58 protein-coding genes, 2 pseudogenes and 1 other annotated feature (1 of these 61 cut by a window edge) are annotated in these 57,671 nt (G+C 44.9%); of the genes and pseudogenes, 37 read left to right on the top strand and 23 right to left on the bottom strand.

The genetic code is table 11. From position 1 onward, the window contains the following. The 5 genes in view from NSS75_RS20315 to NSS75_RS20295 are tightly spaced (at most 22 nt apart) and all read left to right on the top strand, a layout consistent with a single transcriptional unit that may run on beyond the window. Positions 1-59 carry the 3' end of a cupin domain-containing protein gene (locus NSS75_RS20315; protein ID WP_103671850.1) on the top strand. It extends 652 nt beyond the left edge of the window, so 59 of the gene's 711 nt are visible here — the last part of the coding sequence; its start codon lies off the left edge, out of view; it ends in the stop codon at positions 57-59. Then, positions 59-820, top strand: a complete 762-nt coding sequence (gene bacC, locus NSS75_RS20310) for a dihydroanticapsin 7-dehydrogenase (RefSeq protein ID WP_142389217.1) — start codon at positions 59-61, stop codon at positions 818-820. Before NSS75_RS20315 ends, bacC begins: the two co-directional genes overlap by 1 nt. Positions 821-842: 22 nt before the next feature. Then, positions 843-2,261, top strand: coding sequence for an ATP-grasp domain-containing protein (locus tag NSS75_RS20305; RefSeq protein WP_268496520.1), 1,419 nt, complete (start codon positions 843-845; stop codon positions 2,259-2,261). Then, positions 2,258-3,439: a bacilysin exporter BacE gene (bacE, locus tag NSS75_RS20300; protein WP_044159856.1), complete on the top strand. Its 1,182-nt coding sequence runs from the start codon at positions 2,258-2,260 to the stop codon at positions 3,437-3,439. Before NSS75_RS20305 ends, bacE begins: the two co-directional genes overlap by 4 nt. Positions 3,440-3,451: 12 nt before the next feature. Next, positions 3,452-4,651, top strand: coding sequence for a pyridoxal phosphate-dependent aminotransferase (locus NSS75_RS20295; protein WP_024123243.1), 1,200 nt, complete (start codon positions 3,452-3,454; stop codon positions 4,649-4,651). 14 nt (positions 4,652-4,665) lie between these two features. On the opposite strand, the gene bacG is transcribed toward NSS75_RS20295, so the two are convergent. Then, positions 4,666-5,445 (bottom strand): NADPH-dependent reductase BacG, encoded by a 780-nt coding sequence (gene bacG / locus NSS75_RS20290; RefSeq protein ID WP_105954423.1) that lies wholly within the window; start codon positions 5,443-5,445, stop codon positions 4,666-4,668. 132 nt (positions 5,446-5,577) lie between these two features. Continuing rightward, positions 5,578-6,342 carry a hydrogen peroxide-dependent heme synthase gene (gene hemQ / locus NSS75_RS20285; RefSeq protein ID WP_003235942.1) on the bottom strand — a complete coding sequence of 255 codons (765 nt, stop codon included), beginning with the start codon at positions 6,340-6,342 and terminating at the stop codon, positions 5,578-5,580. Between the two features lie 269 nt (positions 6,343-6,611). Between hemQ and pta the strand changes: the two genes are divergently transcribed. The 4 genes from pta (at position 6,612) to NSS75_RS20265 (ending at position 10,547) form a co-directional block, all read left to right on the top strand. Next, complete coding sequence (gene pta, locus NSS75_RS20280; RefSeq protein ID WP_024123241.1) at positions 6,612-7,583, top strand: phosphate acetyltransferase; 972 nt, start codon at positions 6,612-6,614, stop codon at positions 7,581-7,583. Between the two features lie 129 nt (positions 7,584-7,712). Then, positions 7,713-8,612, top strand: coding sequence for a cysJI operon transcriptional regulator CysL (cysL, locus tag NSS75_RS20275; protein WP_101859792.1), 900 nt, complete (start codon positions 7,713-7,715; stop codon positions 8,610-8,612). Between the two features lie 47 nt (positions 8,613-8,659). Next, on the top strand, positions 8,660-9,505 hold the full coding sequence (locus tag NSS75_RS20270; protein ID WP_024123239.1) for a biotin/lipoate A/B protein ligase family protein: 846 nt from the start codon (positions 8,660-8,662) through the stop codon (positions 9,503-9,505). A 151-nt stretch (positions 9,506-9,656) separates the two neighbouring features. Next, on the top strand, positions 9,657-10,547 hold the full coding sequence (locus NSS75_RS20265) for a carboxylate/amino acid/amine transporter (RefSeq protein WP_095712780.1): 891 nt from the start codon (positions 9,657-9,659) through the stop codon (positions 10,545-10,547). 140 nt (positions 10,548-10,687) lie between these two features. On the opposite strand, the gene zapB is transcribed toward NSS75_RS20265, so the two are convergent. After that, positions 10,688-11,464 (bottom strand): cell division protein ZapB, encoded by a 777-nt coding sequence (gene zapB / locus NSS75_RS20260; RefSeq protein WP_024123236.1) that lies wholly within the window; start codon positions 11,462-11,464, stop codon positions 10,688-10,690. 214 nt (positions 11,465-11,678) lie between these two features. Between zapB and NSS75_RS20255 the strand changes: the two genes are divergently transcribed. From NSS75_RS20255 to NSS75_RS20220, 8 genes and pseudogenes are all read left to right on the top strand, one after another. After that, positions 11,679-11,903, top strand: a complete 225-nt coding sequence (locus tag NSS75_RS20255) for a DUF1450 domain-containing protein (RefSeq protein WP_024123235.1) — start codon at positions 11,679-11,681, stop codon at positions 11,901-11,903. Between the two features lie 161 nt (positions 11,904-12,064). Further along, positions 12,065-13,366, top strand: a complete 1,302-nt coding sequence (locus NSS75_RS20250) for an HD domain-containing protein (protein ID WP_024123234.1) — start codon at positions 12,065-12,067, stop codon at positions 13,364-13,366. Positions 13,367-13,402: 36 nt separating this feature from the next. Beyond that, on the top strand, positions 13,403-13,903 hold the full coding sequence (locus tag NSS75_RS20245; RefSeq protein ID WP_024123233.1) for a YwgA family protein: 501 nt from the start codon (positions 13,403-13,405) through the stop codon (positions 13,901-13,903). Positions 13,904-14,014: 111 nt separating this feature from the next. Next, entirely contained in the window at positions 14,015-14,488 is a 474-nt protein-coding gene (locus tag NSS75_RS20240) for an Rrf2 family transcriptional regulator (RefSeq protein ID WP_024123232.1), read from the top strand. Continuing rightward, positions 14,485-15,882, top strand: a complete 1,398-nt coding sequence (locus NSS75_RS20235) for an MFS transporter (protein ID WP_326323586.1) — start codon at positions 14,485-14,487, stop codon at positions 15,880-15,882. Before NSS75_RS20240 ends, NSS75_RS20235 begins: the two co-directional genes overlap by 4 nt. A gap of 77 nt (positions 15,883-15,959) precedes the next feature. Beyond that, positions 15,960-16,053, top strand: a pseudogene (locus tag NSS75_RS20230) (hypothetical protein); the annotation flags it as partial. 396 nt (positions 16,054-16,449) lie between these two features. Further along, positions 16,450-16,674: a binding site (T-box leader), on the top strand. Between the two features lie 52 nt (positions 16,675-16,726). Next, on the top strand, positions 16,727-18,643 hold the full coding sequence (gene thrS, locus NSS75_RS20225; protein WP_095712783.1) for a threonine--tRNA ligase: 1,917 nt from the start codon (positions 16,727-16,729) through the stop codon (positions 18,641-18,643). A 118-nt stretch (positions 18,644-18,761) separates the two neighbouring features. Then, positions 18,762-19,181, top strand: coding sequence for a MarR family transcriptional regulator (locus NSS75_RS20220; protein ID WP_024123229.1), 420 nt, complete (start codon positions 18,762-18,764; stop codon positions 19,179-19,181). 42 nt (positions 19,182-19,223) lie between these two features. Here the strand turns inward: NSS75_RS20220 and NSS75_RS20215 are convergent, their stop codons facing one another. After that, entirely contained in the window at positions 19,224-19,412 is a 189-nt protein-coding gene (locus tag NSS75_RS20215) for a 2-hydroxymuconate tautomerase (protein WP_003222038.1), read from the bottom strand. 108 nt (positions 19,413-19,520) lie between these two features. Between NSS75_RS20215 and NSS75_RS20210 the strand changes: the two genes are divergently transcribed. From NSS75_RS20210 to NSS75_RS20200, 3 genes are all read left to right on the top strand, one after another. Then, the gene (locus NSS75_RS20210) at positions 19,521-20,180 is read left to right on the top strand and encodes a site-2 protease family protein (RefSeq protein ID WP_101864913.1); all 660 of its coding nucleotides are present in this window, start codon (positions 19,521-19,523) and stop codon (positions 20,178-20,180) included. A gap of 12 nt (positions 20,181-20,192) precedes the next feature. Further along, on the top strand, positions 20,193-20,711 hold the full coding sequence (locus NSS75_RS20205; protein WP_010332295.1) for a YwhD family protein: 519 nt from the start codon (positions 20,193-20,195) through the stop codon (positions 20,709-20,711). A gap of 194 nt (positions 20,712-20,905) precedes the next feature. Next, entirely contained in the window at positions 20,906-21,142 is a 237-nt protein-coding gene (locus NSS75_RS20200; protein WP_253295223.1) for a hypothetical protein, read from the top strand. Positions 21,143-21,315: 173 nt separating this feature from the next. Here the strand turns inward: NSS75_RS20200 and NSS75_RS20195 are convergent, their stop codons facing one another. Continuing rightward, positions 21,316-23,391: a transglycosylase domain-containing protein gene (locus NSS75_RS20195; RefSeq protein WP_339234681.1), complete on the bottom strand. Its 2,076-nt coding sequence runs from the start codon at positions 23,389-23,391 to the stop codon at positions 21,316-21,318. Positions 23,392-23,591: 200 nt separating this feature from the next. Between NSS75_RS20195 and speE the strand changes: the two genes are divergently transcribed. Both speE and speB read left to right on the top strand, forming a co-directional pair. Next, the gene (gene speE, locus NSS75_RS20190; protein ID WP_095712787.1) at positions 23,592-24,422 is read left to right on the top strand and encodes a spermidine synthase; all 831 of its coding nucleotides are present in this window, start codon (positions 23,592-23,594) and stop codon (positions 24,420-24,422) included. Positions 24,423-24,482: 60 nt separating this feature from the next. Then, positions 24,483-25,355 carry an agmatinase gene (gene speB, locus NSS75_RS20185; protein WP_268510383.1) on the top strand — a complete coding sequence of 291 codons (873 nt, stop codon included), beginning with the start codon at positions 24,483-24,485 and terminating at the stop codon, positions 25,353-25,355. Positions 25,356-25,401: 46 nt separating this feature from the next. Here speB and NSS75_RS20180 read toward each other — a convergent pair whose 3' ends face one another. The 8 genes from NSS75_RS20180 to NSS75_RS20145 form a co-directional block, all read right to left on the bottom strand. Continuing rightward, a complete protein-coding gene (locus NSS75_RS20180) occupies positions 25,402-25,962 on the bottom strand; it encodes a hypothetical protein (protein WP_188323354.1) in 561 nt (186 codons plus the stop codon). Continuing rightward, positions 25,955-26,602, bottom strand: a complete 648-nt coding sequence (locus tag NSS75_RS20175) for an ABC transporter ATP-binding protein (RefSeq protein WP_188323353.1) — start codon at positions 26,600-26,602, stop codon at positions 25,955-25,957. The genes NSS75_RS20180 and NSS75_RS20175 overlap by 8 nt, the downstream gene beginning before the upstream one ends. A 2-nt stretch (positions 26,603-26,604) precedes the next feature. Beyond that, complete coding sequence (locus tag NSS75_RS20170) at positions 26,605-27,402, bottom strand: hypothetical protein (RefSeq protein WP_339237707.1); 798 nt, start codon at positions 27,400-27,402, stop codon at positions 26,605-26,607. Positions 27,403-27,411: 9 nt separating this feature from the next. Next, positions 27,412-28,086 carry a hypothetical protein gene (locus tag NSS75_RS20165; protein WP_339234673.1) on the bottom strand — a complete coding sequence of 225 codons (675 nt, stop codon included), beginning with the start codon at positions 28,084-28,086 and terminating at the stop codon, positions 27,412-27,414. Then, positions 28,073-28,861 (bottom strand): hypothetical protein, encoded by a 789-nt coding sequence (locus NSS75_RS20160; protein ID WP_188323350.1) that lies wholly within the window; start codon positions 28,859-28,861, stop codon positions 28,073-28,075. Before NSS75_RS20160 ends, NSS75_RS20165 begins: the two co-directional genes overlap by 14 nt. Positions 28,862-29,009: 148 nt before the next feature. Next, the gene (locus NSS75_RS20155) at positions 29,010-29,489 is read right to left on the bottom strand and encodes a hypothetical protein (RefSeq protein ID WP_061572213.1); all 480 of its coding nucleotides are present in this window, start codon (positions 29,487-29,489) and stop codon (positions 29,010-29,012) included. Positions 29,490-29,741: 252 nt separating this feature from the next. Then, positions 29,742-29,861: a PhrC/PhrF family phosphatase-inhibitory pheromone gene (locus NSS75_RS20150; protein ID WP_010332289.1), complete on the bottom strand. Its 120-nt coding sequence runs from the start codon at positions 29,859-29,861 to the stop codon at positions 29,742-29,744. Beyond that, positions 29,845-30,990: a tetratricopeptide repeat protein gene (locus NSS75_RS20145; protein WP_339234671.1), complete on the bottom strand. Its 1,146-nt coding sequence runs from the start codon at positions 30,988-30,990 to the stop codon at positions 29,845-29,847. The genes NSS75_RS20150 and NSS75_RS20145 overlap by 17 nt, the downstream gene beginning before the upstream one ends. A 228-nt stretch (positions 30,991-31,218) precedes the next feature. Between NSS75_RS20145 and NSS75_RS20140 the strand changes: the two genes are divergently transcribed. Next, a complete protein-coding gene (locus tag NSS75_RS20140; protein WP_339234669.1) occupies positions 31,219-32,571 on the top strand; it encodes a YncE family protein in 1,353 nt (450 codons plus the stop codon). Positions 32,572-32,664: 93 nt separating this feature from the next. Further along, positions 32,665-33,131 (top strand): annotated as a pseudogene (locus NSS75_RS20135) (hypothetical protein); the annotation flags it as partial. A gap of 6 nt (positions 33,132-33,137) precedes the next feature. Here the strand turns inward: NSS75_RS20135 and NSS75_RS20130 are convergent. The 8 genes from NSS75_RS20130 to sboA all read right to left on the bottom strand — a co-directional run bounded on the left by NSS75_RS20130 (position 33,138) and on the right by sboA (position 40,080). Next, positions 33,138-33,839 (bottom strand): bacteriocin biosynthesis protein AlbG, encoded by a 702-nt coding sequence (locus NSS75_RS20130; protein ID WP_213418099.1) that lies wholly within the window; start codon positions 33,837-33,839, stop codon positions 33,138-33,140. Next, complete coding sequence (locus NSS75_RS20125; RefSeq protein ID WP_339234665.1) at positions 33,836-35,113, bottom strand: pitrilysin family protein; 1,278 nt, start codon at positions 35,111-35,113, stop codon at positions 33,836-33,838. The genes NSS75_RS20130 and NSS75_RS20125 overlap by 4 nt, the downstream gene beginning before the upstream one ends. A 5-nt stretch (positions 35,114-35,118) precedes the next feature. Then, positions 35,119-36,282 carry an insulinase family protein gene (locus NSS75_RS20120; protein ID WP_268496541.1) on the bottom strand — a complete coding sequence of 388 codons (1,164 nt, stop codon included), beginning with the start codon at positions 36,280-36,282 and terminating at the stop codon, positions 35,119-35,121. Then, positions 36,272-37,585: a bacteriocin biosynthesis protein AlbD gene (locus tag NSS75_RS20115; protein ID WP_339234662.1), complete on the bottom strand. Its 1,314-nt coding sequence runs from the start codon at positions 37,583-37,585 to the stop codon at positions 36,272-36,274. The genes NSS75_RS20120 and NSS75_RS20115 overlap by 11 nt, the downstream gene beginning before the upstream one ends. Then, positions 37,578-38,297 carry an ABC transporter ATP-binding protein gene (locus NSS75_RS20110; protein WP_024123214.1) on the bottom strand — a complete coding sequence of 240 codons (720 nt, stop codon included), beginning with the start codon at positions 38,295-38,297 and terminating at the stop codon, positions 37,578-37,580. Before NSS75_RS20110 ends, NSS75_RS20115 begins: the two co-directional genes overlap by 8 nt. Continuing rightward, a complete protein-coding gene (gene albB / locus NSS75_RS20105) occupies positions 38,294-38,455 on the bottom strand; it encodes an antilisterial bacteriocin subtilosin biosynthesis protein AlbB (protein ID WP_101864905.1) in 162 nt (53 codons plus the stop codon). Before albB ends, NSS75_RS20110 begins: the two co-directional genes overlap by 4 nt. A gap of 12 nt (positions 38,456-38,467) precedes the next feature. After that, on the bottom strand, positions 38,468-39,814 hold the full coding sequence (albA, locus tag NSS75_RS20100) for a subtilosin maturase AlbA (RefSeq protein ID WP_198098136.1): 1,347 nt from the start codon (positions 39,812-39,814) through the stop codon (positions 38,468-38,470). A 134-nt stretch (positions 39,815-39,948) separates the two neighbouring features. After that, a complete protein-coding gene (gene sboA / locus NSS75_RS20095; protein WP_003222002.1) occupies positions 39,949-40,080 on the bottom strand; it encodes a subtilosin A in 132 nt (43 codons plus the stop codon). A gap of 311 nt (positions 40,081-40,391) precedes the next feature. On the opposite strand from sboA, the gene NSS75_RS20090 reads away from it, so the two are divergent. The 4 genes from NSS75_RS20090 to NSS75_RS20075 all read left to right on the top strand — a co-directional run bounded on the left by NSS75_RS20090 (position 40,392) and on the right by NSS75_RS20075 (position 44,636). Then, positions 40,392-40,820: a DUF1934 domain-containing protein gene (locus NSS75_RS20090; RefSeq protein WP_024123211.1), complete on the top strand. Its 429-nt coding sequence runs from the start codon at positions 40,392-40,394 to the stop codon at positions 40,818-40,820. Next, positions 40,817-42,487, top strand: a complete 1,671-nt coding sequence (argS, locus tag NSS75_RS20085) for an arginine--tRNA ligase (protein ID WP_024123210.1) — start codon at positions 40,817-40,819, stop codon at positions 42,485-42,487. The genes NSS75_RS20090 and argS overlap by 4 nt, the downstream gene beginning before the upstream one ends. Positions 42,488-42,621: 134 nt before the next feature. Next, positions 42,622-43,809, top strand: coding sequence for a nitrate/nitrite transporter (locus NSS75_RS20080; protein ID WP_339234655.1), 1,188 nt, complete (start codon positions 42,622-42,624; stop codon positions 43,807-43,809). A gap of 110 nt (positions 43,810-43,919) precedes the next feature. Continuing rightward, positions 43,920-44,636 carry a Crp/Fnr family transcriptional regulator gene (locus NSS75_RS20075; protein ID WP_101864901.1) on the top strand — a complete coding sequence of 239 codons (717 nt, stop codon included), beginning with the start codon at positions 43,920-43,922 and terminating at the stop codon, positions 44,634-44,636. Between the two features lie 32 nt (positions 44,637-44,668). Here NSS75_RS20075 and NSS75_RS20070 read toward each other — a convergent pair whose 3' ends face one another. Continuing rightward, positions 44,669-45,388, bottom strand: a complete 720-nt coding sequence (locus tag NSS75_RS20070) for a YwiC-like family protein (protein WP_216393964.1) — start codon at positions 45,386-45,388, stop codon at positions 44,669-44,671. Positions 45,389-45,530: 142 nt separating this feature from the next. Between NSS75_RS20070 and NSS75_RS20065 the strand changes: the two genes are divergently transcribed. The 9 genes from NSS75_RS20065 (at position 45,531) to NSS75_RS20025 (ending at position 57,325) form a co-directional block, all read left to right on the top strand. Further along, on the top strand, positions 45,531-46,007 hold the full coding sequence (locus NSS75_RS20065; protein ID WP_024123206.1) for a Crp/Fnr family transcriptional regulator: 477 nt from the start codon (positions 45,531-45,533) through the stop codon (positions 46,005-46,007). 155 nt (positions 46,008-46,162) lie between these two features. Continuing rightward, on the top strand, positions 46,163-49,849 hold the full coding sequence (locus NSS75_RS20060; RefSeq protein ID WP_216393963.1) for a nitrate reductase subunit alpha: 3,687 nt from the start codon (positions 46,163-46,165) through the stop codon (positions 49,847-49,849). After that, the gene (narH, locus tag NSS75_RS20055; RefSeq protein ID WP_024123204.1) at positions 49,839-51,302 is read left to right on the top strand and encodes a nitrate reductase subunit beta; all 1,464 of its coding nucleotides are present in this window, start codon (positions 49,839-49,841) and stop codon (positions 51,300-51,302) included. Before NSS75_RS20060 ends, narH begins: the two co-directional genes overlap by 11 nt. A 25-nt stretch (positions 51,303-51,327) precedes the next feature. Further along, positions 51,328-51,882, top strand: a complete 555-nt coding sequence (gene narJ, locus NSS75_RS20050; protein ID WP_127696384.1) for a nitrate reductase molybdenum cofactor assembly chaperone — start codon at positions 51,328-51,330, stop codon at positions 51,880-51,882. Next, positions 51,879-52,571, top strand: a complete 693-nt coding sequence (gene narI / locus NSS75_RS20045) for a respiratory nitrate reductase subunit gamma (protein WP_101859809.1) — start codon at positions 51,879-51,881, stop codon at positions 52,569-52,571. Before narJ ends, narI begins: the two co-directional genes overlap by 4 nt. Before the next feature lie 167 nt (positions 52,572-52,738). Then, positions 52,739-53,368: a YitT family protein gene (locus NSS75_RS20040; RefSeq protein ID WP_339234644.1), complete on the top strand. Its 630-nt coding sequence runs from the start codon at positions 52,739-52,741 to the stop codon at positions 53,366-53,368. Positions 53,369-53,472: 104 nt separating this feature from the next. Next, a complete protein-coding gene (gene cls, locus NSS75_RS20035; protein ID WP_103671867.1) occupies positions 53,473-54,975 on the top strand; it encodes a cardiolipin synthase in 1,503 nt (500 codons plus the stop codon). 88 nt (positions 54,976-55,063) lie between these two features. Next, positions 55,064-56,791: an ABC transporter ATP-binding protein gene (locus tag NSS75_RS20030; protein WP_095712801.1), complete on the top strand. Its 1,728-nt coding sequence runs from the start codon at positions 55,064-55,066 to the stop codon at positions 56,789-56,791. 9 nt (positions 56,792-56,800) lie between these two features. Continuing rightward, entirely contained in the window at positions 56,801-57,325 is a 525-nt protein-coding gene (locus tag NSS75_RS20025) for a dihydrofolate reductase family protein (protein ID WP_213418092.1), read from the top strand. 41 nt (positions 57,326-57,366) lie between these two features. Here the strand turns inward: NSS75_RS20025 and NSS75_RS20020 are convergent, their stop codons facing one another. Then, positions 57,367-57,639 carry a hypothetical protein gene (locus NSS75_RS20020; RefSeq protein ID WP_010332264.1) on the bottom strand — a complete coding sequence of 91 codons (273 nt, stop codon included), beginning with the start codon at positions 57,637-57,639 and terminating at the stop codon, positions 57,367-57,369. Positions 57,640-57,671: the final 32 nt, after the last annotated feature.

Genomic DNA, 57,671 nt, shown 5'->3' with positions numbered 1-57,671 from the left:
TCTTTCCGCCGCGCTACAACAGAGCAAAAACGAAAAAGATAAAGGCGGATGAATCATAATGAACCTCACCGATAAAACCGTCCTCATAACAGGAGGCGCATCAGGCATCGGCTATGCCGCGGTTCAAGCTTTTTTGAACCAGCAGGCAAATGTGGTTGTGGCGGATATTGATGCAGCACAGGGAGAAGTCATGGTCCGGCAAGAAAATCATGACCGGCTGCACTTTGTGCAAACAGATATAACAGACGAAGCTGCCTGCCAGCACGCTGTTCAATCGGCAATCAATACATTCGGAGGATTAGATATTTTAATTAATAATGCGGGGATCGAAATCGTGGCGCCTATTCATGAGATGGAGCTGAGCGATTGGAATAAGGTGCTCCAAGTCAATCTGACGGGCATGTTTTTAATGAGCAAGCACGCACTCAAGCATATGCTGGCTGCCGGCAAGGGCAATATCATTAATACGTGCTCTGTCGGCGGAGTCGTGGCATGGCCTGATATCCCGGCATATAACGCCAGCAAAGGCGGCGTGTTGCAGCTGACAAGGTCAATGGCTGTTGATTACGCCAAACATCAAATCCGCGTTAATTGTGTATGTCCGGGGATTATTGATACGCCGTTAAATGAGAAATCCTTTATGGAAAATAATGAAGGCACACTTGAAGAAATCAAGAAAGAAAAGGCGAAGGTGAATCCGATGCTAAAACTCGGAAAACCTGAAGAAATAGCAAACGTTATGCTGTTTTTAGCCTCTGATTTATCAAGCTACATGACCGGAAGCGCCATCACCGCAGACGGAGGATATACCGCACAATAGAGAGAGAAGGAGTGTTTTACATATGGAGAGAAAAACAGTTTTGGTTATCGCTGATCTTGGAGGCTGCCCGCCGCATATGTTTTATCAAAGCGCTGCTGAAAAATATAACCTGGTCAGCTTTATTCCGAGACCATTTGCCATTACAGCTTCCCATGCGGCACTTATTGAAAAATACTCGGTCGCGGTCATAAAGGATAAAGATTATTTTCAGAGTATCACAGATTTCGAGCATCCCGATTCCATTTACTGGGCGCATGAGGATCATGACAAACCCGAAGAAGAGGTAGTCGAGCAAATCGTCAAGGTTGCCGAAATGTTTGGAGCGGAAGCCATCACAACAAACAATGAATTATTCATCGCTCCGATGGCGAAAGCCTGTAAACGTCTCGGCTTAAGAGGAGCGGGTGTACAAGCTGCCGAAAATGCCAGAGATAAAAATAAAATGAGGGCAGCGTTTAATAAAGCCGGGGTCAAAACAATCAAAAACAAACGGGTCACAACCCTTGAAGATTTCCGCTCCGCGCTGAAAGAGATCGGCACGCCGCTCATCTTAAAACCGACATACTTGGCGAGTTCAATCGGCGTGACGCTGATTACGGACACCAACACAGCAGAAGCCGAGTTTAACAGAGTGAATGACTACCTGAAATCCATTAATGTGCCGAAGGCGGTTACGTTTGAAGCCCCGTTTATTGCGGAGGAGTTTTTACAGGGTGAATACCCGGACTGGTATCAAACCGAGGGATACTCCGACTATATCAGCATAGAAGGGATCATGGCGGACGGAGAATATGTTCCAGTCGCGATTCATGACAAAACACCGCAAATCGGATTTACGGAAACATCGCATATCACGCCGTCCATCTTGGATGATGAAGCGAAAAAGATCATTATTGAAGCGGCCAAAAAAGCAAATGAAGGGCTTGGGCTGGAAAACTGCGCGACACATACAGAAATCAAGTTAATGAAAAATAGAGAAGCCGGTTTAATAGAGTCTGCGGCCAGGTTCGCCGGATGGAATATGATTCCGAATATTAAAAAGGTCTTCGGCGTCGACATGGCGCAATTATTGCTGGATGTTCTCTGTTTCGGAAAAGACGCCGATCTTCCGGATGGATTGCTGGAGCAAGAACCTTGCTATATCGCCGACTGTCATTTGTACCCGGAGCATTTCAAACAAAACGGGCAGCTTCCTGAAGCGGCGGAGGATATGATCGTTGAATCCATCAACATTCCGGACGGGCTGCTGAAGGGAGATACGGAACTTGTTTCTTTCTCGGCTGCGGCACCAGGTACGTCTGTTGATTTGAGCCTGTTTGAAGCCTTCAATTCCATTGCCGCATTTGAACTGAAAGGCAGCAATTCCCAGGATGTAGCCGATTCAATTAAACACATCCAGCAGCATGCACAGCTGACTGCGAAGTATGTGCTGCCGGTATGAAACAGTTAAAGCCAAATTCTAAATACTTACTTTACGGGCAGGCGCTTTCGTTTATGGGAGACTATTGTGTTCTCCCGGCCCTGCTCATTTTGTCTACATATTATCACGATTATTGGGTGACGTCGGGAGTCATCGCGGTCAGAAGCATTCCGATGGTGTTTCAGCCGTTTTTAGGGGTGCTCGTTGACCGATTGGACAGAATTAAAATTATGCTGTGGACGGATGTCATCAGGGGCATCATCTTTTTGGGGCTCACCTTTCTCCCAAAAGGCGAGTATCCGCTGATTTTTCTGGCCCTGCTGTTTGTCTCTTACGGGAGCGGCGTATTTTTTAATCCGGCGCGTCTCGCGGTCATGTCTTCTCTGGAATCAGATATTAAAAATATCAATACCTTATTCGCTAAAGCCACGACCATTTCTATCATTGTCGGGGCGGCCGCCGGAGGGTTATTCCTGTTAGCCGGGTCTGTAGAGATGGCTGTTGCCTTTAACGGTGTGACATACCTGGTTTCAGCGTTTTTTATCAGGCGAATTAAGCTGCAATTTGTCCCGATTCAGTCTGAAAATATAAAAGAAGCCTTTCAGTCTTTTAAAGAAGGGCTGAAGGAAATCAAAACCAATTCATTCGTGTTAAACGCCATGTTTACGATGATTACGATGGCAATGCTTTGGGGGATCGTGTACAGCTATTTTCCGATTGTCAGCCGCTTTTTGGGTGACGGGGAGATCGGCAACTTTATCCTTACCTTCTGCATCGGCTTCGGCGGTTTCATCGGAGCGGCGCTTGTCAGCAAGTGGGGCTTTAACAACAATAAAGGCTTGATGTACTTTACCATTTTATCAATCGTCTCGCTGGCGCTGTTTTTATTCACGCCCATTTTCGCTGTATCTGTCATTGCTGCCATTCTCTTTTTCATCGCCATGGAATATGGGGAAGTGCTTGCAAAGGTTAAAGTTCAGGAAAACGCGGCGAACCAGATTCAAGGGCGTATTTTTTCGGTGGCTGAAGCGTCCATTGGCTTGTGCATTTCGATTGGTTCCATGCTTATCAACGTGTTAGAGGCTCCTGTCATCATGGGGCTGATTGTTATCATGGTAAGCGGTTTGTTTTTGCATACAAAGCTGGTGAACAAGTCTTTTTTGGAACGGGATAAAAAAACTGAGCAAATTCACTTATAAGGAGTCTTTCAGATGGAAATAACACCGTCCGACGTCATCAAGACACTTCCAAGGCAAGAATTTTCTCTCGTTTTTCAAAAGGTAAAAGAAATGGAAAAAACGGGGGCGCAAGTCATTAATCTTGGACAGGGGAACCCTGACCTTCCTACTCCGCCGCATATCGTGCAGGCATTGCAGGAGGCGGCTGTGAACCCTTCTTTCCACGGGTATGGGCCATTCAGAGGCTATCCCTTTCTGAAGGAAGCGATTGCCGCTTTCTATAAAAGAGAATACGGAGTGACAATCAATCCTGAAACAGAAGTGGCGCTCTTTGGCGGGGGAAAAGCAGGCTTGTATGTTTTGACACAATGCCTGCTCAATCCGGGAGATATCGCTTTGGTCCCGAACCCGGGCTATCCTGAATACCTTTCGGGTATTACAATGGCAAGAGCAGAGCTGCACGAAATGCCGCTGCACGCAGAAAACGGCTATCTGCCTGACTTTGAGAAAATAGATCCCGCTGTGTTACAAAAAGCGAAGCTGATGTTTTTGAACTATCCGAATAACCCGACGGGAGCTGTGGCGGATGCGGCTTTTTATGCAAAAGCGGCCGCATTTGCAAAAGAGCACCAGATTCATTTGATCCATGACTTTGCGTACGGCGCATTTGAGTTTGATAAAAAACCGGCCAGCTTCCTGCAGGCGGAGGACTCAAAAACTGTGGGCGCGGAGCTTTATTCGTTTTCAAAAACATTTAACATGGCCGGCTGGAGAATGGCGTTTGCCGTCGGAAATGAAAAGATCATTCAAGCGGTCAATGAATTTCAGGATCACGTCTTTGTCGGCATGTTCGGCGGACTGCAGCAGGCGGCCAGTGCGGCGCTGTCTGGAGATCCGGAACAAACAGATCGCTTGAAACGCATCTATGCGGAACGGATTGACTTTTTTACGGAGCTATGTGAAAAAGAACTGGGCTGGAAGATAGAAAAACCAAAAGGAACATTTTATGTATGGGCTGAAATTCCAAAAATGTTTGAGTCTTCTCATCAATTCTCTGACTACCTGCTGGAGCAGGCCCATGTTGTCGTAACGCCGGGCGAGATTTTCGGCAGCAACGGAAAACGTCATGTCAGAATATCAATGGTATCGAAGCAGGAGGATCTGCGGGAATTTGTCATGCGGATTCAAAAGCTGAACCTGCCGTTTGCCTCATTAGAAGAAGTATCCCGCTAAAAAGCGGGATTTTTTTATATGCTTTTCATGCTGCCGCCGTCAGCAGAAATTTGCTGCCCGGTGATATAGGAGGCTTCCTCGGAAGCGAGAAACGCGGCGAGCGCTGCGGTTTCTTCGGCTGATCCGACCCGTTTCATCGGGATGCCAGAAGCAATCTGTTCTACGGCTTCTTGTTTGGATATGCTGTTCTTTTCCATCACATTCTTCACAAATTGATGGTAACGGTCTGTAGCGATAAAACCAGGATTCAGGCAGTTGACAGTAATATTGTGAGGAGCAAGCTGAATGGAAATATTTTTACTGGCGTTAATTAAAGCGGCATTCATCATGCTGTTTGTAAACATATTGGCGCCGGGTTCTTTCCACAGATTTCCGACAATGTTGATGATTCTGCCAAACTCGTTTTGTTTCATCAGAGAGGCGGCACGCTTGATAGCGTCAATATAGGCAACGGTTTTCTGTGTGAACGTGGCCGTCATATCCTCTATATTACAGTTATCAAATGTGTCAGGCGCGCCGCCCGGGATATTATTAATCAGAACATCAAGCCGTCCGCATTGAGATTCAATTTCTTTAAAAATCTCCTCTCTCGTTTGCTGGTCAGACATATCACCCGCAAGGACAATGACACTCGCTTCAGGATGCTTGGCCAAAATGTCTTCTTTGACAGGTTCAATATTGTCCAAGACTCGCGAATTGATGACGACGGTAAAATGCTGGTCTGCTAATTTCAGAGCAATTGCTTTACCGATCCCTTGACTGGCTCCCATAATAAATGCGGTTCGTTTTGACAAATAACTGCACCCCTTTGAAAAAATTGGATTATTATCTACATCGTAAAAAAAAACGGAGAAAATAGCAAATTTTATTTAAATTCTGACAAAGAGGAATCGAAAAACTCCCGCCAGCTGCGGCGGGAGGAGAAATTATACATATAGGAATTGAGGAAGTGTATCAAGCGAAAGGCGGTTGCCCACAAAGAACGAGCCAAATTCGCCGTAGCGCGCGCTGACTTCGTCAAAACGCATTTCATATACAAGCTTTTTGAATTGAAGCACATCATCACTGAACAGCGTAACGCCCCATTCGTAATCGTCAAAGCCGACTGAACCTGTGATGATCTGTTTCACTTTGCCAGCATAGCTGCGTCCGATTAAGCCGTGGCTTCTCATCAAGTTTCTTCGTTCTTCCATAGAAAGCATGTACCAGTTGTCATTGCCGGATCTTCTTTTATCCATTGGATAGAAGCATACATATTTTGATTCCGGCAGTTCAGGGTAAAGGCGCGCACGTACATGCGGATTTTCATACGGGTCGCCGTCGCCGCTCGCCAAATAGTTGCTCAGTTCAACAACTGACACGTAGGAGTAAGCCGGAATGGTGAACTCAGCAAGTCTTGATTTGTTGAATTCGAGCTCAATTTCATTTAATTCTTCCATTGTAGGGCGAAGAATCATCAGCATAAAATCAGCTTTTTGGCCAACGATGCTGTAAAGGGTTTGTGAGCCTTTCCCTTCTTTTTGGGCGACTCCCCATTTTTCAAGCAATCCTGTAAATTCATGAATGATAGACTGGCGCTCATCACTGGACAGCAGCTTCCAGGAAGTCCAGTCCATTGTGCGGAAATCATGAAGCGCATACCAGCCGTCCAGCGTTTTTGCCGCTTCATTTGTCATTTGCTGTTCACTCATTTATCTTCACTCCTATTATCTTTTCGTTAATGCCTTCACTATATCATAGTTTATCCGATTCTACTGTGGAGAAACCTTGAACATCCGATTCGTATATCTCCTCAAAAATAAGAGAACATATAAGGAAAGAATCAGTTGCTTAAATTAGTTAGAAAAATAAGATTTTTTGATGAAAGCGCTATAATAAAAGTTGGCTGTTTGAATTTGACTGGAAGAAGAGTATGCTAGTAAAAGAAAGCGTTTTTGTAACTTTTTGAGGAGGGTTTATTGTGGCAGATTTATTTTCAACAGTGCAAGAAAAAGTAGCTGGAAAAGGCGTTAAAATTGTATTTCCTGAAGGCTTGGACGAACGTATTTTAGTTGCGGTCAGCAAGCTTGCAGACAATAAAGTGCTGAATCCAATTGTGATCGGCAATGAAAATGAGATCCAAGCAAAAGCAAAAGAACTGAATGTGACGCTTGACGGCGTTGATATTTATGATCCTCATACATATGAAGGCATGGAAGATCTTGTACAGGCATTCGTGGAACGCCGCAAAGGCAAAGCAACAGAAGAACAGGCTCGAAAAGCGCTCTTAGACGAGAACTACTTCGGCACAATGCTTGTGTACAAAGGCCTTGCAGCGGGTCTTGTGAGCGGAGCGGCTCATTCAACTGCCGACACTGTCCGTCCGGCTCTTCAAATCATCAAAACAAAAGAAGGCGTGAAAAAGACTTCAGGCGTCTTTATCATGGCACGCGGCGATGAGCAGTACGTATTCGCAGATTGTGCGATCAACATTGCACCTGACAGCCAAGATCTTGCAGAAATCGCAATCGAAAGCGCCAATACGGCAAAAATGTTCGACATTGATCCTCGCGTAGCAATGCTCAGCTTCTCTACAAAAGGCTCAGCAAAATCTGATGAAACAGAAAAAGTAGCGGATGCTGTGAAAATCGCGAAAGAAAAAGCGCCTGAATTAACGCTTGACGGCGAATTCCAATTTGACGCTGCATTCGTTCCATCTGTAGCTGAGAAAAAAGCGCCGGATTCCGAGATCAAAGGAGACGCGAACGTATTCGTATTCCCAAGCTTGGAAGCAGGAAACATCGGCTACAAAATTGCTCAGCGTTTAGGCAACTTTGAAGCTGTAGGACCAATCCTGCAAGGCTTAAATATGCCTGTTAACGATCTTTCAAGAGGTTGTAACGCTGAAGATGTTTACAATCTTGCATTAATTACAGCGGCACAAGCACTGTAAGAAAAGCGATGGCAGCTCTCTCGCAGAGGGCTGCTTTTTTTGCGCCTTCTTTACCAGGACAGATGATATGAGTAAAATAAAGAAAACTGATTATCATTATAAATCTTATTCATGACAGGGGTGGGGCCTTTGTATTACGACGTGCTGAAAACCTTTATCGCGGTGGTGGAAGAAAAAAACTTCACAAAAGCAGCAGAAAAGCTGATGATTTCCCAGCCCAGCGTCAGTCTGCATATTAAAAATCTTGAAAAAGAATTTCAAACGGCTCTGCTGAATCGGTCGCCGAAGCATTTTACGACAACACCGACAGGGGACATTTTGTATCAAAGGGCAAAGCAAATGGTATTTCTCTACGAGCAGGCCAAGGCTGAAATTTACGCGCACCATCATTATGTAAAAGGTGAATTGAAAATAGCCGCCAGTTTTACAATCGGAGAGTATATTCTTCCGCCGCTTCTTGCCCAGCTGCAAAAGCTGTATCCTGAGCTGAATCTGGACGTCATGATTGGCAATACAAAGGAGGTAAGCGAACGTGTCCGAATGCTTCAGGCTGATATCGGGCTGATTGAAGGACATACGGACGAGAATGAACTGGACATTGAACCGTTTATGGAGGATGAAATGTGCATCGCAGCGCCAAACCAGCATCCGTTTGCCGGAAAAAGAGACATTTCAATCAGCGATTTGCAAAATGAAGCGTGGGTGACAAGGGAAAAAGGCTCCGGCACAAGGGAATATCTCGATCATGTGCTCAGCACGAACGGACTGCGGCCGAAGTCGATGTTCACCATCAGCAGCAATCAAGGTGTAAAAGAAGCGGTGATCAGCGGCATGGGTTTATCGGTCTTATCAAGAAGCGTGCTGCATAAGGATTTGATCCACCGTGACATTTCAATTCTCCACATTAAAGATTTCTCATTAAAACGCAAGCTGTCTTACATTCATTCTCCTCTCATGGAGAATACAAAAAATAAAGAAATTTTCATTACGATGCTGAAAAGCAATTTTCAATCATCACGGGTGAAATGATATAATAGGTTTCGTTCATAAGCCTAACATGAAAGGGTTTTACATAGATGGCAAACCAACCGATTGATTTACTGATGCAGCCGACATGGAGAGTCATTGACCAATCCAGTCTCGGCCCTTTATTTGACGCGAAGCAATCCTTCGCTATGGACGATACGCTGTGCGCCTCTGTAGGAAAAGGCGTGTCGCCGGCGACAGCACGCTCTTGGGTTCACCACGACACGATTGTCCTCGGTATTCAGGATACGCGGCTCCCGTTTTTGCAGGACGGCATTGCCCTGCTGGAAAATGAGGGATACCGCGTCATCGTCCGCAATTCCGGCGGTCTTGCTGTTGTTTTGGATGAAGGCGTTTTAAATATTTCTCTCATATTCGAGGACCAAAAGAAGGGCATCGATATAGACAGAGGATACGAAGCAATGGTGGAACTGATGAAACGGATGCTTAAGCCGTACGGGGCAAAGATTGAAGCCTATGAAATTGAGGGCTCCTATTGTCCAGGCAGCTATGATCTCAGCATTGACGGCAAAAAGTTCGCCGGCATTTCTCAAAGACGTCTTCGCGGCGGTGCAGCCGTTCAAATTTATCTCTGTGCAGATAAAAGCGGCAGCGAGAGGGCAGATCTGATCAGACGATTCTATCAAGCCGCCCTGAAGGATAAACAGAACGACAAAAAAGGCGTCTACCCGGATATACGTCCGGAAACCATGGCATCGTTAAGTGAGCTTCTGCATACCGATATCTCCGTACAGGATTTAATGCTTGCTTTGCTTACGGAATTAAAAGCGTTAAGCACCCACCTCTACTCAGCCGGACTGTCCATTGACGAGGAATTGGAATTTGAGAAAAATCTTGTCCGGATGGCAGAACGGAATGAAAAGGTGTTTGGATGAACGCCATTTGCATGTCAGCCGATACGGCTGGCATGCTTTTTTTTCGCCTATCATCTTGTTTTCAGATAAATCTTTCTTATAAACAGAAAACAATTACAGCAAAAAAAGCGATAAAATAACAGCAGCATCTGCATACAAAGGGGAGAGGCAAATGAAAGGGAATGTTTACAGCCTGTTTGTGCTGATCGCGGCTTTTTTCTGGGGAACAACCGGCACTGTTCAGGCGCTGGCTCCAGAAAGCGCCACTCCGCTGGCATTCGGAGCGGTCAGATTATTGGTAGGCGGCAGCGCCATGCTTCTTGTGGTCTGGATCAGCCGAGAGCTTCACGTGAAAAATTGGTCTTGGCCGCCCGTGTTTTTAGCAGCGATTTGTATGGCCTGTTATCAGCCGCTTTTTTTCACCGCCGTAAAAGAAACAGGGATTGCGGTTGGGACAGTGATTGCCATCGGCAGTGCGCCTATTATTGCCGGGAGCTTAGAGTGGGCCGTTTTGAAAAAACGTCCGCGAAATTCCTGGTGGATTGCAACTGTATTGGCTTTGGCGGGATGCTGGCTCCTGTTTTCAGACGGCTCCAATGTTCGGATTGATGTGTCAGGGGTTCTCATGGCGATTGGAGCAGGTGCATCTTTTGCGGGTTATACCTTGATCAGTAAATCAATGATGAAAACACAGCCGCCGAGAGCTACCTCAGCTGTTGTCTTTATGCTCAGCGCCATATTGCTGATGCCGCTATTGTGGCAGTCGGATCTCTCTTGGATGCTGACCCCAAAAGGATGGGGAACGAGCCTTTATATCGGGGTAATTGCGACATGCGCGGCCTACTTTTTGTTTGCAAAAGGGCTCACCGGCGTTCCGGCTTCGGCAGCGGTTACACTGTCTCTGGCTGAGCCGCTGACCGCCTCATTGCTGGGTGTGTTTTTCATAGGTGAAATGCTTTCTCTTTCCTCATGGCTCGGCATCGTGCTGATGATGTTAGGGCTTCTGGTCATTTCAGGGGCGCCTCGCAAGCAAAAGCCAGCTGAAGCGGCTCATGTGTCTTAATAGATTAGCATAAGCTTGGGCTCATTTTACAAGAATAACGGAGCCGCCGCAAAAACAGAAAATCCTCTTTTCTAAAAGGAAAAGGGGATTTTTTAATGGCAAAACCCCAAAACAGGACATCGTTTTGGGGTTTTTAAAAGCTATTCCGCCATTTTTTCTAAATTTCCGTTCCGGTCCATTTTGAAGGACGGAGAGGCATGTTCATCATCTTCAAATAAAACTAGTTTTCTGGCTCTATTCATGATTTTTACCAAGGTTTCATAATCTTCCTGGATCGTTTTTTGATCTTTTTCAAGTTTTTGAACTTCTGCTTCCAGCTGTTCTGTTTTGCTTTGTAATTCTTGATTTTCTTTCTTTAAACGCTCATTTTCCATTTTTAAAGCTGAGGATTGCTCATGATTGCCTTCGTAATTCTGCAGGAATCTGATGACATCATTCATCGTCATCTCAGGCGCAGACGTTTGAGGAGACAATAAGTGTGATAGACTAGCTAACTCTTCCTTAAAGCTGTCATCCACAAAAGGCATGTGCTCGCCTGACATCAAAGCCTGCTTCTCATTTTCGGCAGTCGGGGTTTCAGGTTTCACCTGCTCCTCCTGCACTGCAGTTTCTTGAATTGTTTCGGGATCAACCGCAGGAGGCTGATATAGCAGTCTTTTCTTCGCTGGCTGCCCGTTTCCGAGGGCTCTCATGCGCTGTTTTCGCTGTTTTTTTGCAAGCTGAAGCGCTTTTTCATATTGATGGCGCACCACCGCGTTCCATCTGAATCCGCAGGCTGCGGACGTCCGATTTAATTTATCGCCGACCTCTTCAAAGGCATTCAGCTGAGTGCTGCCTTCTCTTACATGCCGAAGCACGGTTTCGGCTAAAAGCAAATCATTTTCTTCTGACCAAGCGTCCTGGCGCTGTTTTGTCATTTATCTCAACTCCCATTTTTCTTTTCATGATATTAGAATGTCCAGATTGGAAAATATTTATACAAATTGGCTGGAAGAATAGGAGATACGGAGGCTGAAGCGGCTTGCAGGAACAGTCGAATCCTTGTACAATGAGGAGTGATGTGATTTTTTCGACAAAGCGATTTTAGGTTTAAAATATAGATGAACATAGAAATGAAGGGAAGCGTACGTCATGGCTAATGAATTTCGAGTGTGTGATGATTGCCAAGCCACTAATATCAAAACATTGCTGCCGCGTTTAAAAGAAGTAGACCCGGACGCAAAGGTTGAGGTAGGGTGCCAATCTTATTGCGGGCCCGGACGGAAAAAATCGTTTGCTTTTGTAAACAATCGCCCGCTGTCAGCTCCGACAGAGGATGAGCTGATTGACAAAGTGAAAAAGAAATTAAAAAAGTAAAAACATATTTTTTCATAGCCTCGGCCCTCTGGTCAGGCTTTTTTGCTTCACATCATGTGATTTTCGGAAAGATGGAACAAATCGCCGGACAAATTCAAGGATGTTTTCAAAGAATAGAGTCGATATAATAGAAACACGGCTAAAAAAAAGAGGGAATGACGATGGCGTATCCAAATGGAAAATTATCAGAAGAAAAAGTGTTTAAAGATCCGGTGCACCGCTATGTTCATGTACGGGACAAGCTGATATGGGATCTGATCGGAACCCGCGAATTTCAGCGTCTCCGCAGAATCAAGCAGCTCGGCACGACGTATTTGACGTTCCATGGCGCTGAGCACAGCCGGTTCAACCATTCTCTCGGTGTCTACGAAATTGTCAGGAGAATGGTTGATGATGTCTTTAAAGGCCGTCCTGAATGGGATGACAGTGAGCGCGAACTCTGCTTGTCCGCGGCGCTGCTTCATGATCTCGGGCACGGGCCGTTCTCGCATTCATTTGAAAAAGTCTTTCATCTTGACCACGAAGATTTTACAAGAGATATCATTTTGGGAGACACAGAGGTTAATCAGGTGCTCAGAAAGGTGAGCCCGCGTTTCCCGCAGGATGTTGCTGAAGTCATTGCCAAAACATATAAAAACAAACAAGTGGTCAGCCTGATTTCGAGTCAGATTGACGCGGACCGCATGGATTATCTGCAGCGCGACGCTTACTATACGGGCGTCAGCTACGGCCATTTTGACATGGAGCGGATTCTCCGGGTGATGCGCCCGCGTGAGGATCAAATCGTCATTAAACAAAGCGGAATGCACGCTGTAGAAGACTATATTATGAGCCGCTACCAAATGTACTGGCAGGTCTATTTCCACCCTGTGACGAGAAGTGCGGAGGTTATTTTAACGAAGATTCTCCACAGAGCGAAGCAGCTCCATGATGAAGGTTATGTGTTCACTCATGCTCCGGTTCATTTCTATTCTATTTTTGAAGGGAAACTGACGCTGGAGGATTATTTGAGGCTGGATGAATCTATTATTTTGTATTATTTCCAGGCATGGGAGGATGAAGAAGACCCGATTTTATCCGATTTGTGCCGCAGATTCATTAACCGCCAGCTGTTCCAATACGTTGAATTTAATCCGAATGAAGAGATGTCGGCCTATTTTGAGCTGACCTCATTATTCAAAGAGGCTGGAATCGATCCGAGCTATTATTTGGTCGTGGATTCTTCTTCAGATCTGCCATACGATTTTTACCGTCCAGGAGAGGAAGAGGAGCGTTTGCCGATCCATCTCTTGACGCAAAACGGTCAAATCAAAGAGCTGTCCAGACAGTCGGCCATTGTGGAATCCATCTCCGGTAAGCGGCGGACGGACCACAAGCTGTACTATCCGAAGGACCTGATTTATGACGGCTCTGAACACCCGGAAGCGAAAATGAAAATCCGGCAGCTGCTGGGACTGACATAGAAATTGGTAAAGAAGGAAAAAGGAGATGTCGGGAATTTGTTGAAAGAACATGCAAAACTGATGAAGGTGTTCTCGGATTCTGGAGAAATCATCGGGCGAAAGAAGCTGCAAAAAATGATTTATATTGCGAAGAAAATGCAGTTTCCTTTCTATGAGAAATATGATTTTCACTTTTACGGGCCGTATTCGGAGGAACTGACGCTCCAAATTGAAGAGCTGTGCAACCTTGGATTCCTGCATGAGGTAAAGGAAAAAAAGGGCGGCTACTTTCAATACCGTTATTCGCTGACAGAGACGGGCTCCGCGTTTTTAGACCACGCCGATCTTGATATGCCTGATATCAAGCACTATATTGACAGTGTAAACAACCGTTCATCACGGTTTTTAGAGCTGGTCTCCACGATTCTTTACTTTGACGGGCTTGAGGCTGAGGAAAAGAAAGAGAAGGTATTTACCATCAAAAGCAAGCAAAAGTATACCAATGAAGAATATGACGAAGCGCTTCAATACATAGAAGAGCTGAAGCAGATTTGTTAACCATACCAAGCAAAAGAAATGAATCGTTTCTTTTGCTTTTTTTATTGACAAAACCTGCTAATGGATCTATTGTGGATAATAGTTATCCATAATAAACCAGGAGGGAACATAATGAAAATGAAATCGGGAATGGAGCAGGGAGTTTCTGTGCTTTTGTTACTGTCACGGCTGCCCGTGCAGGCTTCTTTAACATCAGAGGCGATCAGCCAGCGCTTGCACATGTCTCCGTCTTATCTGAAAAAGCTGATGAGAACTTTGGTGCAGGCTGGTTTGGCAGAGTCCATACCAGGTACGAAGGGAGGCTTTACGATTACGAAGCCATTGACGGATATTACCCTCTATGATGTCTATCAAGCTGTTGAAGGAAGAGGTTCCATGTATCAAGGAAAAGGCCTTTTGCCATCTGTATTTGAGAGCGGAAATCCCTGTGTGCTGGAGACGGTAATGGGGGATATTGAGGATAAATGGGCTTCGCTCATGAAGGAAGAAACCTTGCAGGGTGTCATGAACAGAATCGGGGAGCTTTATGACCTCGAAAAAATTGATGATTGGGTACATCATCAGCTGAAAGGGCAATGGCAATGAAAAACAGCGGGCCTTTGCATCAATCAGGATCAACAGGCATCTCAGTGTTAATCGTGCTCGCTCTCGGTTTTCTCATGGCTACGCTTGATGTAACCGTGGTGAATGTTGCAATTGCTGATATGAAAAACGTTCTTTCCCTTTCACTTTCAGGTGTGACGTGGGTTGTAGACGGGTACATGCTTACATTTGCTTCGCTTCTGCTGGCCGGCGGTGCGCTGGCTGACCGTTACGGCTCAAAGACCATTTATATGCTGGGTTTGGGCGTTTTTGTTCTTGCCTCATGTCTATGCGCTGTAGCAGCAAATGGCCAAATGCTGATCGCAGGTCGACTGTTGCAGGGACTTGGCGCGGCTTTGTTTATGCCGAGTTCACTCAGCCTTTTGGCTGCCTCTTACCCCGATGAACGGGTGCGGGCCAAAATGTTTGGCTTGTGGGCCGCTCTCGTCTCCGCCGCCTCCGGACTGGGGCCTTTTATCGGCGGTGTTCTGGTGAATGCCGCAGGGTGGCAGAGTATTTTTCTGATCAATGTGCCATTAGGGGTTGCGGCGCTTATTTGCGCCTATCGAACGCTCAGCAGTTTCCCGGGAAATGGCAGCCGGGTGAATATCACAGGGCATCTGCTTGGAATGGCGGCTCTCGGATTTCTTTCATTTGCGCTGATACAGGGCGCTTCAATAGGCTGGAGTTCGCTCACCATTCTCGGTGCTTTCGCTGCGGCGGTTTTGGCGTTTGTGCTTTTTCTTCTGAGAGAAATTTTTTCGGCAACATCTATTCTTCCTGCGTCATTATATAAGAATGGACGTTTCTCGGCAGCGCAGTTCGTTGGGTTTTTGCTGAATTTTGCTCTTTTCGGCGGTATGTTTATGCTAAGTCTATTTTTGCAGGAAGCAAGAGGCGCAAGTTCCTTTTTAGCGGGAGTCGAACTATTGCCGATGATGGCTGTCTTTGTGGTCGGAAATCTGCTGTTTGCCCGGCTGGCGAACCGTTTTGAAGCGGGGCTTCTTATGTTTGTTTCAATGGCTGTCAGCTGCATCATGGCATTGCTGTTATTTGTCATGGTTTCTCCGGATTTGCCTTACTGGCAGCTTGCGGTTCTGACATCTGCCATGAATCTTGGTGTTGGCATTACGGTTCCTGCCATGACGGCTGTGATTATGAAGACAGCGGGACAGGAGCATGCCAATATCGCAGGAGCAGCTTTAAATGCCAACCGGCAAATCGGGGCATTGGTTGGCGTAGCGGTTTCCGGAGTGGTCATTCATCTGTCCGCCACTTGGTACACCGGAGCTGGGTTTACGTTTTTGATGATGGGCGCGGCATACAGTCTGGCCGCATTCCTTGTGTGGCGGTTTCTGACTTTTCATAAAGAAACGTCCGCTTCCGCATCATCTTAAAATCGTCCATTGTCTTTTCAAGGAATATATAGTAAGATATATGAAATTATTCAAACAGGCACTGATAAGGACACGAGATGCTTTTTACGGTTTCCAGAGAGGGAAGGATCAGCTGAAACCTTCCTAACGCAGAGAAAGCAGCTTACCGCCTTTGAGCCGTATCGGGGAAATTAAGTATCTGATACCGTCATGCTGCGTTACAGCACCGAGCCGACGAACATGTATGTTTGTTGGGAATTTGGGTGGAACCACGAATTTTAACACATTCGTCCCTTGCGAGGGATGGATGTGTTTTTTTATATGAGTCAATATATGCGATGAAAAGGACATGAATGATGTTTACGGTTTTCAGAGAGGGAAGAAAAGGTGCGAGCTTCCCAGCTTAGGAATATCATTTACCGCCTTGGAGCAGCGTTGGGGAACAGTCAGTATCCAATGCCGTTTATGCTGCGTTACAGCACCGAGCCGATGAACATGAAAGTTCGTTGGGAACTTGGGTGGAACCACGGGTTAATCACACACACTCGTCCCTTATAGAGGGACGGGTGTGTTTTTTTATATACATATAGAAATGCGATGAAAAGGACATGAATGATATTTACGGTTTTCAGAGAGGGAAGGAAAGGTGCGAGCTTCCCAGCTTAGGAATATCATTTACCGCCTTGGAGCAGCGTTGGGGAACAGTCAGTATCCAATGCCGTTTATGCTGCGTTACAGCACCGAGCCGATGAACATGAAAGTTCGTTGGGAACTTGGGTGGAACCACGGGTTAATCACACACTCGTCCCTTACAGAGGGACGGGTGTGTTTTTTTATATACAACAATTAATAAGGAGTGTTTGAAATGAGTAAACATGTTAGTATTCAGCTTCCGGACGGACAGGTAAAGGAATATCCGAAAGGCACTACAGTCAAAGAGGCGGCTGCGTCCATCAGCTCCAGTTTGGAAAAGAAAGCAGCAGCGGGACAGGTTAATGGCCGGCTCGTTGATGTCAGCTTCAAGCTGGAGGAAGATGCTGAGCTTTCAATTATCACACTGGATTCTCCAGAAGGCTTGCAGGTGCTTCGCCATACATCAGCGCATGTGCTGGCTCAGGCAGTGAAACGGCTGTACGGCGAAGTATCTTTGGGAATAGGGCCTGTCATTGAAGACGGATTTTATTATGATATGAAGCTTGATCGGAGTCTGACTTCCGGAGATGTAGAGACCATCGAAAAAGAGATGAAGCATATTATAAACGAAAATATGGATATCAAGCGAATAGAGGTTTCTTACGAGGAGGCTGAAGCGCTTTTTGCAGAAAAAGGCGAGCCGTTTAAGCTGGAAATTTTGAAAGACATTCCGCGCGGGGAGAAAATGACGCTGTATCAGCAGGGAGAATTTGTTGACCTGTGCCGCGGGCCGCATCTTCCTTCAACAGGAATGATCAAGGCGTTCAAATTAACACGGGTGTCAGGTGCTTATTGGCGAGGAGACAGCCAAAATGAAGTCCTTCAGCGGGTGTACGGTGTTGCGTTTCAAAAGAAAAAAGATCTTGAGGCGCATCTGCATATGCTGGAAGAAGCAGCGAAACGGGATCACCGCAAGCTGGGAAAACAATTAGAGCTGTTTATGTTCTCGGAAGAAGCCCCGGGAATGCCGTTTTATTTGCCAAAAGGGCAGATTGTCCGCAATGAGCTGGAACGCTTTTCGCGTGAGCTGCAAACAAATGCCGGCTACGCCGAGGTGCGTACACCGTTTATGATGAATCAGCGGCTATGGGAGCAGTCAGGGCACTGGGACCATTATCGCGACAATATGTATTTTTCAGAAGTAGATGATACTGCATTTGCAATGAAGCCGATGAATTGTCCCGGCCATATGCTCATCTTTAAAAACAGCCTGTACTCTTATCGGGATCTGCCGATTCGTATGGCGGAGTTCGGCCAGGTGCACCGCCATGAATACAGCGGTGCTCTAAACGGAATGCTCCGCGTCCGGACGTTCTGCCAGGATGACGCACATATCTTTGTTCGGGAAGATCAAATCGAGAGTGAAATCAAAGAAGCCATTCGGCTGATTGACGAGGTATACCGCACATTCGGTTTCGAGTATACGGTTGAACTTTCCACTCGCCCGGAGGATTCATCAGGTGAAGACAGCGTGTGGGAAATGTCTGAAAACGCCTTGAAACACGTCCTTGAGGATCTGGGTCTTCCTTATGAAGTAAACGCAGGGGATGGAGCGTTTTACGGAGCGAAAATCGATTTTCATATTAAAGACGCTCTGAAGCGGAGCCACCAATGCGCCACAATCCAGCTTGATTTTCAAATGCCGGAAAAATTTGATTTAACATATATTAATGAGCACAATGAAAAGGTTCGTCCCGTCGTCATTCACAGAGCGGTATTCGGCTCAATTGACCGTTTCTTCGGCATTCTGATCGAGCATTTTGGCGGAGCTTTTCCAGTCTGGCTTGCGCCGGTGCAGGTCCAAATTATACCGGTTTCTTACGTTCATATGGACTACTGCGAAAAGGTGCAGTCTGAGCTAAAGCGGCTCGGGATAAGAGTCAATATCGATGAACGCAATGAAAAGCTTGGCTACAAAATCAGAGAATCACAGATGCAGAAAATCCCGTACATGCTGGTGCTTGGGGATCAGGAAGTGAGTGAAAAGGCGGTAAACGTCCGTCAATTCGGACATCAGAAGAGTGAACAAGTTCCTTTTCAGGTATTTAAAGAGAATATTGTCGAACAGGTGAAAAATCGAAGCATGTAGGAGAAAAGTTGCGAATTCGCTGTTTGCTTTTTTGACTTTCCCTATCTGGTATCAGTAAAATAATAAGTAATCATATCGTTCGTATGTTATGAATGCATCTCGAAATGGGGAAATCTACATGGATCATGACAAACTGGAAGCAAATTTGCTGGATCACGCACTAACAAAATATTTGAAAAGCACGAAACTATTAGATGAAGCCACAGTTCCGAAACATGTGAATAATGTAAGAGGATTTATTCTGCGGATTATATATCGACACGGGAGCTGCACCATAAAGGACATTCTAAAAGAGGTCACGCTGTCTCCGTCTGCCACCACAACCGCTCTGAATCACTTAGAGCAGGAAGGGTTTATTAAGAGATCCAGAAATAACAATGACCGCCGGACCGTTTGGATTACGCTTTCTGAATCGGGGCAGGCAGCGGCTCTTCAGATGATTCAAAATCGCCAGCAGCTGATTGACGGCATGTTTGAACGTTTGACTGCCGAAGAGAAGGCAGCGTTTTTAGCTATTATTGAAAAAATGACGAAATAGAGATGAAAAAGCCGGCTTGCGAAGCGCCGGCTTTATATCAGATTATTCCATATCGCTGAGGCGTTTGCCTGCGACCGCGTAATGGTCTTTTCTCATTTCTTCTATAAAGACAACAATTTTTTCTTCAGAGGCACCGGTCGTTTCTTTCACGGCCTCTGTTACTTTCTCAACTAGATTGCGTTTTTGCTCGTCTGTACGGCCTTCAAGCATTTTGACGGTTACGTATGGCATAGGTGTGAATCCTCCTTTATATCGTTTCCTCTCTTTAGGAAAAGAGGCTTCTTATAGTATACTGAATAAAGTAAATTCTTGCATTTTTAGAAAGAGGGATCATCTCACTTGGACCGTTTTTTATATTACCCGTTGTCTCTAATGCCATATCTGGTCATTACCTTAATTGTTTCGTTTACAATGCATGAACTCGCTCACGCCTATGTCGCATATAAATTTGGTGACAATACGGCGAAAAAAGAAGGAAGACTGACGCTGAATCCTATCAAACACCTTGATCCGTTCGGAACCATTTTGATCCTGGTGGCCGGCTTTGGATGGGCTCGCCCTGTTCCCGTCAATCGCCGTTTCTTTAAGAAACCTCGTCTGGCCGGCGTACTCGTATCCATTGCCGGGCCGATCAGTAACCTGATTCTTGCGTTTATCGGTTTCTCTTTGTTAGTGTTGATGCATGCTTACGGAATGGAACTGCTTGCGGCATTCAGTACAGGACTGGACCAGTTCTTTTCAATCTGGATACAGCTGAACCTCGTTCTGTTTTTATTTAATCTGCTGCCGCTGCCGCCGCTCGACGGCTATCGTATTATTGAAGATCTTGTCCCACCGGGGGCGCGTGCCAAGATGACGCAAGCGGAAAGCTACGGCTTTATCGTCTTTTTGGTACTGTTTGTGACACCGCTCGGATCCTACGTGCTTTGGCCAATGCTCAATGCCGGAAGAGATTCGATTTTACATTTGTTTTCAGCGATATTTCAACCGCTTTTGTAGGAGGTAGAACTCATGGAAGAAAAAAAGAAAAAATCAATCGGGTTTAATATTATCAAAAGTGATCCGACAGACGGACACGGCGGCTTTGGCGTAGGCGCACTCAGCCTGGATAATATTTCACCTGTATTCGTTGATGTAGAGGAAAAAGAAGCGTTCGTTGATATCGGCGCGATGCATGCCCGCAGCGTCGTTGAAAAAGGCATTAAATTTCTGCCTAATAAAGAAGAAGTTCCAAACGGCAAACCATACTGGCTTGTATGGGTGACGATTGACAGAAGAGAAGAGGGCCCTTATTACGCAGGGGTAACAGCCTGTGAAATGACGGTCGACAGAAGCATCAGAAGAGGCTACAAATCGCTGCCGGAGCATGTGAATCTGATGGATAAATCGATGAAACGGAACATTATCATTGATCAAATGGATGACAGCTCGAAGCGAGTGCTTGGCGAATTTCTGAAAAACCATGACCAAGGCCTGTGGGAACGCTCTTCTGACGAATTGAAAAAAGGACTGCTTCCAGAAGAAAATTAATTTGTGAACTTTCTGTGAACTTTTAGAAAATTTGAATTATTTTCTGTGAACATTGAGTAAACTGGTGATACAGAAATAGGACATGGAAAATCCCGAGCCGAACCAAGACTCGGGGTTTTTCATTTTTTTGAAAGCAGATAGGGGAGATATCGTGTTTCAAACAGAGGATTGGTGATTGGGTCATTGAAGCGGACGTGGAGGAAACGAGAAGGCAGTATGCGAAAGATATTGAAGATATGTGCGGGTGTCTTCTCTGTGAAAATGACCGGGAAGTAATGAAAACACTGCCGCGTGAGAAGGCGCAAATGTTTGAGGATTTTGGTCTTCAGCCGTCTCTTTGTACGGAAATTAATGAATTTGGGCCGGAGGGTGACCGTCATCTTTATGTGGCCAGCTATTTTATGGTCGGACGTATTCTAGAAGGGAAATAAGAATGGGTTCCGGACCGTAACTGGTATATATCATTTGAAGTGCCGAGAGATGACCGCTTTATCCCCGAAGGATTCCCGAAACCCGTTCTCCAGCTTGACTGCGTGACGCTGCTCCCATGGATAATGGAAGAACCATATTAAATAACCCGGCATTCAAGCAGCCGGGTTATTTTTTAATGATTCCGTCCCAGCCATTTGTCCCACCACTTTTTCGGGGAAGCGGGCTTTTCCTTGACTGGATGCTGGTCTTTTGTTTGTTTGACAGGCTCTGAGCCGTAGCACACATTCGCTGGCTCTGTGCCTTTCACAAAATACGTGTAATGCTTGGCTGCGCAGCCGGGGCCGGAGGAGTAGCCTGTTGCCGGATCGATGTAGACGCCGGTCACGCCTTTTGGCGGTTTAAAGGCTGTTTCTGGTTCTCCTTTGAGCGCATCCTCCATAAACTCCGCCCAAATGGTTTTGGCGTAGTTTTTTTCTGCGACTGAGTCAATGGTGCTGTTTTTGTCATAGCCCGTCCATACACCCGCAGCCAGCTTCGGGTTGAAGCCGATCATCCAGCTGTCTGCGCTTGTTGTGCCTGATTTTCCCGCATAGGTTCTAGTCAGGCGATCCGCGATTGTCCGTCCTGTCACGGATGTATAGCCGTTTAAATCTGTATCAAACATGCCTGTCATCATATTAGCGGTTACAAAGGCAGCTTTTTCATCCAGCACTTGTTTATGCTGATTCGGGCTTTCGTACAGTACATGTCCGGCCGCATCAGTCACCCTTGTGATAAAGGTCGGTTCGATTTTCTTTCCGCCATTTGCCAGCATGGCATAGGCGTTGACCATCTCAATCGGGCGCACCGGTTCCGTGCCGAGGGCCAAGGATGGCAGCGCTTGGAGCTGCGCGGTGATGCCAAATTCCTTTGCCGCCTGAACGAGCTTGTTCATTCCGAGAAAGAGATGGGTTTTCACGGCATAAATGTTGTCAGACAGCGCCAGCGCCTGAAGAAGCGTAATCGGTTTGTTTGCGTAGTAACCGTTATAGTTGCTTGGAGAATAGGTTTCTCCCTTTGCATCGATTTGAAACTCGGTTTCTTCGCTTTTCATCAGTGTCACTGGCGTAAACCCGCTCTGAATCGCTTTATAATAAAGTAACGGTTTGATTGTCGAAGCGGGCTGACGTTTCGCCTGTGTCGTCCGGTCAAACGGGCTTTTTTGATAATCTCTGCCGCCGACAAGAGCGAGAACGTTTCCTGTGCGTGGATCAATGGCTGAAAATCCGACTTGAATGTCAGAACCGGCGTTAACCGTTTCGGTAATGGTTTCCTCGGCAATGCGCTGAAGCCGTTTATTCACGGTTGTATACACATTTAACCCGCTCGTTTCAATTTGCTCCCGTGTCATGCCGAGTTTTTTTTCCAGGTCTCTCATCGCATTATCATAGAAATAAGGCGCTTTTCTGCTGATGGCGTGTTTATTCAACGGTTGATAGGAAAGAGGCTCCTTGATCAGCTCGTCCGCTTTTTTGCGGCTGATCATCTGCTGCTTTTCCATCATCCGCACAATTGTTTTTTGGCGATCCTTGGCCTTTGTTTCATTGACATAAGGCGAATAGCCGGAAGGGCCTTTCGGAATACCGGCCAAAAGCGCCGCCTCCGCATCTGTCAGGTTTTTGGCATGCTTGCCGAAATAGAGGCGGGACGCGGCTTCGATGCCATAGGCGCCGTGGCCGTAGTATATCGTATTTAAATAGCCTTCTAATATCTCGTCCTTAGAATAGTTTTGTTCCAGACGAATGGTATAGAATGCCTCATTCCATTTGCGTTTCCACGTTTTGTCGTGTTCAAGATACAGGTTTCTCGCATATTGCTGGGTAATGGTGCTTGCGCCCTGAACCTTGGCCAGCGCTTTTAAGTCGGCCAGCGCCGCACCGGCCATGCGTTTATAATCAAAGCCATGGTGATCATAGAAGTTCTGGTCTTCAATCGCCACCGTCGCTTTTACAATCGTCGGATTCATGTCTTTTTTGGGGACCCAATAGCGTTTTTCGCCATAGTTCGTCTCCCCGAGTTTAGAGCCGTCGCTCGCAAACAAAATCGTGGATTGCGGCACTTGAACCGAGGGAGCGCCCTGGTATTTGGCTATCAAAATGACAGTCATAAACACAGCAGCTGCCGCTAAGCACGCGAAAGCCCCAAGAAAGATAAAGGCGCGAACGGTTTTGAGCGTCAGTCTCAGCCGTTTATTTGTCATTGCATCCACAATGGTTCCCCCTTTTTTTATGTTTCTACTATTATGAGAAAAAAAGATTGTTTTTAAACATCGCGTGACAGGACGCATCTTTACTTTTTCCCCGCCATCCTCTATACTTTTTCCTTAGGTGAAAATGCGATTTCAACCGGGAATAAAAGCTGAAAAGACGCTTACAATAAATGAATACAGCCTTGAAAGGGAGATGACAATTGAGCGAACTTTGGTACACAGAGAAGCAGACGAAAAACTTTGGCATTACATTGAAGGTTAATAAAACATTACATACAGAACAAACTGAGTTTCAGCATTTAGAAATGGTGGAAACAGAAGAGTTCGGCAACATGCTGTTTTTGGACGGTATGGTCATGACGTCAGAAAAAGACGAATTCGTTTATCACGAAATGGTGGCGCATGTGCCATTGTTTACGCACCCAAATCCGGAGCATGTGCTTGTAGTCGGCGGCGGTGACGGCGGCGTCATCAGAGAAATTCTGAAGCATCCGAGTGTGAAAAAAGCGACACTTGTTGATATTGACGGCAAGGTTATCGAATACTCTAAAAAGTTTCTTCCTTCTATTGCGGGAAAACTTGACGATCCGCGTGTTGACGTGCAGGTGGATGACGGATTTATGCACATTGCAAAATCTGAAAATCAATACGACGTCATTATGGTAGATTCAACTGAACCAGTCGGACCTGCTGTTAACCTGTTTTCAAAAGGGTTCTATGCCGGAATCGCGAAGGCGTTAAAAGAAGACGGCATTTTCGTCGCTCAGACGGACAACCCATGGTTCACACCGGAATTGATCACAAATGTACAGCGTGACGTGAAGGAAATCTTCCCGATTACGAAGCTGTATACGGCGAACATTCCGACATACCCAAGCGGTTTGTGGACATTTACAATCGGTTCGAAAAAATATGATCCGCTTGCAGTGGAAGACAGCCGTTTCTTTGACATTGACACGAAATATTACACAAAAGATCTTCATAAAGCGGCGTTTGTTCTGCCGAAATTTGTGAGTGACCTGATTAAATAATGAATGTATGGCGCAGGAGCGAATCTTGCGCTTTTTTACAGGAAAGCGAGGGTTTTATAGATGAGATTTGATGAAGCTTATTCAGGAAAAGTATTTATCGCGAGCCGTCCAGAGTGGGAAGAGGCGGACGCCATCCTTTACGGCATGCCGATGGACTGGACGGTGAGCTATCGTCCGGGATCACGCTTCGGCCCGGGAAGAATCCGCGAGGTGTCAATCGGCCTTGAAGAATACAGCCCGTATCTGGACCGTGATCTGGCGGACCTGAACTTCTTTGACGCCGGCGACATTCCGCTGCCATTCGGCAACCCGCAAAAAAGTCTTGATATGATTGAAGAATATGTGGACAGCATTTTAGAAAAAGGGAAATTCCCAATGGGCATGGGCGGGGAGCACCTCGTGTCATGGCCTGTCATTAAAGCGATGTACAAGAAATTTCCTGACCTGGCGATTATTCATTTTGATGCACATACGGATCTTCGCGTCGACTATGAGGGAGAACCGCTTTCTCACTCAACGCCGATCCGTAAAGCAGCGGAATTAATCGGCCCGGAAAATGTGTATTCATTCGGAATCCGTTCCGGTATGAAAGAAGAGTTCGAATGGGCAAAGGAAAACGGCATGCACATCTCTAAGTTTGAAGTGCTTGAGCCGCTGAAAAAGGTTCTTCCGAAGCTGGCAGGCCGTCCGGTATATGTCACAATCGACATTGACGTATTAGACCCTGCTCACGCACCGGGAACAGGAACGGTTGACGCAGGCGGCATCACGTCTAAAGAACTGCTTGCATCGGTCCATGAAATCGCGCGCTCAGAAGTAAACGTGAAGGGCGCAGATTTAGTAGAAGTAGCTCCGATTTACGACCACTCAGAGCAAACGGCAAACACAGCCAGCAAAATCATTCGTGAAATGCTGCTTGGGTTTGTAAAATAGTTTTTAATAAAAGGGCCTGAATGTAATTCAGGCCCTTTTTCATCTTTTAATTATTTAAAGTCATTTTATAAGAAGTTCTTTTATTAGATTCGTCGTCTATTATAGTATAATAAGCAGATACTTTTGATGATTCAGGATTGAAATTTTTATAATTTACTTTTTCGTCGGGATACAAACTTAATCCTACATATCCTAGTACTGTTTTCCCTGATGGAATCTCTGTATTGAATTGATACTTATCCGGCAAATCATAATTATAAGGCATCAATTGTTTATTATATTGATACTGACCAAAAAATAAAAAGTTTTTTCCGTCCGGTGAAAGCTCCTCTAGAGTAATTTTGTGATTAGAAGTATTTTCAGCATTAAAAGGCAAAATGTATATATATTTTATGGAATTTGTTTCTTTATCAAATGACTTAATCGGCTTTAATGGTTTTAATATGTGGAATTTTATTCCTTTTCCTGTATCGATCGTTTGGTTTGCGTCAATATTAATATTAGTTGGAGTATATTTATCATTTTGGGCGTTCACTGTATAGAAACGAACACAGCTGAATGTTACTATTATTAATAAAACAATCAAGAAAATCCAACGCTTATTCATCTGCATCCTCCAGCTTACCTTCACTAATATCGATAATTCTATCGACAACACTGTTTTCACATAGTGTATCATCATGACTAGCCACTACAATCGTTGTGCCGTTTTCTTTTTCGGCTTTTAGGATATCCAGTATAAGATTAATCCCTTTTTTGTCTAAGGCATTTGTCGGTTCATCTAAAAGAAGTAATTTGGGTTTTTCCATTATTGCTTGAGCAATTCCTAAGCGTTGCTTCATCCCTAAAGAATAGCGTTTGACTTTACGCTTATCTTCAGGGTCTAACCCAACTTTTCTTATTACTTCTTTGATTTCTTCATCAGATACTTTTTTCTTGATAGAAGCAAGGAATTTCAGATTTTGAAATCCCGAATAGACAGGGATAAAGCTCGGGTATTCAATTAACAGGCCTGTATGTTCAGAGAAGTCAATATCTTTCCCGATCACGAGGTCGTTAACAGAAACTTCGCCTTTTGTTAATGTTAGCAGTCCGGCGATGGCTCTTAAAATCATTGTCTTTCCAGATCCATTATGGCCTCTTAACACGACAAATTCGTTTTCTTTAATTGAAAAACTGATATCATCTAATACATGATTTCCCTTTAATTTTTTTACTATATTTTTACACTCGATATACGACGTCATAATTACTCTCCTAAAATATCTGTTTTTTTAATAAAAACCAGGCTGATAAAAGTACAAGCTGCACAGAAAATAAGTGCAATTAATAAAAAGTCGGAGGCATGAAAAAAACGACCATCTGAGTAGTTAACGTTCATGCGCGAATAATCAATAAAAGCCCACTTTCCAGCCATAGCAAATGAAGCGATGAATAATGAGCTGTGAAAAAAAATAGATATTACAATATAAGCAACAATAATAATAAATGCTGATATAAAAGATATCGTGAAAGTTAAAGTTTCTAGCAAAACTGCATACATAAACGAAACTAAGATTTGAATTAACATAAATAATATAACCTTGCTGTTCAGTTCTGCTATAAAGCCTTTAAATGAGGTAAATAGCATCATGTATATAAAAAGCCATACACACCAAATAGATACAATCAAAACAAACAGTGAGAAAAGTTTGCTGAATATAAATACTCCTTTTTTGGGGAGTCTCGGAAGGATATAAGCTCCGGAAATTTGAATGTCACGAAACATAAAATTACCCACAATTATCAAAGGCAATACTTGAAAACTAATCCATTGTAGAGGGATAGATAGTCTATGCTGTGTATATAAGATATGTAGATCAAAGAAATTCATCGAATGAAATAGTGTGATCAGGTTGTCGGAAAAACTTTGATGGTCTAGCTGTCCTGTCTTATTGCTATTCCAGAGGAAGCATAAAAGAAGGAGGGCAATAGCTAAGCTAATGACAAAGTATGTAATCTTACTTTCATTGAAACGCATGACAATATCACGTTTCAGCATATTCATAAAAGACAATCAGTTTGCTCCTTTCTCCTCAACCTGCTGTAAATAATTGCGTCGCTTTATAGACTCTATAGAAATCCCGAATAATAAAAACATAATCCCTAATCTAATCAATAATAATTCCGCCAAATCACTAAATTCCATTACAAAACCATTTAAAAAGAGCATACCATTACATGCAAGGTAATCAATCAAAAATAAAAGAATGAATAGAAAAACTACAATGATTTGATTCAAATACAGTAGAATAAATGAAACAACATAACAAATGAAAATAAATGCAAACACATGAGTGATGAAAGATATCGGGGTCACATACAATAGTCCCGTATCATTGAATATACATAAAGTATATAATTCACCCATAATGATAATCCCGTATAATGCTGAAAATAATAGTGTTTTTAAAAGGTATATCATTGTTAGATAAGGTGCATTGTTTACTCGGATTACAGTATAAATTGAAAAGTAATCGGATGAGATCAAAACAGAAAATACAACGGCAGCAGGGCATAAAATAGAAACGAGATGCCAATAGGAAAAAATATTTTCCAGTGCAAAACCATCATCACTACCATTTTCTTGGTAAAAAAAGAAATAAACAGCAATTAACTGCAACAGTAATGCGACGGTGATACCCGGCCACTTCATTCTTAATGTTGATTTTAGAGTATTATAATAAAACACGGCGTTTTTTTCCCCACATATAAAGTAAAATAGTTGCAATGAACACTCCAAGGTTCAAATAAATAAACTTATCTATACTCAAAAACCCTCCATCGTTAACAATATATTTCATTGGATTGTAATTGTTGTTGAGTAAAGTAAAGCCTATTAAATTGATTAAAAAAGGTATGATATAAACAAAATATTTCTTTTTAATAAAAAATGATAAAGCCAATCCAATGGAAGAAAGAACAGCTCCATACATCCCATTTAATGCAAAAAGGATAAAAGTATATATTAATGAGTGTTCGTAATAAAGGTTTGCTAAGTCTGTTCCGCCTGTAACGATGGGGTCCATGTAATTGACGATCCCGTCAGGGTTTACCGAAGGATATGTCATCGATAGCAAATAAAGATTTAATAATAATGGTAAGATAATGACGAAAAACGAAATTGCAAAGTTCAATCCGAATAATACTGTGAAGTATTTCTTTTTAGTTGTTTTTGTTATAACGTTCATAAGAAATCCAGTATTTTTATCTTCACAGTACATACCGGACATTGGAAGTGATGCTAATAAAGGAAGAATGAGAATCCAGACAGTCTGAGCTGAGGTTGTGTTTCCTTCTGCAATATTCGATAAAAACGGTGAGTTATGGATTTCATAAGGAAGATTGATCTTCTTATGAAAGAAGAGAATACCTAGATAACTGACGAGCATAAGAACGATACTAATGAATAAAGAGAAATAAATCTCTTTATTTTTTAATAAACGCTTTAAAAAGAAAGAAATCATGTGCAAGGCTCCTGTTTTTTATTAAAACTCTATGTGAGTTTTGGATAGTTTTATTTTAATAAAAAATCTTTAAGAGTGGATATTATTTTTACCTTAAAAAGCGATCTTACATGTTTAGTGTAAGATCGCTTTGTTTTGAAAAAGGGTATTAATAGATTGTGTAATTTCCCTTAGGTTTTACGCTGTCAGGACTCCAATCAGTTGAGAAGGAATCATTGCTGCGGCTATAACCGCCAAACCTTACGGGTACATTTCTGCCGTAATCTTCAACAGCAGTGTTGGAAAATAAGTATGTATGACCCGGGTGTACTGTTCCTTCGTGAGTTCCACCACCGGATACATTGTGCCAGTCGCGCCCGCCAGAGTGAACGTTTTTATCTGCCTCTGCCCATACATCAAATTTGCCTCCGTCATCTTTCTTTAGGAGATGCATATACATGTAGCTTCTATTTTGTTTTCTTCGAGCAGTTGTATAGTCGTAAGGGCTGTACCATCTGAAAGTAAAATGCACCCTTGAATCGCTCGTATTGGCTTTTGCATGAACCGCCTGTGTAACACCCAGTGAGGAAACAGCAAGCCCAAACATGATGATGAGTAAACTAATCCTTTTTTTGAATTGAACTTTCAAAATAAATCCTCCATTTTAACCTTCAATTGAAGTTGTACTGAACTTAAGTCTTGTATATAATAATTCAATAAAAAGGAAAAGTAAACAGGTTTTTCATTTATAATTATAAAAATTATCTTATATATTATGTTTCTGGATTGGGAAACCAATTTAAAATAATTTAGTAATTAATATTTTAAATTTTAAAAACAAAACTTTTGTTTTGGCTTTTTATTTAACAAAAAAACAACCGGTAAAAACCGGTTGTTATCTTTAAATCATTCCTCGCTGAGCAACTTCCATTTGATGTGCAGGTGCAGTTGCAATACTTGTTGCGACAAACACTGTGCTTAGGGCCAGACAAGAGAGTAATATTTTAGACTTCAATTTCATACAATTTCACTCCTCCTTGAATAAGCTGTCTTACTCGTTCCACCTTCAGAAAATACGCGGAAGCTTTTTGGAAATTTTCACGTCCATGATAATATTTTGCCACATCAAGCGCAAAATCTTCAAGATCAGCATACATCATTTTACTTTCGAGAAAATCGAAGAATTTCTGAATTGCCTCTTCATCCGGGCCTGATAAGTATAAAGATTTCAAAAATTCAAACTCCGATAAGTAAATGATATCTTCAGCCTCTTTAGAATAAGCAATTCCTTTACTATGATATTCATGAGCTTTATCCATTTTTCCTAATTTATAATGAATTTGTGTAATCAAAAAATAAGCTTGAGGCAGAGAAGGAAGAATGTTAGCTTCTTCAAAAACAGATATGGCTCTTTTGAAATATGTGATTGCTGACTCATACTGTTCTTGGCTGTTTTTGCAAAGTCCGATGTTATACAGTGTTCTTCCCATTAATTGGGGCTGTTTTTCGGATTCTGCCATTGTATAAGCTTTTTTGAAATGTGATATGGCGTCCTCATATTGCTTGAGATCTAAGAAATTGGTAGCGAACAAAGAATGGCATTGAAGCAATCTAATATTATATGCTGTGTGCTCTTTGTATATTTCATATGCCTGCCGTGCATAGTCCATAGAAAAATACGTTTGTTTCATATAGTAATAAGATTCAGACATTTTAAAGAAAAATTCAGCTTTTTCTATTCGATCCTTTACGAAAATCAGCTTGCTTTCGGCTTTTTTGAAAAATTTAATAGCAGATAAGTACTCCCGCTGATCCAGTTCGTACATGCCCCTGAAGAAATTAAAGTAATAGTCAAGGACTCCGGTTAAACGAGCCTGTTTTTTATCAATTTCAAGCAGCAAATCGGACAGTCGCGGCTGTTCTTCTATCCGCATGTTTTCTAACGGTTCAAGATACTCAAGCATCAGATTGTGCCGGAATTCCATCAGTGAATAATACAAATGAAGATCCTGGTCTTCTTCCATTTGATCCAGCTCTTGTTTGATTTCTCTTCGTAAATATTCCGCATCCGGTATGCTGAATCGGCGTATGTACATATACCATTCATTAATCTTTTCTCCAACGGAAGAAGAAGATATGACACTTGTCACGTTTGAAAATCCCTCCCTTCATTATTCTATATATGTCATATTTTATCATCATCATTCTTGTGAGAAGCGCAAAAAAACCGCAATCTTTTCTTTCGTTACACCGCATGGTGGCCGGAATTTCTTCAAAAACAGCTTTTACCCTCGGCTGTTTGTACAAGCAAACACATTCACCTTCCATATTCTGTTGTATCTGCGTGAGCAGTGTATGTCTGAAAAGGAAGTGATGAAATGAGGAAAAACAAGCTTTCCTTTAAAGAAAAAGCAGAAGCTGCACAAGATTGTTTATGTTTTTGTGAGGAAGAAACCAGCCGTGAAGCTATGTTTCAAGCGCCGATTGAATTGCCTGAGGGGTTTGTCGTTGATCCGGCTGAAGCTGTTGCAAACGTCACGTGGAATGCAGACAGCCTTTCTTGTGTCAGTGAACGTTGCTTAATTGAGACGGGGCCTGAGCCTGATGAAATCGGTGTTCAATTTGCAGTCCGCCTGCAGGGAACCGTTACGCTTCTTGTCAGTGTCTCACCTGTGCGAAACCAATATGGACAAGGGGAGGGGGCTATTTCTGTCATTCACAATGCAGAGATCGATCAAGTTGTCTATTATTCTGATGAACCGGATGATTGTCCGGATGTCAGTGACATTACGATCGAGAACCTTGTTGTCGTCCCGCCATTTTACGGCAGTCCTTTATCGGTGACGGGAACGATTGTGCTCTCCCCGGAGCCGGAGCCTGTTTATGCGTTTACAGCGAATCCAGATGATCAGTCGGTTTCTGTGATTGATACAAACACTCATACTGTTGTGACGACGATTTCTCTTCCATACCAACCTACAAGGGTAGAAAAGACGCCAGATAACACCTCTGTGTTTGTTTTGCATTACTATGATCGTGTCATTACTGTCATCAATCAAGACACATTGAGTGTCACAGCTTCTATTTTGCTGGATCAGCCGCCGGAATCCATATCTTTTATACCTGGACACGAATTTTTTTATGTTGTCGCCGGTGGTGCCATATACGTGATAGGAATTGAAACCTTAACTGTTGAAAGGTCTATTCCTTTTGAAGGTTTTGATGTTGCAATTGATCCAAATGGATTGTTCGCGTATCTGCTTGGTTTCGGTTCAGTGCAAAGATTGGACTTAAACACAGGTGAAGTGACAGGAACTATTGAACGGGACCTTATCGTAAATGCCTTAGAAACGGGTTGGCCTGAACGTTACCTTTATGTATTAGAACAAGAATTCTTTTTCAATTATTTGACGGTGATTGATTTAAATACATTTACGATCAGCAGCACCCAAGAGCTGGAGTATGAGGGTGAATATGGAATGTTCAAGAGCGGATCAGGGGTGTATTTGTTTGATGATTTCACTCACAATCTATATTCCGTCAGTCCAAGTGGTGCAGGCGTAATAGGAAATCTTCCGCAATCGGCAAGAGACTTTGCGTTTACCCCAAATGGCGAATTTCTGTATGCAACAAATTTTATAGAGCAAAGCATCACTGTTTACAACACGGATGATTATTCTGTGGAAACTGTCATATCGCTTGGCGTTTCACCGAGTGACATTGCGATTTAATCAACTATGCATTTCTAAAAGGGATGTGAAATCATGAAAAAGAATGATTTTTCTGTTTTACAGGAAAATTGTTTCTGTTTTTGTGATGAAGATGCCAGCCGTGAAGTGCCATTTCAAGTGCCGATTCAAGGGTTTGTCGTTGATCCTGCGGAAGCAGTCTCTGCGGTTACATGGAGTACAGACGTGATGAATGGTGAACTGTGCCGAAGGGTGTAACAGAGATCAGTTTGTCACCCTTGAGCAGGGGAGGTGACTTTGACCGTCTATTTGAAACTTTGAGGACAATTGTATTTTCTCTGGATAGTACTAGGGCTTATTTTCTAGAGCCTTATAGTGAACCGTTTCTCATTAACAATGTATATGTCGTTAATACTGCCGCACAAAGGATCATCGCAAACGTGTCTCTTCCTAATGTCTATGACATTACAGTAACGCCCGACAATCAATACATTTACGCGGCACAGCCCGGCGACAATGCAGTGACCGTGTACCGCACGAGTGATGATTCAGCCGTGACGGTCATTCCGGTTGGCGCCGGTCCGTCCGCGATTGCGATGTAGATGTTTTTATAGATCGAGAGAAGCAGGGCTGCGGTAAGAGATTCGTTTATAAACAAAAGATCCGATCTGCTGGATGGCAGCTAAGATGATCAGAAACAGCAGTTCACTTATAGTAAAACTGAGCATCCACCAAATCCCGGCTCCTGTCAGCACTCCCACCAGCACTTTTCTGAACAGGTTTCCGTGCTGAAAAAGCTGCAGCAAGTACTTTCGCATATAAAACAATAAATACAAAATCAGTAACACCGCAAGCCCCATTGTAACGGCAGGGGGCGTATGAAAGCTGAAGGGAACGGCCTTGACGATTTCAAACATGCAGCCGAAAACGATGACCTGATACAATACAGCAGCCATCACATATGATTGGCGGATGCCCTTATAGCTGTCGCGCAGCAATTTTACATCGTCGGCATAACGGCTGCACAGCTTGCGATGCTGAAAGTCACAGCAGCTTTGATGAGACTGTGTGAGTTTCTGAAAAGCTGCTGTCATGTTTTTGACAGATTGCGTCACGTAGTGAAGATAGAGAAAGGCGGGCAGCATCAGTACGGAAGCGGCACAAGCCAACAGCCCAAGTCGGGCAGCGTCATTTTTGATCAGCTGTACATATTGGCCCGCGGCTTCAGCACCTGAGTGAAACCAGCCGAAGGAATAAGCCGCCATGGCCGCAAGCAGCAATAATAAAGTAAAGACAGTGCTTTTTTTCATTGTCTCATCACTTCTTTCTGGGGTACATGAATGACTGCTTTGTTAGAAGAAACCATTGCTTCAATGAGAGCCAAGAAATTATGAAAATTCATCTGCTGAATGGTGCGGTAAAGGCCGAGAAACGAGCAATCGTACTGTTCACACTCCGCCGCCCATTCAAAGCATTTACGCGCGTAATCACTGTCATAGATGATCGCGTTGACTAAAGAATCCTTGCCGTACTCAAGCCAGGCTTCGGTACGGTTTTTCTGCTGCGTGATATAGTAGGATGCCACATCGATGTATGCGGAAGAATGCGCCCCTTTACTGTGAAGGATCAAAAAGCCGCCATCCTCTGATAAGTGAACATCCGCTGATAGGCTTTGGATATTCAAGCGGTACGTTTGCCGGATCTCTTGAAAAAACGGCGAATCCATGTGAAACAGGATGCGAGAGGCAATGTCCCAGTACAGCTTCAAAGTCAAAAGTCCGTTTTCTCCTGGGAGCGCCCCGACTTGTATTCCGGTCCAAGTGTCTTCCGGCCGCTCCAGATCACCCTTTACCTCTTTTGGTGAGAGGGGAGGGCACGCAGGGACGATCTTTCTGTCAGAGCGGCTGCCAGAGCGCTTTTCCAGCCTCAGCTGAGAAGGCAAAAGAGTTTCCGCATCTTCTGGGCCGCCAATCAGAAACAGCGTCATCCGATGGGGCTGGTAGGCGGCAGCATAGGCTTCCTGCAGATCACAGATCGTCAGAGCCTCAATGTCTTTTTTTCTGCCTGCGGGGAAGACTGCGGCTGGTGAGGCAGGAGACAGCATCTGGATCAGCTGATAATGGTAATGAAGCTGGTGGTTGAGAAGCGCCGTTTCTATTTCACTTGTAATCACGGCTTTTTCCTGAGCAATGATCTGCTCGTCAAACGAGTGGTTCCATAAAGCGTCAAGCAGGATTGGAATGGTTTGTCTGAGCCGATCCGGCAATGAGGTAAACATGAAATTTGTATCAGTGTAAGTGGTGAACGCATTCAACAGAGCGCCGTGTTCAAAAAAATCACTATACAGGTTCCGGCCGTTATGCCAAAAGAGGAGATGTTCTAAAAAGTGCGCTGTGCCATATGGCAGCATCCGGCCGCCGGTTTCTGACTGTAAGCGGATATCCCGGCTTCCAAAGCCGGTTTTGACATTGCACAATCTTAAATGGGCGCGGGGAAATTGTAACCTGAATATTTTCATTCCCTTGTCTGTGTATCTGATATCGGTTCGTTCATCCAGCTGTTGAAAAAAGGCTTCCTTTTCCATCTCTCTCATCCCCTTACTACATGAGCTCCAATATATGTAAGATTTTTGATGAATTGCAGCAAATCGCGGCACGTGACCGCTGAGATGCTGTCCAGCAGGTCTTCTTTTTTGCAAGAGAAACGGCGCAGGATTCCCATATAGGCTAAGAGTCCTTCAGGAGAATCAAATTGCAGCAGGATTTCATTGATTAAAAATTGTTGTGCCTTTTTTAATTCCGGTTCATCCGCATGGAAATGCGATACAGCTTCCAAAACTCTTGGAGGAATCTCGTTTTCATGAAGCTGGTCGGTGCATACGGAAACAAGCAGCATATTGCTCATGATGTCATAGCGGGTGATCACGTGATAAACGGCCAGATCTTTTTCGCGAAAATGCCGAAATAAAGCGGAATGGCCGTACTTGCCGAGCAATCCGTCTATCAGCTGGATGGCTAAATAATCGCGGACATCTTTCATGTCTCCGCAGTCAAAGCCAAGTGTCATAACGGACGGACCTGCTGTGCTGCGTGTCTCTGTTTCGAAAATATCCTGATTCACGGGTTTTCTTACAGCAGACATGGCAGACGCCTGTGGGGCATGTCCCTGAACATCACAGGACTGTATGTTTCCTAATATGTTCAGCTGTTTCTGCTGAGAAAATAAATCAGCGATAAATTCCGACGCATCCAGAAAACGTTTAGGATGCACAGCCATAAGCTTGTCTTTCCGGCCAAACATGGCAGTGCCGTACATCGGGTTTCCAAAGGCTTCCTCCGCCAGACGGGCTGCTGAATAGGAGAACGGGTCAGCGAATGTCTTTTCCATTTTCAGCAGCAGTTCAGCTTTTGCCTTTTCCGCTGCGCTGGCAGAAAGAGAAGCCGGAAAGGAGGACATGTCAACAAAGGTGTTCAGAACAGCATCTGTATGAAATCCCTCAGCATATAACGGATGAATCATGCGGGTCCCGTACGTTTTCAGCTGCCGGTCAAAAAAGAGATTTGCTGAATACATGAAGCGGCGGCCGGCGGCATAGCCGAAAGTGTCGATGATGTTTTGCTTCTGGTGTGCAGCCGCGCCATAAAAATAGATCGTTTCTTCTTCAGGTTCCGCCGCGCTTTCGATCGGCTTCAGAAAGCTCGCGGCGATCGAGATGGTTGAAAATTGATCAGTCGTCAGCAGGTTAACTTCCAAGCCGTTCTCTTTTTCCGCTTGTATCAAAGAAACCACCATCCTGTTTTTGCAGTAAATAGACAATGATCAGCCCGGCAATCGGAATGACTGCCAAGGAAATAACAGTGCCTGTTAAAGTAGCTAAAAAAAGAGGGATACAAAATACATAGGAACGGTATTTAGAGAAACCGCTCCAGAGCTGCTGCTCCGTCTGCCAGCTGAAGGACGGCTTTTTTTCATCTGAAATTAACCGAATATAAGCCCCTGCCAGCAGCAATTCCATACACTGCAAAAAAGTCAAAAGTGAAATCGGCCGGCCGCTGATCAAGCCCATAATCATGGCAATCAAAATAAACCCGCCGGCCAATAAACCGGAATAAAAGCGATATTTCGCCCAAAGCATCGTTCTGCGTTTAATCGGAAGCGTGATCAGCAGCATCCGGTCATTTTTTTCAAGAGAATACAATAAAGCAATCGGTGAGCAGATCAGCAGGAGAGCGCTAATTACGATATAGACGACATGCTGATCGGCAATGCCGGTGTTCATCATCTGAAACGAAAAGAAGCCGCTGAATGCCCCCATCACGATATAATTTAACAGCATCGCTTTGGAGGAAATAAACCGGTTCCATTCTCTTTTATAAAACGAAAATTCTGATGTCCGCATAAAAGAATGCATTTTGCTCTGCTGCTGAGGCGCCTGCAAAAATGAAGGGAAGTCAATCACAATAGCCCAGAGCATATGAATCGCACATAGCGGGATCGTCACGGCGGGCATCAAAGCCGCACTGAAGCACACGCAGGTGAATACCGCCGCATGCAGCAGGAGTGCCGTTCTGCTTTTTTTGACGAAAAGATTGCTTAACAAAACGCCGAAAATAATCGAATAGACAGTAAAAAACGAAAATCTGCCGAGCCAATACAGGGTTTGTGCTCCTGACAGCGTTCCGTTTCCGAATAAGAACAGCGGTAATATGAAAAAGAAGAGCGTCCTTCTCAAGCAAGTATCAACAAACAAAACCACACTCTGAGCGAGCCAGAAGCTCCGGGAAGAGATCGGCAATAGACAGCTCAGCTTCATGTAAGATTCCTTCCATTGGGATGTAACAGAGAGAAACACCATGTACGCATTCATAAACAGAAGCGCGAGTGTGATGTATGTTTTTCCTAAGGTTGATTCATCAATGCCTGCCTGGCGGATCAGCCCGATTTCAAACAAGGCCAGAACGGCAAGCCCTGCGGTGATGCGAATGGCGTCTTTTTTTCCTTGGCGGCCGTAAAGCTGTTTGAACAGCAATGACAGAATCGGAAACAGGTTATTCATGGCCGATCACCTCAAAAAATTCACGCCGAAGATCAGTCTCCTCTCCAATCGGAATGACCTTCCGGATCTGTTTGTGATGAAGGATGGCCGCATAATCACAAAATCTCTGCACCACGTCGAGCAAATGGGAAGAAAACAAAATCGTTCCGCCTGCCTTGCAATACTCCTGCATTTTCTGATAAAAGACTTCTATTGACTCCACATCTAAGCCGACAAGCGGCTCATCCAAAATAAACAGGGGAGCCCCGAGCAATAGCCCGGTCATCAACACAACCTTTTGCCTGTTGCCGAGGGACAGCTCGGAAATTCTCCGGTTTGTGTATTGGGAAAAGTGAAATTCCTCAGCCAAACTGTTAAATTGCTGCTCTGAGAAATCTTTCTGATACAAAGAATGAACGAAAGAAACATAGTCCTTCGCCGTAATTTCTGTAAATAGAAGCGGATAATCGGCAGCAAAGTAGCGGCGAATCTTCAGCTCATCTGATGTTTTCTGCGGCATGCCGGCGTCCGCTTCAATGCCGCACAGCGTAAAGTGTCCGCTGAAATTGCGGTTTACCCCGGTCAGCGTATTGATCAGCGTCGTTTTTCCGGCGCCGTTTACCCCAAGCAGTCCGTAAACGGCGCCTTTTTCTAAATGTAAATCTACGTTTTCTAAGATGACGTTGTCTTGCTCGTACCACACGGATACATCGTGTATATCCAAAATGCTCATCGCGAGTCAGCCTTCCGCGCGCGCATACCGAAAATAATGGCGATGGCGATGGAAATCAGCGTAAACAAATAATCGTTTTTTACGAAGTAGACGACCGCGCCGATGACAAAAATAAATGAAAGGATATACAGTAACATTTTTCTTTGTGCTGGTGACAAATTGTTTCCCTCCTAAATAAGCTGGACCACATCTTCTAATTGTTCATTTTTTGCCCAGGAGCAGATGTTTTTTCTGTGGTATTTGTTGGAGTTCAGCCCTTTTAAGTAACAGCCTCCGCAATAGCCGCTGAACGGGCATTTGTCTTTCATGCAATGCTCGCTGAACCGCGGCGCCTGCGCTTTCCACAATTTATGGACAAGAGGGGAGTCAAAGATGCTTTCATATGAATCATGAAATATATTTCCTAATGAAAATTCCTTCGGGAAGAGTGCGCACGGTCGTACTTCTCCGAACGGGCTGATCACAATTGATTTCCAGCCGGCGCCGCAGTTCGCCGCACGTTTTCTTTCATACGGAATGATCGGGATCAAATCTTTAAATTCATCAATGACATTTTGCTCGTACTCCATAAATTTGCGGTGCTGTTCGGCATCTTTCGTCGGATGGACAATATCTCTGCCTCTTCCGAAATCATCAACCCAATTGTAAGAGAACGCTTTCGCCCCGAGATCGCGCACCTTTTGGGCCATATCGTGGATTTCCCACATGTTTTTTTCGAAAACCGACATGGCGACTCTGACAAAAATACCATGATCACTCAACAATTTTATCGTTTTACAGGTTTGGGCAAAAGAGCCTTTTCTCCCTCTAAATGAATCATGCACTTCGGACTGTACGCTATCCAGTGATATGCCGACGATGATTTTTTGCTTATAGGCTTTTAACATCTCCAGGCTTTCTTTTCGCATCAGCGTTCCGTTGGTTAAGACGGCGACTTTTTTGAATTTCTTTAACACATATTCAAGTATCTCATTGGCGTTTGGATGGACGAAAATTTCGCCGCCTGTGATTTCACACGTTAAAACGCCGTTATCATACAGCATATCAGCCGTTTTCTTAAATTGATCAATGGATACGGTGCCGAGCGCTTCCGGCGAGCTTTCTAAATAGCAGTGGGCGCACTTTAAATTGCAGCGGTGCGTCAGCTCAAAGGTGGCATGCAGCGGCATCGGAAATTCATTGCTTCCGCTGGTGGCGATTTTGTGAAAGCGGGCCCGGTTTTCAAGCTGAATGACCTGCTTGTTCAAAAGCATGCTGAGCATGTCATAGTACCAGCCCTTATGGTCTTCCGGCGACTCATCATACTTTGCGCATTGCTCTTCTAAAATTTGTTCAGCCGTTCTTTGACCGTCCATCAGCATACAAAGCTCGTAAGCCGTTTTGTTGAGATCTAAGTATTCAAAGTCAGAGATCGAGACGTTATCACGCAAGTAGTCAATTTCCAGCACACCGCCCTCAGGCAACTGGTGGACTCTTACACTTTCATTAATAAATGGAAACATCTGCTCTATAAACAAAATACCATCCCCTATACATATGATTCAAATATAAAAATCATTGTGTATGTATAACCAAGAAGTAGATTTTAGTTAAAATTTGTATTTTAGTTAAAAAGGGCATAGTAATTTACTATGCCCTTTTCCGGAGAACCTTATCCCCAGAGACCGAATAGACCTGTTGCACCGGCAATTTCAAAATCAGGGATAGGTCCGTCCACTAAACAAGCGGCTCCGATTGAACATGTCGCGCAACCTTTGTTTTCTACAATGACAGCTTTTTTCATAATTGAATCCTCCCTTTTTTTGTTTTTCTAGCAGATCTTTGATGTACTTTTATATTAAAACTATCAAATTACCATTTCAATACATATATTTTGAAGAAAATGTGAATTGTAAACGGTAGAATTCGGAAAAATGTAATATTTCCTAAAGGTAATCAGTGGTATGATTTTCTCTTCTATAAAGGAATTGCTTTTTCTGAGGTTTATCTTCAAATCTGATGAGCAATGATGGTAAGATAGAAGCAGTTGAAGTTTACAAACCGAATGATTATACTATTCAAGTCAAAGTGGAAAGATGAAAAGGACGTGTCAGAATGAAGCAAGAGACACCGATAACAATCCATGTGAAATCTGTAATCGAGGATGACGGAAACGAAGAAGTGATCGAATTCCGCACTACCGGATTTTACTATGTGAAACAGAATAAAGTGTATCTATCTTATTATGAAGAACACGACTTAGGCAAAGTGAAAACGATTGTAAAAGTAAGCGAAGGCGAAGTGCTTGTCATGAGATCAGGTGCTGTCAAAATGAACCAGCGTTTCGTAACTGGAGCTTCCACAATCGCCAAATATAAAATGTCATTTGGTGAGCTTGAGCTGAAAACGAGCACAAAATCGATTCAATCTGATCTCGGCGAAGAACAAGGCCGTATCAGTATCGCATATGATATGCATGTCGGAGACGAGCAGCAGCATTTACATAATATGACGATCACGTATGAGGGAGGAACTCACGCATGAACATTGCGGAACAAATGAAGGACGTGCTGAAAGAAGAAATCAGAGCAGCCGTTCTGAAAGCGGGACTGGCTGAAGAAAGCCAGATTCCAAATGTCATTTTAGAAACACCGAAGGATAAAACACACGGCGATTATTCAACAAATATGGCGATGCAGCTCGCGAGAATCGCGAAAAAAGCGCCGCGCCAAATCGCTGAGGAAATTGTCGCTTCTTTTGATAAAGGAAAGGCTTCTATTGAAAAGCTTGATATCGCCGGTCCTGGTTTTATCAATTTCTATATGAACAATCAATATTTAACGAAGCTGATCCCGTCTGTATTGGAAGCGGGAGACGCGTATGGAGAAACAAACATCGGAAACGGCGAACGCGTTCAAGTGGAATTCGTATCTGCAAATCCGACGGGGGACCTTCACTTAGGCCACGCGCGCGGTGCGGCTGTCGGCGATTCCTTGTGCAATGTGCTTGCAAAAGCGGGTTACGATGTGAGCCGCGAATACTACATTAACGATGCCGGAAACCAGATTAACAACCTGGCGCTTTCTGTAGAAGTCCGTTACTTTGAAGCGCTTGGACTGGAAAAACCGATGCCGGAGGACGGCTACCGCGGTGAGGATATCATTTCAATCGGAAAGCGTCTCGCTGAGGAATACGGCGACCGTTTCGTCAACGAAGAAGAAAGCGAACGCCTCGCATTTTTCCGTGAGTACGGTTTGAAATACGAGCTGGAGAAGCTTCGCGTAGACTTGGAAAACTTCCGCGTGCCGTTTGACGTGTGGTATTCTGAAACATCACTGTACCAAAACGGAAAAATCGATAAGGCGCTGGACGCGCTGCGTGAGAAAGGCCATGTCTATGAGGAAGACGGTGCGACTTGGTTCCGTTCCACAACGTTCGGAGATGACAAAGACCGCGTACTGATCAAAAAGGACGGCACATACACATACCTGCTTCCTGATATCGCCTACCATAAGGACAAGCTTGACCGCGGCTTTGATAAGCTGGTCAACGTATGGGGCGCCGACCACCACGGCTACATCCCGCGTATGAAAGCGGCAATCGAAGCGCTTGGCTATGAAAAAGGAACGTTGGAAGTAGAAATCATTCAGCTCGTGCACCTTTACAAAAACGGCGAGAAAATGAAAATGAGCAAACGGACGGGGAAAGCGGTAACGATGCGCGACCTGATTGACGAAGTCGGCCTTGATGCCGTGCGTTATTTCTTCGCGATGCGCAGCGCTGATACGCATATGGATTTTGACTTGGATCTTGCTGTATCAACATCTAACGAAAACCCTGTGTATTATGCGCAATACGCACATGCGCGCATTTGCAGCATGCTTCGCCAAGGGGAAGAGCAAGGACTTAAGCCGGCGGCAGACCTTGATTTCAGCCCTATTCAATCAGAAAAAGAATATGATCTGCTGAAAACAATCGGCGGTTTCCCAGAGGCAGTGGCGGAAGCGGCGGAAAAACGAATTCCGCACCGTGTGACGAATTATATTTATGACTTGGCTTCAGCTCTGCACAGCTTCTACAATGCGGAGAAAGTCATCGACCCTGAAAACGAAGAGAAAAGCCGTGCGCGCTTAGCTTTAATGAAAGCAACGCAAATCACGCTGAACAACGCGCTTCAATTGATCGGCGTATCGGCTCCTGAAAAAATGTAATCAAGCTGAAAGGACAAAGCCAGAGGGCTTTGTCCTTTTTTTGTTAAAAAATCGTGTGATATAGTTCACAATCTTCTTCGCCGAGTTTTTGTATGATAAGGCTGATTATTGAATCAGTGAAAGGGGCAAGCCGAATGATTAACCGTCAACACTTTCAATTATCGCTGCAGTCATTAAGCTTGGTGGCAGGGTTTATGGTTTGGGTGCTGATTTCGTCACTTATTTCCCAAATCACATTAGATATTCATTTGAGCAAAGGCGAAATCTCCCTGGTAACGGCCATACCCGTTATATTAGGATCGCTTCTCCGCATTCCGCTGGGGTATTTGACCAACAGGTTTGGCGCGCGGATCATTTTTATGATTAGCTTTATATTGCTTTTATTCCCTGTATTTTGGATCAGTATGGCAGATTCCCTGTTTGATTTAATCGCGGGCGGTTTTTTCTTAGGGATTGGGGGAGCCGTTTTTTCCATTGGGGTTACATCTCTTCCGAAGTACTATCCTAAAGAAAAACATGGCGTTGTAAACGGTATTTACGGTGCCGGGAATATCGGAACCGCGATCACTACATTTGCAGCTCCCGTGATTGCTCAAACGGCGGGGTGGAAAAGTACAGTGCAAATCTATATGGTTCTGCTGGCTTTATTTGCTTTGCTGCACTTTTTCTTCGGTGACCGGCATGAGAAGAAAGTGAAGGTGTCCGTAAAGACTCAAATCAAAGCCGTTTACCGAAATCATGTGCTGTGGTTTCTGAGTCTCTTTTATTTTATTACGTTTGGCGCCTTTGTCGCTTTTACAATCTATCTGCCAAACTTTCTTGTTGAGCAGTTTGATCTGAGTCCTGCGGATGCCGGGATGCGGACGGCAGGTTTTATTGCTGTATCCACGCTGCTCAGGCCGGCGGGCGGGTGGCTGGCTGATAAAGTGAGTCCGCTCCGCATCCTGATGTTTGTCTTTGCTGGCCTGACATTATCGGGCGTCATCCTGTCGTTTTCGCCGACGATCGGCATTTACGCCTTTGGGGCGTTAACGGTTGCGGTGTGCTCCGGGATTGGAAACGGGACGGTTTTTAAACTGGTTCCTTTCTATTTTTCTAAGCAGGCGGGAATCGCCAACGGAGTTGTGTCTGCCATGGGCGGATTAGGCGGCTTTTTCCCTCCGCTGATCCTGGCGAGTGTATTTCAGGCGACGGGACAATACGCCATCGGATTTATGGCGCTTTCGGAAGTCGCGTTAGCAAGCTTTGTCATTGTCATATGGATGTATTGGCAGGAAAGAATGAAAACACATACAGAGAGAAGCGGGCCCAGCGTAAACTGACGGGCCGCCGGCGATTGGGGAATTCACGAGATTGTAAGTTTTTTCTGAAAAGCGCAAATGATTTCACGTTACAATAGATACACAACGTGACTTTTCTTCGAGGTGAGCTCATGAATTTTCTCTCTGTTCGAACATCTGATAAGGATCTTATTTCCAGTGATCTTCATCAATTGCTGGAATCCATCAGCACAAAAAGAAAAATCGAAAAACACACATACCTGTTTCGAGAAGGAATGGATGCAGAAGAGCTTTATCTGATTCAGTCAGGACTCATTGAAATCGGGAAGCTGACGGCTGACGGCAAAGACCTGACGCTTAGAATCTGCCAAAAAAATGATATTGTCGGTGAATTAACACTTTTCACAGAAGAACCGAGATATATGCTCAGTGCAAAAGTGCTGGAGGATGGCGAAGTGCTCGTCATCAATAAAAGCAGACTTGAAAAGGAACTTATCCACAACGGTGCTTTGACATTTGAATTTATGAAATGGATGAGCACCCATTTGCGCAAAATTCAATCCAAAATCAGAGACCTTCTTCTTCATGGCAAAAAAGGGGCGCTCTACTCCACCCTCATCCGCTTGTCAAACAGCTATGGGGTGAACCGGAGTGACGGCATTCTCATTAACATTGCCCTGACAAACCAGGATTTGGCGAAATTTTGCGCGGCTGCAAGAGAGAGCGTCAACCGCATGCTGGGTGATCTCCGCAAACAAGGGGTTATTTCAATAGAGGATTCCGGAAAGATTGTACTGCATCAGCGGGACTATTTACGGTGTGAGATTGAGTGCGAAAATTGCCCGTTAGAGATTTGCAATATTGATTAAGAGGAAACAAGGACAGCAATGTGTCCTTGTTTTTATCTTGTTAGCCAAATACACATGATGGCGAAAAAGAAGCACGCATTGACGATTTCAAGAATGCCGATCGTTTGAACAGGCCACTTCTTTCCATGAAAAAACCATGCACGCAAACTGCTGGGGATAAAGGCGAGAACGGCCCATCCACCTCCGAGAGCTGCGGAAAGTAAGGGGAGGATCAGGTGATAGCCCCACGACCAGTAAGCAAATACTCTATTATTCTTCTCCCGGATCACCGACTTCACATAAAATGAACTTCCGATAAAAAACAAAGCAGATTGTGTGAAAATAAACCATGCCCAGCCGTCAAGAGTCTCCGTCCCCAGCCAGCAGCTGGCGAGTCCGCCTGTACAAAAGAATAAGACGCCCGCAAAATCATTCAGCAGCGCTCGTTCATTTTTTTGCCGGGCATAATACACATGAATGAGAAACAGCGGCAGCAAAGAAAAGGCAAGCCAGATAAAAGACGGCTTATGGATGACAGCGGCAAGCAAAAAGCTGCAGGCTGGAAAACTGTAAGAAAATATCCACTTTTGATAGGGGTTGATTTGTTTCTTTTTTAATGCCAGCGTAACAGGATAAACAGCTAAATAAAGAAAAAGCCAGCCTGAAAATAGGGGGATATGCCAAAGAACCGCTCCTCCCTTCACCATACCGAGGCAAAACGGAATCAGCAGCATGACCCAAGCGCCGTGCTGCTTTGGAATTAGCGCCTTCATCGAAACACTCCTTTCTTGTTTCATTATAAAAGCAAAAATACCGCCAATAAGTGACATTCATCATATCACTGTGAAATACATCACTGCTGTCATGGATCGGCCGGGCTACACTAAAGGTATCCTTAGCACAGGAGGCTTCCCTATGAATCAGTGTGACTATTTATTTTTTTTGAAACAACTTCCTATGTTTAATGAAGTGCCTCTATCCATTGTCGAAACATTGCTGAATAACGGGACGTTTATCCGCGGTTCATGTGATCAGGATCCATCTTTTCTCCATTCTCAATCCATTTATATTGTATTAAAAGGCAGTATTCGTTTTATTGACAGCAGGCTGCCTGAAGGGTCGCAAACCGTGGCGCTTTGGGAAAAAGGCGATGTGTTTCCCATTGATCAAAAAGGCGGGATGTTCTTATCTCCATTCATTTCAGTCCGAACATCCGAAGACATTCTTATGCTCAATATCCCTTTTTACATATTAAAGAAAATCATGTCCTATTATCCGCAGCTGCAGATGAATTTTCTGGTGATGCTCCAGCAAAATGTCTTTTTCTCTTATGAGCTGTTTTTGCGATACATGCATAGATCTCAGGACGAAAACGCTGAGCCCGATTCCTAAAAGGAACCGGGTTTTTTGTTCGGTATTTCCATTCCTTCTTCCTCATGTGAACTTTCTGTGAAAAAAGGGGAGTGTGTGACATAGTTCACAAGGAAACATCCTGCCTCTGTATATAGTGAATTTAGAATACCTGACTCGGAAGGAGTGAAATATTCATGAAAAAAAAGAAAATGAGTCCGTTGTTTAGGAGATTAAACTATTTCTCTCCTATTGAGCATCAATCAAATAAACATAGCCAAACAACCTATGAAGATCGTGATTGGGAGAATGTATACAGAAACAGATGGCAGTACGATAAGGTCGTCCGCTCCACCCACGGTGTCAACTGCACAGGGTCCTGCAGCTGGAATATATACGTGAAAAACGGCATCGTCACGTGGGAGGGTCAAAATTTGAATTATCCTTCAACAGGCCCGGATATGCCTGATTTCGAACCGAGAGGCTGTCCGCGGGGGGCCAGTTTTTCATGGTATATTTACAGCCCGCTCCGTGTGAAATACCCATACGTGCGCAGTGTGCTGATCAATTTGTGGCGGGAAGCATTGCAGGCTCATCAAAACCCTTTGGAAGCATGGAAATCGATCGTTGAAAATCCGGATAAAGCGAAGTCCTATAAACAGGCGCGGGGAAAGGGCGGCTTTGTGCGCGCTGAATGGCCGGAGGTGCTGAAGCTGATTTCTGCTTCTTTGCTGTATACGGTTATAACATACGGCCCTGACCGGAATATCGGGTTTTCTCCGATTCCGGCTATGTCTATGATCAGCCATGCGTCAGGCTCGCGGTTTATGTCTTTGATTGGCGGCCCTATGCTCAGTTTCTATGATTGGTATGCGGATCTTCCCCCGGCATCCCCGCAAATCTGGGGCGACCAGACAGACGTCCCGGAAAGCAGTGATTGGTACAACTCAGGCTATATCATCACATGGGGCTCCAATGTGCCGTTAACGAGGACGCCGGATGCGCATTTTTTGGCAGAAGCCCGCTATAAAGGCGCTAAGGTCATCTCAATTAGCCCGGATTTCGCGGAATCCTCTAAATTTGCAGATGACTGGCTGAGCATCCGCCAAGGAACAGACGGCGCGCTTGCGATGGCGATGGGTCATGTGATCCTGCAGGAGTTTTACGTTAATCAGAAGACAGAGCGTTTCATAGAGTATGCAAAGCAATATACGGATTTCCCGTTCTTTGTCACTCTAACTAAAGAGGATGGCGTGTATACGGCCGGGCGTTTTCTTCATGCAAAGGACATCGGGCGGCAGACAGAGCATGATCAGTGGAAGCCTGCGGTGTGGAATGAACGTACAAGCGCATTCGCGATCCCGCAAGGAACAATGGGCTCCCGCTGGGACGGCCAAAAGAAATGGAACCTGCACATGATAGATGAAGAAACAGGCGAATCGATTGAACCCCGGCTTTCGGTGCTCGGCATAGAGGACGAAATCGGCACGGTTCGAATCCCTTATTTCTCAAATGAGGGGAACAGAGTGCTTGAGCGAGATCTGCCTATAAAAAAACTGGCGCTGGACAATGAGGATGTGTATGTCACAACCGTATTTGACTTGATTTTGGCTAACTACGGCGTGAATCGGGGGATCGGGGCAAAATCAGCCTGCTCGTATGACGATCCTGAGCCGTTTACGCCAGCCTGGCAGGAGCAGGTGACAGGGATCAAAAAAGAGATGGTCATTAACATTGCCAGGGAATTTGCTCAAAATGCGATCGATACAGAGGGCCGGTCCATGATTATCGTAGGAGCGGGGATCAACCACTGGTTCAACTCAGACACGATCTACCGGGCGGTGTTAAATCTTGTTTTACTGGTAGGCGCCCAAGGCGTAAACGGCGGAGGCTGGGCTCATTATGTGGGACAGGAAAAACTCCGTCCTGCTGAAGGCTGGCAGACGATCGCCAACGCTAAGGATTGGGAGGGGGCGCCAAAGCTGCAAAACGGCACTTCCTTTTTCTATTTTGCGACTGACCAGTGGCGCTACGAGGATCAGCCGGTCAGTGACTTAGCATCTCCGATCGCGGCATCCTCCCGCTACAAGCATCACGCCGACTACAATGTGCTGGCGGCAAGACTCGGGTGGCTTCCGTCTTATCCGACATTTGATAAAAACGGAATTGACCTGTACAAAGAAGCTGAAAAAGCGGGAGCGAAGACAACAAAAGACGTTGCTGACTATGTGGCCCGCCAGCTTCAAGAGAAAAAACTGAAATTTGCCATTGAAGATCCTGACAATGAAGCGAATTTTCCGAGAAACCTGTTCGTGTGGAGGGCGAATCTGATCTCCAGTTCGGGAAAAGGGCATGAATATTTTCTCAAGCATCTTTTGGGAACGACGAACGGCTTGATGAATGACGACAGCGACAGTATCCGTCCTGAAGAAATCAAGTGGCGCGAGCAGGCACCGGAAGGAAAGCTCGATTTGTTAATCAATCTCGATTTCCGAATGGCCGGTACCGCCTTGTATTCCGATATCGTGCTTCCGGCGGCGACATGGTATGAAAAACACGATCTCAGCAGCACTGATATGCATCCGTTTATCCACCCCTTTGCCCCGGCTATTTCGGCTCCTTGGGAATCGAAGTCGGACTGGGATATTTTCAAGGCTTTATCAAAAGCCGTCTCCGATCTCGCGGAAGAAGTTGATATGAAGCCGGTAAAAGAAGCTGTCGCCGCACCGCTCCTCCATGACACGATGCAGGAAATGGCGCAGCCTCTCGGAAAAATCAAGGACTGGAGCAAAGGCGAATGCGAAGCCGTCCCGGGGAAAACAATGCCGAACATTCAAGTCGTTGAAAGGGACTACAAACAAATCTTTCATAAAATGACCGCGCTCGGCCCAAACGCCGCCTTAAAACCAAGCGGAACAAAAGGCATGAGCTGGTCGATTGCCGATGAATACGAATCACTCAAAAAAAGGCTGGGAGAAGTCACCTCAGACAGTGTCGCAAAGGGATGTCCGAATATAAGCGAGGCCAAGCAGGCGGCAGAAGCCGTTTTAACCCTTTCGTCCACGTCGAATGGAAAAGTTGCCGTAAAAGCATGGGAATCACTTGAAGATATCACCAATCTGAAGCTGAAAGATCTGGCTGAAGAGCGGGAGGAAGAATGCTTTACGTTCGAACAAATCACGGCTCAGCCCAAAACGGTGATCACATCTCCGGCATTTACAGGCTCGGAAAAAGGCGGGCGCAGGTATTCGCCGTTTACGACAAATGTGGAAAAATTAATCCCTTGGCGTACGCTGACAGGCAGACAATCCTATTATGTCGATCATGAGCTGATGATGGAGTTCGGGGAAACGATGGCGACCTTTAAACCGATCCTCCAGCATCGCCCTTTCTTAAGCAAACGGCCAGATCAAGAGGGCAAAGAAATCGTTCTCAATTATTTAACGCCGCATAATAAATGGTCCGTGCACAGCATGTATTTTGATTCCCTGCCGATGCTTACGCTATTCCGCGGCGGGCCGACAGTATGGATGAATAAAGATGATGCGGCAGATACGGATATCAAAGACAACGATTGGATTGAATGCTTTAACCGAAATGGTGTTGTCGTAGCCAGAGCGGTTCTGTCTCACCGGATACCAAAAGGAATGGCGTTTATGCACCATGCCCAAGACCGCCACATCAACGTGCCCGGCACAAAACTGACCAATAACCGCGGAGGCACCCATAACAGTCCGACAAGAATTCACGTCAAGCCGACACAGATGATCGGCGGCTATGCCCAGCTCAGCTACGGCTTTAACTACTATGGCCCTACGGGGAATCAGCGCGATCTGAATGTGGTCATCCGCAAGCTGAAGGAGGTCGATTGGCTTGAAGATTAAAGCGCAAATCGGAATGGTCATGAACTTAGATAAATGCATCGGCTGCCACACGTGCAGCGTGACCTGCAAAAATACATGGACAAACCGTTCCGGTGCCGAATATATGTATTTCAATAATGTAGAAACAAAGCCAGGTATCGGCTATCCGAAGCAATGGGAGGATCAGGACAAATATAAAGGCGGCTGGACCTTAAAAAAAGGAAAGCTCGAGCTGAAATCAGGCCCGAAAACCAACCGTCTTGCAAATCTTTTCTATAATCCGAATCAGCCAACCATTGATGATTACTACGAGCCTTGGAACTATGATTATGAAACGCTGACTAACAGTCCGCAGAAAAAACATCAGCCCGTAGCGCGGCCAAAATCGTCGCTGACAGGAGATTTTATGAATATTGAATGGGGGCCGAACTGGGAGGATGATCTGGCGGGCGGCCACATTACGGGACTTGAAGATCCGAACGTTCAAAAGATGGAGGAGTCTATCAAAACAGAATTCGATGAAGTCTTTATGATGTATCTTCCGCGCATCTGCGAGCACTGCATCAACCCGGCATGTGTCTCGTCCTGCCCGTCCGGCGCCATGTATAAACGCGAGGAAGACGGCATTGTGCTCGTGGATCAAAATGCCTGCCGTTCATGGAGATACTGTGTTTCATCCTGTCCTTATAAAAAAGTCTATTTTAACTGGCAAACGAACAAAGCGGAAAAATGCACACTCTGCTTTCCGCGTTTGGAGGCGGGACTGCCGACCATCTGTTCAGAGACATGTGTGGGGAGAATCCGTTATTTGGGCGTCATGCTGTATGACGCGGATAAGGTGGAGGAAGCGGCATCTGCAGAAAATGAAAAGGATCTCTATCATTCTCAATTGGAAGTGTTTCTTGATCCGAATGATCCCGAGGTTGCTAAACAAGCAAAAGAACAGGGCATCCCGACAGAATGGATAGAGGCTGCACAGCAATCGCCCATTTATAAGATGATCATCGACTGGAAAATCGCCCTGCCGCTTCATCCGGAATATCGGACATTGCCGATGGTTTGGTACATTCCTCCTTTGAGTCCGATCATGAATCTCTTTGAAGGAGAGGGAAGCCGGCAAACAGCGGAAGACATTTTTCCGGCTATCGACCAAATGAGGATTCCGATTGACTATTTGGCGCAGCTATTAACGGCCGGTGATACAAATCATATTCGGTCCACATTAAAGAAAATGTCTGTCATGCGCCAGTATATGAGAGCGGTCCAGACGAATAAATCCATCGACCCGGCACTGATCTCCAGTGTCGGCTTAACAGAACAGCAAATTGAAGACATGTATCGGCTGCTTGCGATCGCCAAATACGATGACCGATTTGTGATTCCGAGCAGCCACCGTGAAGACATTTCTGATTTATACGCTGAACAAGGGAGCTGCGGCTTATCATTTTCAGGCGGTCCCGGCTCTTGTATATAACCAAAGAAAAATGAGGTGTAACACGATGAACACCACAGACCGGCAAATCACATTCTCGGCTCTTTCTTATCTTCTTTCGTATCCGGATGAAGAGTGGAGAGCGGAACATCCCGAATGGGAAGATCTGATCAATGAAATCGAAAATCAGCATATCCGGGAGAAACTCCTTCACTTTGTAAAGTCATCAGCATGTTTTTCCCAGCAGGCCCTGATTGAACATTATGTATACACGTTTGACTTCGGGAAAAAAACGAATATGTATGTCACCTACTTTAACTCAGGCGAGCAAAGGGAACGCGGCATTGAATTGCTGCAGTTAAAGAACACATATGAGCAATCCGGTTTCCTCCCGACAGACAAAGAGCTTCCCGATTACCTGCCGCTTATGCTGGAATTCGCCGCCATTGCGGAGATGAAGGAAGCCAAGAGCATATTTGAGAAGTATCTGTCTAATTTGCGGGAGCTGACATCCCGTTTAGATCAAAACCAAAGTTTATATGCCGTACTGCTGGATGCACTGCTTACCGCGCTTGAGGAAATCGGCTTGTGTGAAAGCAGCGAAGGAGCTGTTCGGACATGAGCGGGCAGATCCTGTGGGTCATCATGCCGTATATGGTATTGACGATATTTATCGGCGGGCATATTTACCGCTATCAGCACGACCAGTTTGGCTGGACCGCCAAATCAAGCGAACTGTTAGAAAAGAAAAAGCTTGCAGCGGGCAGCACGCTCTTTCATTGGGGGATGCTGTTTGTTATCGGCGGACACGTTATGGGCATTCTCATCCCCGAAGGTGTGTATCGTGCAATCGGCATCACAGAACACGTGTATCACAAAATGGCGATTGGCGTCGGTTTGCCGGCGGGAATTGCTGCAGTAATTGGACTTTTCATCCTGACATACAGAAGGCTGTTTGACAAAAGGATCCGCAAAACCAGCTCGCCCTCCGATTTTCTCACGCTGTTTTTGCTGCTGTTTGTGATGGTCTCGGGCGTTGCAGCCACATTTCTCAACGTTGATTCGAAAGGGTTCGATTACCGGACAACAGTCGGGCCGTGGTTCAGGCAGATCTTTTTGTTGAGGCCGGACGCTTCTTTAATGGAGAGTGTTCCGCTATGGTTTAAGCTTCATATTCTCATGGGATACGTCATTTTTATCATGTGGCCATTTACGAGATTGGTTCACGTGTTCAGCCTGCCGCTCAAATACCTGACCCGCAGCTATGTCGTATATCGCAAGCGTTCGAAACGACACATACAGCATCCGTAAAACCATCCCCCTTTGCCAAAAAGGGGGATTTCTCATCTTCTCTTCACATTATAGGAAAAAATAAAAACCTAAGATATTTTCTTACAAGACAATTGCTTGGCGGCAAGGAATACTGGTATTTTTGTATTTGGAAATAACAATATGTTCGAAAAAAGGGAGAGTGAAGAATGAAACGGATGTTCCTCATTTTAACTGCCTGCTTCATCACTAGCGCCGGGGTTCTGACTCTCAGACATTCTCATGTATTAACCGGCGGCACAGCCGGCCTTTCTCTAAGCCTGACGTACGTGTTTCATTCCTCGTTTGCTATTATCTTCTTTCTGATTAATATCCCGTTTTATGTCTTTTCTTTTATCAGAATGGGTGCCAGCTTCACTTTATCCACCATATTTGCAGTAACAGCACTGACTTTTTTTACAAGCGTCGATCACTGGCTTCCGCCCGTCTCTTTTTCCCCGTTTGCCGGCGCGATTTGCGGCGGAGCATTGATCGGGTTCGGCCTGTCGCTCATGTTTTATTATCAGGCATCTCTTGGCGGCGCCAATATTCTCGCTTTATTTATGCAAAAGCGATACGGGTGGAATCCGGGGACGGTTAATTTCGCCTTCGATTTCACCGTTGTGCTGGCCGGCATTTTTTCCGTCGGTTTGCAAAAAGGCCTCTGCTCCATCCTGTCCATTGCCATCACGGGATTGGCTGTCGGCTTCTTTAAGCATAAAATCAAAAGCAGCTACTCGCTGAAGCCAGATTTGCTCAAGAACTTTACTTCCGGCCAATCACAGGAAGCCTCCTCGTAAGCCTTTCCGCCCCGTGTGCGGAGAGGCTTTTTTCATAGAAAGGTTTAAAGGTTAGAAATAAGAGGAAATACGAAGGTAATCGGATCGGAATGGAGAGGGGACAAATGCTGAAAAGGAGACTGGAGTTTTTCTTTTTATATATCATGCTCATCGGGGCATACGTCATATGGGTTTTTCCGGTTTCCAGGCTTGAGTTTTACGGAGGATTGCTTTGCTATGCCGGCATTATTTTGTTCAGCATTTATTCGTTAATCCTTGAAAATCGAACGTCACAGCACACGCTGTTATGGATACATATTCTAGTCTTTTTTCCGATCGCGGGCTACATGTTTTATCTGTTTTCCGGACAGCTGTATGTAAAAGGAAAGCTGTTTAAAACAAAACGAATGTACAACAGGGAGAAGCTTCGAAAGCAGTTTGACATGGAGGAAACGCCTGAAGTGACCGGATTGAAGGACAATCAAGAAAGATTTTTTACCTATTCCATCAGGGCTTCACATATGAATATCAACACGAAAAGCAGGGTGAAGGTTTTGAAAAACGGGGAAGAAACCTTTCCTGATATTTTCAAAGCAATGCGGAAAGCGGAATCTTATCTGCATATCGAATACTACATGTTCAAATCGGACATGCTTGGCCGCGGCATGATGGAGATTATGATGGAAAAGGCGCGACAGGGTGTCGAGGTGCGGTTTTTATATGACGCTGCGGGCAGCATCAAATTGGCAGGAAGAGATATTATGAAAATGAAAAAAGCGGGCGTGGACATCGTTCCTTTTTCTCCGCTGAAATACGGGTTCTTCAATCAGAAATTGAATTTTCGAAATCACCGTAAAATCGTGATCATAGACGGGAAAATCGGCTTTGTCGGCGGATTGAATGTCGGGAAGGAATATATCAGCCGAGACCCGATTATCGGTTTTTGGAGAGACACTCATCTGCGGCTGGAAGGAGAAATTGTGCAAACGCTTCACGCCATCTTTATGCTGGATTGGGAATATGTCTCTAATGAAGTGTTAATTGATCAAAAAGAATACAATACGCCAGTCCCCGTGGAGGGAGGAGGCATTTATCAAATTGTCGCGACAGGGCCTGACATGAAGGAAAGCATGAGTGACCTCTACTATGAAATGATTTCTACAGCGCAGAAATCTGTGTGGATCGCCACGCCTTATTTTGTCCCGAATGAATCCATCCGCACGGCTTTGAAAGCCGCCGCGACAAAAGGGGTTCAGGTGCGGATTATGGTGCCGGAGACGAATGACAGCTTTTTAACGCAATACGCGTCGAGATCGTATTTCCCTGAGCTGCTTCTAGAAGGGATTGAGGTGTATTCCTATCAAAAAGGCTTCATGCACCAAAAAGTGATAATCATTGACGGCGATCTCGCCTCAGTCGGAACCGCAAATATGGATATGCGCAGCTTTCAGCTCAATTTTGAAGTGAACGTTTTTTTCACGGATGCCGAAGCGATCCGCACCTTGGAAGACCATTTCGAAGAGGATATGCTGGAAAGTGAGAAGCTTAGCCCTGTCGGCTTTTATAAAAGAGGAATGGCCGACCGGACAAAGGAATCAGTTGCCCGTCTCTTTTCAAGTGTTCTGTAAGAAAAAAGAAATACTGTCTTTCAAAACAGCCAGTGTATAGTATAATTGAGAAATCTTATCAGTTATTAATGCATTGGGGGAAGATAGGGTGCTGCGGCAATTTTTTGCGTATTATAAACCATATAAAACATTGTTCTTTCTAGACTTTTTCTCGGCGATCGCAGGAGGCTTAATGGAGCTGAGTTTTCCTTTAATCGTCAATTATTTTATTGATACCTTGCTTCCGGGGAGAGACTGGGGCCTGATCATCGCGACCTCAATCGGATTGTTCGCGGTTTACGCGCTCAGCTCGGCTCTTCAATATGTCGTCACATATTGGGGGCATATGCTCGGAATCAATATCGAAACCGATATGAGAAAGTCGCTATTTGACCATCTTCAAAAGCTTTCCTTCAAATTTTACGACAACAACAAGACGGGAACGTTAATGTCGAAGCTGACGAACGACTTAATGTACATAGGCGAAGTCGCCCATCACGGTCCAGAAGATTTGTTCATCGCCATTATGACGATTCTCGGGGCGTTCGGGGTTATGCTGTTTATCAACTGGCAGCTGGCATTGCTGACGTTTATTATCATGCCGATTGTCATTTGGCTTGCGCTTTACTTCAATAAAAAAATGACCAAAGCGTTTACGACGCTGAACAAGGATATCGGAGACTTCAGTGCGCGGGTAGAAAATAATATCGGCGGCATCCGGCTCGTTCAGGCGTTCGGCAATGAATCGTTTGAAAAAGAGCGCTTCGCTGTCAACAATCAGCGATTCCGCATCACTAAGCTGTCATCATATAAAATCATGGCGAAAAACGGCTCCATCAGCTATATGCTGACACGGTTTGTCACGCTGTTTGTCCTCTTGTGCGGTACGTGGTTTGTCATCCGAGGCTCCTTGTCATACGGAGAATTTGTGGCGTTTGTGCTATTAACGAATGTCCTGTTTCGGCCGATTGACAAAATTAACGCCATTATTGAAATGTATCCGCGGGGAATTGCCGGCTTTAAAAGCTACATGGAACTGATGGAGACGGAGCCGGATATTCAGGATTCTCCTGAGGCGAGAGACGTTTCCGGACTGAAAGGTGATATCCGCTATCAGCATGTTTCGTTTGGCTATGATGAGAATCAACATGTCCTTCATGACATTAACCTGACCATTCGGGCGGGGGAAACGGTAGCGTTTGTCGGTCCGTCCGGAGCGGGGAAATCAACACTTTGCAGTCTGCTTCCGCGCTTTTATGAAGCGTCAGAAGGCGACATTACCATTGACGGCATCAGCACTAAAGACATGACGCTGTCTTCCTTGCGCGGGCAGATTGGCGTTGTGCAGCAGGACGTTTTCTTATTCTCGGGCACACTGAGAGAGAATATTGCATATGGCCGTTTGGACGCATCAGAAGAGGAAATCTGGCAGGCTGTGAAGCAGGCTCACTTAGAAGAACTCGTCAATAACATGCCGGATGGATTGGACACTGTCATCGGAGAACGCGGCGTAAAACTTTCCGGCGGGCAAAAGCAGCGCCTTTCAATTGCGAGGATGTTCTTGAAAAATCCATCTATCCTGATTCTGGACGAGGCAACTTCCGCCCTTGATACGGAAACAGAAGCGGCGATCCAAAAGGCGCTTCAAGAATTGTCGGAGGGGCGCACGACGCTGGTGATCGCCCACAGACTGGCGACGATCAAACACGCGGACAGAATTGTCGTCGTGACAAAAAACGGTATCGAGGAACAAGGGCGGCATCAGGAACTGATCGAAGCCGGCGGTATTTACAGCAGACTGCATCATGCACAGTTCGGAGAGATGGTGCAGCAATAGGAGGAGAGTATGGATAGAAAAAATGTGCTGTACATAGCTGTTTCGTTAGACGGGATGATCGCGAGAGAGGATGGGAGCGTCGACTGGCTGGATGAATTTGAAGGCGAGGGTGATAACGGGTACAGTGAATTTTATCAGACTGTTGATACCGTCATTTTAGGGCGGAGCACATACGAACACATCAAAATTCTCACACCCGATTTTCCGTATCAGGATAAAACATGCTACGTGTTTACAGAAACGCCCGAAAGCTATCATGATAAACACGTGACGTTTATCGATGAAGACATCAAAGCGTTCACCGGCCGCTTAAAACAGCAAAAAGGCTTAAATATCTGGATCGCGGGCGGGGCAGAGCTGGTGAATACCTTTATGAAAGAGGATGCCATCGACGAATACATCATCACTGTCATCCCGGTTGTATTGGGGAGCGGCATTCCGCTGTTTCATGAACAAAATACCGAAACAAAGCTGCGTTTAACCGATATGAAACGATTCGGACAGGCGGCGCAGCTGCATTATAAACGAGCATAAGAAAAAGGATAGACATCACTGTCTATCCTTTTTTATGTAAGTTAGAGCGCTTCTCTCTCAGCGGGCTCAATCATATTCTGAAACTTTTCAACCAGCTGAGACGCTTTTGTTCCTTCAACCACAATCAGATATTCTTTTTCATTATGAGCCATACGGAACGTTTCCAGCTCGATTAAGCTTTTGATTTTGCACATCGTTTTCTTTGAGTAAATATAAACCTCGTGGCTTCCGGAATGGCACATTTTATATAGGTGAATCAAATTTCTTAAAGTAAATGCCTGTGCGGCTACTTTTAGAGACTTGATGTTTTTCATGTTCTTTCTCCTCCATTGATTCTTGTCTTATA

Source organism: Bacillus sp. FSL K6-1012, from assembly GCF_037964915.1.
Lineage (GTDB): Bacteria > Bacillota > Bacilli > Bacillales > Bacillaceae > Bacillus > Bacillus halotolerans.
Note: the sequence above shows the minus strand (reverse complement) of the source record. Positions and strands in the feature narration are given on the sequence as shown.

Excerpts from the sequence above, each read along its gene's own strand:
- bacC (WP_142389217.1), top strand. The coding sequence starts at position 59 with ATGAACCTCACCGATAAAACCGTCCTCATAACAGGAGGCGCATCAGGC.
- NSS75_RS20305 (WP_268496520.1), top strand. The coding sequence starts at position 843 with ATGGAGAGAAAAACAGTTTTGGTTATCGCTGATCTTGGAGGCTGCCCG.
- bacE (WP_044159856.1), top strand. The coding sequence starts at position 2,258 with ATGAAACAGTTAAAGCCAAATTCTAAATACTTACTTTACGGGCAGGCG.
- NSS75_RS20295 (WP_024123243.1), top strand. The coding sequence starts at position 3,452 with ATGGAAATAACACCGTCCGACGTCATCAAGACACTTCCAAGGCAAGAA.
- hemQ (WP_003235942.1), bottom strand. The coding sequence starts at position 6,342 with ATGAGTGAACAGCAAATGACAAATGAAGCGGCAAAAACGCTGGACGGC.
- NSS75_RS20270 (WP_024123239.1), top strand. The coding sequence starts at position 8,660 with ATGGCAAACCAACCGATTGATTTACTGATGCAGCCGACATGGAGAGTC.
- NSS75_RS20265 (WP_095712780.1), top strand. The coding sequence starts at position 9,657 with ATGAAAGGGAATGTTTACAGCCTGTTTGTGCTGATCGCGGCTTTTTTC.
- zapB (WP_024123236.1), bottom strand. The coding sequence starts at position 11,464 with ATGACAAAACAGCGCCAGGACGCTTGGTCAGAAGAAAATGATTTGCTT.
- NSS75_RS20255 (WP_024123235.1), top strand. The coding sequence starts at position 11,679 with ATGGCTAATGAATTTCGAGTGTGTGATGATTGCCAAGCCACTAATATC.
- NSS75_RS20250 (WP_024123234.1), top strand. The coding sequence starts at position 12,065 with ATGGCGTATCCAAATGGAAAATTATCAGAAGAAAAAGTGTTTAAAGAT.
- NSS75_RS20240 (WP_024123232.1), top strand. The coding sequence starts at position 14,015 with ATGAAAATGAAATCGGGAATGGAGCAGGGAGTTTCTGTGCTTTTGTTA.
- NSS75_RS20235 (WP_326323586.1), top strand. The coding sequence starts at position 14,485 with ATGAAAAACAGCGGGCCTTTGCATCAATCAGGATCAACAGGCATCTCA.
- thrS (WP_095712783.1), top strand. The coding sequence starts at position 16,727 with ATGAGTAAACATGTTAGTATTCAGCTTCCGGACGGACAGGTAAAGGAA.
- NSS75_RS20220 (WP_024123229.1), top strand. The coding sequence starts at position 18,762 with ATGGATCATGACAAACTGGAAGCAAATTTGCTGGATCACGCACTAACA.
- NSS75_RS20215 (WP_003222038.1), bottom strand. The coding sequence starts at position 19,412 with ATGCCATACGTAACCGTCAAAATGCTTGAAGGCCGTACAGACGAGCAA.
- NSS75_RS20205 (WP_010332295.1), top strand. The coding sequence starts at position 20,193 with ATGGAAGAAAAAAAGAAAAAATCAATCGGGTTTAATATTATCAAAAGT.
- speB (WP_268510383.1), top strand. The coding sequence starts at position 24,483 with ATGAGATTTGATGAAGCTTATTCAGGAAAAGTATTTATCGCGAGCCGT.
- NSS75_RS20180 (WP_188323354.1), bottom strand. The coding sequence starts at position 25,962 with ATGAATAAGCGTTGGATTTTCTTGATTGTTTTATTAATAATAGTAACA.
- NSS75_RS20175 (WP_188323353.1), bottom strand. The coding sequence starts at position 26,602 with ATGACGTCGTATATCGAGTGTAAAAATATAGTAAAAAAATTAAAGGGA.
- NSS75_RS20170 (WP_339237707.1), bottom strand. The coding sequence starts at position 27,402 with ATGAATATGCTGAAACGTGATATTGTCATGCGTTTCAATGAAAGTAAG.
- NSS75_RS20160 (WP_188323350.1), bottom strand. The coding sequence starts at position 28,861 with ATGATTTCTTTCTTTTTAAAGCGTTTATTAAAAAATAAAGAGATTTAT.
- NSS75_RS20150 (WP_010332289.1), bottom strand. The coding sequence starts at position 29,861 with ATGAAATTGAAGTCTAAAATATTACTCTCTTGTCTGGCCCTAAGCACA.
- NSS75_RS20140 (WP_339234669.1), top strand. The coding sequence starts at position 31,219 with ATGAGGAAAAACAAGCTTTCCTTTAAAGAAAAAGCAGAAGCTGCACAA.
- NSS75_RS20130 (WP_213418099.1), bottom strand. The coding sequence starts at position 33,839 with ATGAAAAAAAGCACTGTCTTTACTTTATTATTGCTGCTTGCGGCCATG.
- NSS75_RS20125 (WP_339234665.1), bottom strand. The coding sequence starts at position 35,113 with ATGGAAAAGGAAGCCTTTTTTCAACAGCTGGATGAACGAACCGATATC.
- NSS75_RS20115 (WP_339234662.1), bottom strand. The coding sequence starts at position 37,585 with ATGAATAACCTGTTTCCGATTCTGTCATTGCTGTTCAAACAGCTTTAC.
- NSS75_RS20110 (WP_024123214.1), bottom strand. The coding sequence starts at position 38,297 with ATGAGCATTTTGGATATACACGATGTATCCGTGTGGTACGAGCAAGAC.
- sboA (WP_003222002.1), bottom strand. The coding sequence starts at position 40,080 with ATGAAAAAAGCTGTCATTGTAGAAAACAAAGGTTGCGCGACATGTTCA.
- NSS75_RS20090 (WP_024123211.1), top strand. The coding sequence starts at position 40,392 with ATGAAGCAAGAGACACCGATAACAATCCATGTGAAATCTGTAATCGAG.
- argS (WP_024123210.1), top strand. The coding sequence starts at position 40,817 with ATGAACATTGCGGAACAAATGAAGGACGTGCTGAAAGAAGAAATCAGA.
- NSS75_RS20080 (WP_339234655.1), top strand. The coding sequence starts at position 42,622 with ATGATTAACCGTCAACACTTTCAATTATCGCTGCAGTCATTAAGCTTG.
- NSS75_RS20075 (WP_101864901.1), top strand. The coding sequence starts at position 43,920 with ATGAATTTTCTCTCTGTTCGAACATCTGATAAGGATCTTATTTCCAGT.
- NSS75_RS20070 (WP_216393964.1), bottom strand. The coding sequence starts at position 45,388 with ATGAAGGCGCTAATTCCAAAGCAGCACGGCGCTTGGGTCATGCTGCTG.
- NSS75_RS20065 (WP_024123206.1), top strand. The coding sequence starts at position 45,531 with ATGAATCAGTGTGACTATTTATTTTTTTTGAAACAACTTCCTATGTTT.
- NSS75_RS20060 (WP_216393963.1), top strand. The coding sequence starts at position 46,163 with ATGAAAAAAAAGAAAATGAGTCCGTTGTTTAGGAGATTAAACTATTTC.
- narJ (WP_127696384.1), top strand. The coding sequence starts at position 51,328 with ATGAACACCACAGACCGGCAAATCACATTCTCGGCTCTTTCTTATCTT.
- narI (WP_101859809.1), top strand. The coding sequence starts at position 51,879 with ATGAGCGGGCAGATCCTGTGGGTCATCATGCCGTATATGGTATTGACG.
- NSS75_RS20040 (WP_339234644.1), top strand. The coding sequence starts at position 52,739 with ATGAAACGGATGTTCCTCATTTTAACTGCCTGCTTCATCACTAGCGCC.
- cls (WP_103671867.1), top strand. The coding sequence starts at position 53,473 with ATGCTGAAAAGGAGACTGGAGTTTTTCTTTTTATATATCATGCTCATC.
- NSS75_RS20025 (WP_213418092.1), top strand. The coding sequence starts at position 56,801 with ATGGATAGAAAAAATGTGCTGTACATAGCTGTTTCGTTAGACGGGATG.
- NSS75_RS20020 (WP_010332264.1), bottom strand. The coding sequence starts at position 57,639 with ATGAAAAACATCAAGTCTCTAAAAGTAGCCGCACAGGCATTTACTTTA.